The following is a 57671-nucleotide window of genomic DNA, read 5'->3' as shown; positions in this document are numbered from 1 at the left end:
CGCGGATCACCGACTCCGTCGAGACCGCCCTCGACGAGGCCGACGGGACGATGAAGGTGATCCTGCCGGACCCGCCGGAGGCGGTGACCAGCGGCGAGATCGACGTGGGGACACAGTCGCGGTCGACCGGCGACCTCGCGGACGACGCCGAGACGGACGCGGCGACGACGGACCGCGTGCTCGTGGAGTTCTCCGAGGACCTGGCGTGTACCCACTGTGGGATCGACTTCTCGCCGATCGAGACGCGGTCGTTCTCGTTCAACTCCCCGTACGGCGCGTGTCCGGAGTGTGAGGGGATCGGCTCGACGAAGGAGGTCGACCCGGACCTCGTCGTGCAAGACACCTCGAAGCCGCTGAAGAACGTCTTCGAGCCGTGGAGCTACAACCGCTCGTACTACCGCACGCGGATCGACAACGTCGCCGAACACTTCGGCGTGAGCGTCGAGACGCCCTTCGAGGAGTTGGACGAGTCGATCCGCGAGCAGTTCCTCTGGGGCACCGACCGACAGGTGGAGTTCACCCGCCAGACGAAGGACGGCGTCCGCCGGAAGACGAAGCGGTTCGAGGGTGTGATCCCGAACTTGGAGCGGCGACACGTCGAGACGGACTCCGACAACACCCGCGAGCACATCGAGGAGTTCATGGCCGTCACCACCTGCCCGGAGTGTGAGGGGACGCGACTCAAGCCGCAGTCGCGGTCGGTGCTCGTCGACGACACCGCGATCACCGACGTGAATCGCCTGTCGATCGGCGACGCCCTGGAGCACTTCGAGGGGATGGAGTCGTCGTTGACCGACCGGGAGCGGACCATCGCCGAGGAGATCCTCAAGGAGATCCGCGCCCGGCTCGGCTTCATGGAGGAGGTCGGGCTGGAGTACCTCACGCTCGACCGCGAGGCGGCGACGCTGTCGGGCGGCGAGAGCCAGCGCATCCGGCTGGCGACGCAGGTCGGCTCCGGGTTGGTGGGGGTGTTGTACGTGCTCGACGAGCCGTCCATCGGGCTCCACCAGCGGGACAACGACCGGCTGTTGAACACGCTGGAGGGGTTGCGCGACCTGGGCAACACCCTCCTCGTGGTCGAACACGACGAGGAGACGATGCGACGGGCGGACAACATCGTCGACATGGGTCCCGGGCCGGGGAAGGACGGCGGCGAGGTCGTCGTGCAGGGCGACTTCGAAGACGTGATCGACTGCGAGGCGTCGATCACCGGCGACTACCTCGCGGGGCGCGAGGAGATCGCCGTCCCCGACGAGCGCCGCGAGGCCGACGGGGAGTTGGTGATCCGCGGCGCCCGCCAACACAACCTCTCGGATCTCGACGTGTCGATCCCGGTGGGGCAGTTCACCACGATCACGGGGGTGTCCGGCTCCGGGAAGTCGACGCTGATGCACGACGTGTTGTACAAGGGGCTCGCCCGCGAGATGAACGACAACACGGAGGTCGACCCCGGCGACCACGACGGGATCGACGGCACCGACGAGATCGAGAACGTCCGACTGATCGACCAGTCGCCCATCGGGCGGACGCCGCGGTCGAACCCGGCGACGTACACCAACGTCTTCGACCACATCCGCGAGCTGTTCGCGGAGACGGAGCTGTCGAAGCAGCGCGGCTACGAGAAGGGGCGCTTCTCGTTCAACGTGAAGGGCGGTCGCTGCGAGGAGTGTGGTGGTCAGGGGACGGTCAAGATCGAGATGAACTTCCTCTCGGACGTGTACGTCCCCTGCGAGGAGTGTGACGGCGCCCGGTACAACGACGAGACGCTGGACGTGACCTACAAAGGCGAGACGATCTCGGACGTACTCGACATGTCCGTCTCCGAAGCGGCGTCGTTCTTCGAGAGTCACTCGGGCCTCTCGCGACGGCTCGAACTACTGGAAGACGTCGGGCTCGGGTACATGCGCCTGGGCCAGCCGTCGACGACGCTCTCGGGCGGGGAGGCACAACGCGTCAAACTCGCCGAGGAGTTGGGCAAGCGCGACTCCGGGGACACGCTGTACCTACTGGACGAGCCGACGACGGGACTCCACAAGGCCGACGAGCGGAAGCTGATCGACGTGCTCCACCGGCTGACGGACAAGGGCAACACCGTCGTCGTGATCGAGCACGAACTCGACCTGGTGAAGAACGCGGACAACGTGATCGACCTCGGCCCGGAGGGTGGCGAGCACGGCGGTCAGATCGTCGCCACCGGCACGCCCGAGGAGGTCGCCCGCGACGACGACTCTCACACCGGGCGGTACCTGCGGGACCTGCTGCCTGACGTGGACCGCGAGGGGCCGCGTGCGGACCGGCGGCTCCCGGCGAAGGAAGACGACGGCGAAGAGGCGGAGGCGCCGCCCGCGACGGACGACTGAAGCCGGTAGAAAACTGTCGAGAGACTCTCAGTCTGGTTCTGCTTCTTCGATCTGCCGCTCCACACGTCGAACAAGAGTCGCACTCAGACGTGCATCTACTTCGTCCATCGCGTACAGTCGTTCCCGCGCGGCCTCGGCCTCCAGTGCTCCGCACTCGACTGCACGGATCAGAACGCCGAACGATCCGGTCACCGAGACGGAAAGTGCCTTGCACGTCTCTCGTAACGGCATATCGTCACTGACGACGACGGTCTTCACTTCGTTCTGAAGTGCACAGGCGAGCAGTTCGATATCGGCTTCTGGTTCGTCGAAGTCTACATCGTCGACTCCATCGCCGTAGAGGTGGACTGCCGCAGTCGAGAGCGTCGATTTGGGAGGTCGCTCGCACGTTTCCGCCCAGCCAGTCTCGTCGAGGACACTGTCGAGTCGCGTAGCTGCAGGCTCATCCGAAACCTCTCTGACCACCGAATTCGGGAAACATGCGCGACCGTCGATGTGTTCCAGCAGAGAGAGTTCACGTACCTGGGTGAGTCTGATAACGACACTCGCATCGACGAGTAGCTGCCGTCCGTCTCCCGTCATCGAAGTGCGTCGACATCCGACTCGATGTCGGACTCGTCGTAATTCAACATCACGCCCCGCTCGTTCGCCTCTCGCATCATTTCGGCGATACTCAATCCCGCAATGTCTGCAGCGCCTCGCATCCCAACACTTCCCTCACGGTATCGCTGGAGAGCGACTCTGATCAGTTCCTCACGTGCTCCACGTCTGATGGCTGTTCTGACCGCCTCACTCCGGCTCTCGTCTCGCTCGGTGGCCAACCGGTCCAGCATATCTATGTCGTCGTCGTCCATCCGGGTAGTGATGTTCTTCATTGCATTGCGATGTAACACAATGCACTACAAAAAGACTGTGGCGGGCGTCCAACGGGAGTAGGACACTATCGGCCAATCAGCCAGTCGACGTATTCGAAAATACACCCTAGTGTTCAGTAGTTGCACCGGAAGAGAGTGAAGAGGTAGCGGTTCTATTCGGTGGTTGGAGGTCACCGAGTTCCCCCCACCGACGCTTTCACGCTCGGCGTGGTACAGACTCACGTGACGACGATCCACGCGGCGACACGCGGCGGCTACCGACGGGTCGTACTCGACGAGACGGGAACGGCGGCGTCGGCCGAGACGAGCGCAGTGGCCGACGCGACGGCGACGGACGACGCGACCCCCGCTGCGACGAGCCCCGAGACCGTCGAGAGCGCACTCGACGGCCACGCACTGGAGTGCGTTGCGGTCCACCCGGACCGCCCAGAGCGGGTGTTCGTCGGGACGTTCGAGTCCGGTCTGTGGTGGTCGACGGACGGCGGGCACTCGTTCGAGCGTGTCGGGACGGACGGTGGCCGGAGGGCCGGGAGTGACCGCCGACCGGGCGGCGACCACGACCGGATCGAACCGGACGCCGTGACCGCCGTCGCCGTCGCACCCGAGGCACCCGACGAGGTGTGGGTCGGGACGGAACCCTCGCGCGTCTACCGCTCGACGGACGGCGGGACGACGTGGACGGAACGCGACGGGCTGACAGATCTCGACTCCGCGAGCGAGTGGTCGTTCCCACCCCGCCCGCACACCCACCACGTGCGGTGGCTCGAACCGGCACCGCGGCGAGTGGGCGGAGAGACGGACGGCGCGAGCGGCGCCGACCGCTGGTACGTCGCCGTCGAGGCGGGGGCACTGGTCCGGACGCACGACGGCGGCGCGACGTGGCTGGATCGCGTCCCCGACGGGCCACTCGACACGCACACGGTCGCGACACACCCCGACGCGCCGGACCGGGCGTGGGTGGCGGCCGGCGACGGGGTCGCCGTGACGACGGACGGCGGCGCGACGTGGGACTACCCAGAGACGGGACTCGATCGGACGTACTGCTGGAGCGTCGCCGTCGACGCCGCCGACCCCGAGCGCGTGCTCCTCTCGGCGGCCCGCTCCGCTCGCGAGGCACACACCGCCGACCGCGCCGAGACGTACGTCTACCGCCGCGAGGGTGACGGCCCGTGGGAGCGACTGGACGACGCCGGGCTCCCCGTCGGACCAGGTGTCACGCGGCCGGTGGTGGCCCGCGGGACCGTCGGCGGGGAGTTCTACGCGCTGTCGAACCGGGGCCTGTGGCGCACGGCCGACGGCGGCGACAGTTGGCGGGGGGTGTCGGTGGAGTGGCCCGCGGGTATTCACGAGCAGACCGCGCGTGGGTTGGTCGTCGTGGACGAACGGTGATCCGAACGGGCGGACGACGCCGCCGCGGTCACTCGGTCGCGGCGCCGAGTGCGCTGTTGAGTTCGAGCAACTCGCGGACGACGGCACTCTCCGCGAGTCGGTACCGTGTCGGGGTCGTCCCGGGCACCGGTTCCAGAACCTCGGTCTCGACGAGCAGGTCCACGTGTGCGCCGACCGTCTGGCGAGTCACGCCCGCGTGATCGGCGAGTTCCGTCTTGTTCACCTCGCGTCCGGGTGGGAGATCGAGGAGTGCGTCGATCACCAACGGGACGCTCTCGTGCCGTGCGAGGTGGAGGAACCCACTCGGATTCTCGAGTCGCTGCCGCTTCGTGGTCGCACGGTCGGTACCGTCCGACGACACTGGACTGCTCACACAGGCCAATAGCCGAGCCCGTCAATAAGCCTTCCCACACGTGTAAACACGAGTTGACGCTAGACTGAACTGAATAGTCACTATCGACTAAGCGTGAACAATCCGACCGTCGAGTGTGCTCTCCTCGCGGCGTTGGTCGCCAAGCACGGATGGGGAACCCCGATCGGACGGGAACAGTTGCTGTCCGTCGCCGCCGTCGAGTCGCACGAACTCGACCGGGCAGACGAGGTGTTCGACGAGCTCGGAGAGAAGCCGTACCTGACATCCTCTCACGGCTAAAGCCGTGGGGTTCCCTCACTGGGGGTTGAATCCACGAGTAGCGGGAGGTTCGCAGGTTCGTCGTCACGCTGGACGATGACCTGCGTTTCGGGCTGTGTCAGTACAGCCCCCGCCTCGGACAGCGGTTTCGAGAACTTGCCCAAGGCTCGTTTGCCAATATTCAGCGCACCATTCTTGTCGGCGTTGTCGTCAAGGCCACATTCGGGACACTCAAACCGTCCTTGCGTCTCACGGACGCCCTCGCAAGCACAGCGGTTGCACGTCTGCGACGTGTCGTACTCTTCGACCAACTGCACGTCGATACCCGCGTCGTGGGCCTTGTACTCGATGTAGTTCAGCAGGCGGGCGAACGGCATCTTGTGGGTCTTGTCGTTGACGTACCGTCCTTTGTCGTTGTCATTGCGAATCCCGCCGAGGTCGCCCACGACGATGACCGCGTTCCGCTTCTCGGCGTCTGCCACGATTTGGCGAGCAATCTTGTGGAGGCGGTCGTCCACCTTCCGCGCTTCCGCGTCACCGATACGCTTGAGCACTTGCTGTCCCTGTCGGGGTTTCGCCTTCCCGATGGACTTCCGCAGTTGCTTGTAGTGTTCGCGGATGCGACGGACTTCCTCACCGTAGAAGGTGGTTTTGCGGTCGGAGAGGAACGCGCAGGTAGCGACCCAGCGTGCACCCATGTCGATAGCCAGCACGTCGTCGTACTCGTCTTGGACGGTCACAGACCGTTTCACGACGAGGTGGACGTACCACTCACCGTCACGGCGCACCAGTTCGCTGTCCCGAATATCGCCCTCACGGACGAGTTGTTCGTCCTTTCGCGGGACGTGGGCGGGACACCAGATAGAGTTGCCCCGTCCGCGCTCGGGGTCGTAGACGGGGACTTTGACCCACCACGACGAGAGAACGGTCTCCTCGTCGTGAGCTACGTCGAACACGTCGTTGCGGAGAACGACAGGCTGTTGGGTGTCGGGGTTCGGGTCTTTCTGTCGCTGGACTTTCGACGCCTGCTGGTCGGTCGCAGAGTAGAGGTTGGCATGTCCACCGTGAACCTCGGTCTGGAATGCCTCGTACTCACGGGCGAGCAGGTCAGCCTTCCTGTTAGTCAGCGAGTGGAGTTTGACCCGCACCGTGGTCGAGACGGTCCGTTGCATGACTACTCACCTGCTTGGGCGTCGATGTACTCCTCGATGACTTCGCTAGATACGTCGCCCGCACTTGAGACGAAGTACGAGCGCGTCCACAGCGACGGGAGGCCGAAGTCGAACTCGTCTCGAAGTCGGCGCGAGGAGTAGCCCTTGACCTGCTGCATTATCTTGTTCGGGGCGAGCATCGGGTCGCCCGTGATGAACAGGTGTACGTGGTCGGGGCGAATCGCCAACTCCAAGATTTCGAGGTCCAGTTCGTCGGCTTTCCCCTCGATGAGTCCTTCGAGACGGTCACGTACCTCACCCTCAAGCACCGATTTGCGGTATTTCGGGCACCAGATGAAGTGATACTGGAGTTTGTGGACGCTGGTACGTTCCCTGTCGAACCCACGAGACACCGTCAATATATGGAAAATAGTCACGTAAAGATGTTACGCAAACATCCAACCCCAGCCGGGGCTACGAGCGTGGAAAGATTCCCAGTTGTCGGCTTCATCCCACCCGTAAACGGGTGGGCTTTCGCCTCGCTGCCGCTGTAAGACCGGTGACACCCGATCGGGTCGAACTCGACACGGACTCGTTCGGACGACTCGCCGATGTCCTGTACCACGAGTGTGAGTGGAGCGCCTTCCAGGTCAAGAGTCGACTGAAACACTACGAGGGGTGGGAGCGTCACGAGTGGGCGTGACGGCGACCCGACACGACCAGAGAGCCCCCGTCGATTCGACCGAACTGCCTCGTCCCGGTCGCGACGACGAACCGGATTCCACGAGACATATGTCGCCCGACGCACAACCGGTGTCACATGTACGACTTCCTCGTCGTCGGTGTCGGCCCAGCCGGCGCGCGGTTCGCTCGTCGGGCGGCCGAGGCGGGGTACGACGTGCTCGCCTTGGAGAAGGGTGAGGTCGGGGAGCCGCTGGCCTGTTCGGGTCACGTGTCGACGGACCTGTGGGAGTACGTCCCCGCGGAGGCGCGCGAGCGACTGTTCCAGAACCGGATCTACGGCGCGGACTTCCACGTCGGCGGCCCCGGCAGCGACGCCCACCGCTTCTACGAGCGCGAGGAGGTGTCGAACGTGATCGACCGCGTCGAACTCGACCGCACGCTGGCCGACGCGGCGCGCGCGGCCGGCGCCGACGTCCGCGAGGGCCACACCGTCACCGACGTGACGGAACACACGGACCGCGTCTCCGTGGCGGCGAGCACCGCCGACGGGACGGAGTCGTTCGCCGCCCGGATGGTGGCCGGCGCCGACGGCCCGGTCTCGCGCGTCCGCCAGCAGGTCGGGCTGCCGGAGCCGGACGAGCGGCTCCACGGCGTGTTGGCGTTCACCGACGAGGTCGACCACGCGGACCACGTCGACGTCCACCTCACCGCGCCGCGGTTCTTCGCGTGGCGCATCCCGCGCGGCGAGGCGGGCGTCGAGTACGGACTCGCCGCTCCGCCCAGCGAGGACGTGTCGGCGATGTTCGACCGGCTCACGGCGGCGTACGACGTGGACACCGATCGCTTCTGTTCGGGGGCGATCCCGATCGGACCGCCGGCGGAGACGACGAGCGAGCGGGTGTTCCTGCTCGGCGACGCGGCGGGGCAGACGAAGCCGTTCACCGGCGGCGGTATCCTCTACGGGATGCGAGCCGCGGACGTGGCCGCCGACGTGCTCGACCCGACGGACCGCTCGACGCTGGACGCCTACGAGACCGCCTGGCGCGAGGAGTTGGCGACGGAGATCCGACTCGGCCACTGGCTGCGGCGCGCGTACTCGCTGCCGGAGCCGGTCCAGCGAGCCGGCCTGTGGCTGTTGTCCGGCGAGATCGGCGTCCACATGGACGAGCCCTCCTCGTTCTTCTCGCGAGAGAACCTCGCGAAGCTCGTCGGGCGCTGACGGCGTCCGGGGGTCGCTCGCCCGCGATCACGCGGCGTCGGCGATCCGTCGCAGTCCGTCGACGACCCGTCGTTGGGGGGTCGCGGGGCGTCCGAGTGGACGGCGACTCCGTCACGGCTCGTCCGAAGGGGGCGACACACACGCCGGAACCACACAGCCTAAGCCGTCGCCACACGGAGAGACGGGTCGTGCCGCGGTTCGCCTACCCCTGTCCCGGCTGTCGGACGACCAACAGTCTCCACGACGTCGACTGCGAGTTCGAGGGGACGGACTGGCACGAGATCGAACGCGCCTACACGGATCTGCTGTCCGTCCTGACGGGTGATCCCGTGTCGGAGTCGACGCTGCGCCACGCGATCCCGGACGGCCCCGAGGCGTGGTCGGGGCTCCACCGGGCCGCACTCGACGTGCTCGAACGCGAGGGGCGCGTCCAGGAGACCAACGGCGGGTTGGAGCTGTTGTCGGCGGAGGCGTACCGCGAGCAGGTGTCGGAGCCGACGGTCGAACCGGTGGCGACGGTGTACCGCGAGGGGTCGTACCCCGGTGCTCACGACAACGCCGTGTTCGCGATGATCGCCTTCTACGAGATGGTCGGCCTCTCCTGGTCGGAGACCCGCGACAACGTGATCGACTGGCTCCACGAGACCGGCACCTGGGAGCGGGGCGGGTTCGAGGAGTCCTCCCCCGCCGAGTTGGTGAACAAGAAGCGCCACGTCTACGAGGCCGGCTACGGCTGGAAGGAGAAGGCCAAGGCCGCCAAGCGCGTGATCGAAGCCCACCAGTAGCCGAACTGGGAGTCGGTCCGCCGTCCGCGAGTGTGACACGTCCGGCAGCGGCGACTTCTGTACGCCCGACGGCGACATCCTCGACACGTCCGACGGCGGTCGGCGCGCGCCGCGGTCGCCTCGTGCGACCGCGAGCGCGCGAGGGACGAGCGAACGGAGCGAGTGAGCCCTCGTCAGAGCTCGCTCTGACCGAGGGCGAGCGAGCAGCGTGAGCGAGTCGGCTGGGGAGGTGTGTGGGCGGTGCGGTGTCGGGTGGGACCGAGAGGGGCGACGGGCTCCAGGACGCAGGACGAAGCGAGCACCGCGAGGCGCGCAGCGAGTCCCGCGACCGGAGCCCGTCGGGGCTCTCGACACGAAGCGACGGGTGCGAGCCCGCTCGTACCGCCACACGACGAGACCACTGGCCACTACACCGAGCACCACACACGACGAGACGACGCACAAGACCTATCCGCCGCTCCAGACTCTGCGAGAGTGTGAACGACGCGGAGACACAGACGACCGCGGTCGACTTCGATGCGGACGGACTCGTCCCGGTGGTCGCACAGGCGGCCGACTCGCGCGAGGTGTTGATGATGGCGTACGCCACCCGCGAGGCACTGGCTCGCACGCTCGACACCGGCCGGGCCCACTACTACTCCCGGTCGCGCGAGGAGCTGTGGGAGAAGGGCGCGACCAGCGGCCACACCCAGTCCGTCGCGGAGGTCCGCGTGGACTGTGACGCCGACACCGTGTTGTACCTCGTCGACCAGACCGGCGGCGCCTGCCACACCGGCCACGAGTCGTGTTTCCACCGCCGCGTGACCGACACGACCGCGGCGAGTGACACGGGTGACGCGGGCGACGCGGGTGACACGAGCGAGGGCGACGTGGACGCGACAGGTGGCGACGACGACACGGACGCGAGCGCCGAGACGGGGACGGAGGCGGAGACGGACGCCGACGAGCCGTTCACCGTCGCCGTCGAGACGGTCGGGGAACGCGTGTTCGACCCGGACGAGGTGTACTGATGGCGAGCGGCGGGACGACACGGACCGGCGACGACCCGGTCGCGACGGAGGTCGACCGCCTCCGAGCGGCCCGCGAGGCGTACCGCGACGCCGCCGACGCCGTCGCCGAGGTGGGCGAGGCGGCGCTCTCGGAGACCGCCGACGCGCTCCGGCGCGCCGAGGGACTGCTCGACCGCTACGTCGACGACGCGACGGGGACGGGTGACTTCCAGGCGTTCGTCACCTTCCAGGGGGAGTTCGCCGAACTCGTCGAGGAACTGCCGGACGACGCACCCGCACGGGACGCCTTCGAGGCGGCCAACGAGATCGTCGACCAGCGACGACTCTCCGAGTCGGACTTCGAGCGTGCCCGCGAGGCGCTGACGCCGGCGCGCGACCTCGTCGGCCGGCTGGAGCACCGCGAGACGGCCGCCGACGACCTCGACGACGCCCGCCGCGCGGCGAGCGACCGACTCGACGAGTTGGACGCCGAGATCGAGGAGTTGGAACGACTCCGGCGCCTCGGCGAGGCGGACCTCGACGCGCCGACCGACCGCCTCCGCGAGCCGATCGAGACGTACGACGAGGCCGTCCGCGAGGCGTTCGAGACGTTCCGGCGCGAGGCACCCGCCCGCGAGGTGGTGGGCGTCGTCGCCGACACGCGACACTTCCCGTTGGTCCCGTTCGAGCCGCCGCCGACGGACTTGCGAGAGTACCTCGAGACCGCGCCGGCCGGCGAGGAGACGCTCGGGACGCTGGTGCAGTACGACGACTACTCCGCCTCGAAGCTGGACCACTACGTCGAGGACCCTGGCCTGTTCCGGACGCGCGTGAGCACCAGTCGTAGCTACCTCGACCGACTCTCGCCGGAGCCGCTCGTGGTCGGGTGGCCGCCGCCGGTCGCCGGCGAACTCCGGGCGCGAGCGGGGGAGTTGGTCTCCGTGACGGCGAAGTTCGCGCCAGAGGACGTGGTCGCTCGCGCACGCGAGGTGCGTCGGCTCGCCGTCCGCGACGACTACGAGCGCCTCCGGGCGGCGGCCCACGCCGAGTCGGAGTTGACGGCGGCGGAACGCGAGCGACTCGCCGCCGGCGGCGTGGCCGACGATCTGGCGCGGCTCCGCGAGGCACGCGAGCGGTTGGCGGAGACGCTGGCCGACCGGATCGAGACGGTCTGAGACGACTCGTCGCGGTCTACTCGTCGCGGTCTACTCGTCGAGGGACGACTCGTCGGCGCACAACTATTCGCCGGCGGGCTACTCGTCGGTGAGCTACCCGTCGGTTGGCTACTCGTCCGCGGTCAACTCGTCGAGGATGGGCCGCACCTTCGGTTGGAGTTCCTCCCACTCGGCGGCCGGGTCGCTGTCGCCGACGATGCCGTTGCCGGCGAACAGCGTCGCCGAGGAGCCGTCGGCCAGTCCCGAGCGGATGCCGACCGCGAACTCCCCGTCGCCGTCGGCGTCGAACCAGCCGACTGGCGAGGCGTACCAACCGCGGTCGAACGACTCCGTCTCGCCGATCGTCCGCAGTGCACGGTCGAGCGGCAACCCGCCGACCGCCGGCGTCGGGTGGAGTGCCTCGACGAGCGTGAGCACGTGTTCGTCTGCCGCCAGTGTCGCCGTGATCGGCGTCTGGAGGTGTTGGATGTTCGTCAGCTTCCGGACCCCCTGCTCGCCGACGGTCACGCCGCCGTACGTCGACAACTGCTCGCGGATCGTCTCCGCGACGAGCCCCTGCTCGTGTTGGATCTTCTCGCTGTCCAACAGCGACCGGGCGTGCTCGGCGTCCGCCTCCGGCGTCTCGCCGCGTGGCATCGACCCCGCGAGCGCCTCCGTCCGCACGTCGCGTCCCTGGAGTTCGACGAGTCGCTCTGGGGGCGGGCCGAAGAACGCCCCGCCATCTGTCGGTTGGACGAGGAAACGGTAACAGTCGGGGTAGGTCCGCCGGAGCCGTTCGAGCACCGCCGGCACCGAGACGGGTTCGTACAACTCCACGGAGAGTGCGGTCGCCAGCACGACCTTCAGCAGCTCCCCGTCGGCGATGCGGTCGACGGCGCGTTCGACCTGGTCGATCCAGTCCTCGCGGTCCGTGAGCCACCGGCGGGCGGCGACCCCCGGTGGGCCGCCGCTGGCCTGCATCATCGGGAGCGCGTCGAGTCGCTCCGCGACCGTGTCGAGGCGGTCGTCCAGTGCCGCCGGATCGGCGTCGGGGCCGTAGTCGGTGACCGTGAGGTACGTCGCGCCGTCGTCGCGGGTGAGTTGGACCGCCGGGAGGACGAACGACGCGGCGGCGAACCCCTCCCACGGCGGGATCGGCTCGTGGTCGGCGTCGAACGAGAGGCCGCCGACGACCCGCGGGCGGGTGACCGCCGGGCCGCGGTGGTCGGCGTCCGCGAACAGTGTCCGTGCGCCCTCGCGGAGCGTGTCGAAGCGGTCCGGACCGGTCGCCGTCAGTCGCGCCGTGGCGCCCGCGCCGACGAGTTCGAGTCCCGCCGGCGAGGCCCAGAGGACCCGTGGCGCGTCGCTGTCGGCGAGGAACGCCGGAAACGACACGTCCGCCACGGCCCGACTCCGACTCACCAGCCGTCCCGTCGACGACGGCCGGCGCGACGACTCTCGGTCCGGCGTGTTCATCGACCGTGGTTGGGGAGGCTCCGTCTTGAGACTGTCCTTCCCGAGAGACGCGGCGATTTCGGGGGGCGGCGTGCCCGGAGCGCCGACGGTACACCCGACGGCGACCCGGACGGGGCAGACTTACCTCGCCGCGGCGCCTCCCCACGACCGTGACGGACGAGACACACGGGAGCCAGCCGCCACTCGAACCGGGGGTCGACCTCTCGGGACGCGACCTGCGCCACCGCGATCTGCGGAACGCCCCGTTGGAGGGTGCGGATCTCTCCGGGGCGGACCTGAGAGGGGTCGACCTCGGCGAGGCGGACCTCCGGGGCGCGGATCTCTCCGGAGCGGACCTGCGGCGGGCGACCTGCGGTGGGTTCTGTTCGGAAGCGGACTTCGCGGGGGCGGACCTCGACGAGGCGACCTTCGACCACGCGGACCTCTCGGACGCGACGCTTGCCGGCGCGACGTGTGCCCGAGCGTCGTTCCGCGAGGCGGACCTCGAACGGGCCGACTGCAGCGATCTCGTCGGCCCCGAGGCGGACTTCTCGCGCGTGTCGGCCCGCGACGCCGTCTTCGCCGAGGCGGAACTCGACGACGCCCGATTCGTCGACGCGACGCTGGTGTACGCCGGCTTCGGGGAGGCAGAGTTGCCCGGTGCGACGTTCGACGGCGCGGACCTGTTGGCGGCGACACTGCTCGGTGCGGACTGTGACCGGGCGTCGTTCGTCGACGCGGACTGCTCGGAGGCGATGGTCCACGAGGCGACGCTGACGCACACGGACTTCGCGGGTGCGACCCTGACCGGCGTGGAGCTGGCGAGTGCGGAACTGCGCGGGGCGAGTCTGCCGCCCGGTGCCGATCCGCGCTAAAGGGGGTGTGTCGGGCGGTCGCGGAGTGGTCGCGGGCAGTCGCAGAGCGGTTGCGGAGTGGTCACGGAGTGGTCGCGGAAGGGCGCGGAGCGGTCTGCTCCGGCGTCACGTTCGTGTCCTCTCACTCTCGCAACGCGACGGTGACCGCGTCGTCTCCCGTGTCGTCGGCCTGTTCGACGCGCACCAACCCGTCGGCGGCGAGGTCGTCGACCAGCCCACGCAGCCACTCGCGGCCGTACTCGCCGTCCGGGGCGTAGTCCACCCGCACTCGCGGGCCGAGCGTGTCCAGCGGCAACGCGTCGTGTTCGCCCAACACTCGCACGACCCGCCCGCGCATCTGTCGGCGACTACCCTCGAACTCGGGCTGTTCGGGCACGTCCGGCGCGGTGAAGTCGCCGGTCTGGTAGGCACCACACCAGCGCCGCCACGGACAGCCCGCGGCGTCACACGACGGCGTCGACTCGCAGGCCACCCCACCCAGTTCCATGATCGCGTTGTTCCACACCCGCGACTCCCCGTCGGGCATCAGTTCCGACGCAGCACGGGCGAAGGCGTCGTCGTCGTCCGGCACGTCGAACGCGCGGTGCAGTACGCGTTTCACGTTCGTGTCCACCACCGCGTCCCCGGCGTCGAACGCGAAGGAGGCGACCGCGTTGGCGGTGTACGGCCCGACACCCATCAACTCCTGGAGTTCGTCGGGCGTCTGCGGGAACTCGCCGTCGTAGTCGTCGACGACCTGTCCGGCCGCCTCGTGGAGGTACTTCGCGCGGTTGTTGTACCCCAGCGAGTGGTCCGACCAGAAGGCGACCACCGCACCGCGATCCGCCGCCGCGAGCGCCTCGACCGTCGGCCACTCCTCGAGGAAGTCCGCGTAGGCGTCGACGACCCGCGAGAGCTGTGTCTGCTGGCTCATCACCTCGCTGACGAGGATGCGGTACGGGTCCGTCGTCTCCCGCCACGGGAACGAGCGGTGGTCCGCCTCGTACCACTCGACCAGCGCCTCCTGGACGGTCGCGAGTTCCGGCGGGTCGGCGAGCCCCGCCTCGCCGTCCCCCAGCCGCGGGAGGTGTGTCGTCATCGAACCCTCGTTGCGCGGCCAGGCCCTTCGACCCGTCGGAGTCGCCACCGGGTGGCTCGTCGCTCGGATCGGAGCACACCCCCGCCAGGTGGCATCGGCGCTGTCCACACCACCCCGACCCACCCGCGAACCCCTCCGCTTCGACTGGAACCCCACGAGTCTGTGTATCACGGGAGCGGTTCGATCCGACGTGTTCATACTTGTGCGACTGTGCATCACGGGTGTGAACAGGGCAGAGAAGGCGGCCCTGCAGTTGCAGGCGGTCGCCGTGTTGCGGACGTTGAAGGAGACGCGGACGTACGACGAACTCGCCGACGTGACGGGGTTGCCGGCGGGCGACCTCAACCGCTACGTCAACGGGCACGTCCTGCCGGGCGAGGAGCGCGCGGAGGCGGTCGTCTCCGGCGTCGGTCGGGAGACGCTGGCGGCGGAGCTCCGCGAGCGGGTGTCGTTCGACGAGGAGGGGTACGTCGACAACTCGCGGGCGGTGTTCGACCAACCGTTCCTCGACCTGGTCGCGCCGGTCGCGGCCGAACACCTCGAGTTCGAGCGCCCGGACGTGGTGTTGACGGCCGCGACGGACGGGATCACGCTCGGTGCCGCGATGGCGTCGCACTTCGACGCACGGGTGGCGTACGCCAAGAAGTCGAAGGAGACCGCCGTCGAGGAGTTCGTCGAGTCCCGCCAGCGGCTCGCCTCCGGGATCGAACTCACCTACTACCTCCCGGCGTCGGCCGTCGACGCCGGCGAGTCAGTGTTGGTCGTCGACGACCTGATCCGCTCGGGCGAGACACAAGAGCTCCTCTTGGACATCGTCCACCAGACCGGCGCCGACGTGGCCGGCGTGTTCGCGCTGATCGCCGTCGGCGACGAGGGTGTCGACCGCGCCCGCCGCCACACCGACGCCCCCGTCGGCTCGCTCACACAGTTCGACGGAGAGTAGGCGGTCGACTCGGGGCCACGAGACTGTCGACCGGAACGTGTGGGTACCGACTCACACCCGCCCGACGGTCACGTCGAACGGTACTACCTCGACCCGGCGGTAGTCGTCCGTCTGCATCTGTGCGACCACCGCACGACCCATCTCGCGCCAGCGACGCCGCAGGTCGTCGTACCCCGCCGGCGACAGCGCCCGTTCCAGTTCCGTCTCGTGGTCCGCCAACCCGGCACCGCTTGCCTTGCGACTTGCGTCCCGCAGGTCCGCCTCCGAGTAGGGCGGTTCGACGCGCTTCTCGTGGTGGTAGCGGCGCGTCGTCACCTCGGAGAGCCCGACCGCGGCGAAGGTGTCGGCGACGCCGGCCGCGGTCACGTCCGTCGCGACTCCGTCGACGAACGCGTCGCGGGCGGTCGCCGACAGTGACGCCTCCGTCTCTACCGTCGAGGACACCGCCACGTCGCCGTTGTCCGGCTCGACGGCGGCCACGCGGTCCGAGGACACCCGCGCGAACTCGCGGATCGCCGCCGCCGGGTCCGGGAGGTTGACGAGCAACGCCTGACACACCACCAAGTCGAAGCTGTCGTCCGGCACCGGGAGCCGCGTGGCGTCCCCCGCCGCGAAGTACACGCGGTCGTCGTGTGACGGGGCAGCCGGATCACCCCGATCACCGGCCACACGCTCGCGGGCGACCGCCAGCAGGTCCGTGTCGGCGTCGACGCCGACGACCGTCGCGTCGGGGGCCTCCTCGGCGAGCACCGCGGTGAGTTCGCCGGTGCCACACCCCACGTCGAGCACCCGCTCGCGCCCCGCGAGGTCGAGGTCGGCCAACGCCGCACGGCTGTCGGCCCACATCCCGCGGCGCGTGCGGTCGAGGTAGTCGGCGGAGAACTGACGCATTCGCGTGGCTCCTCGTGTGGTCTCGACGGGAAAGAGCGACACGGTGCGGGTCGGGTCTGCGGGTCTGCGTCGGCACGGTCCCGTACCGGGTGTCGGCGAGTCTACACCAACGAATCGAGGGTCTCGGTGCGGCTCCACTGACGTATCGAGGATGGCGGTGCGGCTCCACCGACGAATCGAGGATGGCGGTGCGGCTCCACCGACGAATCGAGGGCCTCGGTGCGCCTACACCGACGACTCCAGGTCGTACAACGCGCCGTACTTCGACTGGACGTAGTCGACGAAGGCGTCCGCCGAGAAGTCCTCGCCGGTCGCCTGCCGGACGAGTTCGTTCGTCTCGTAGCGGGCGCCGTGCTCGTGGACGTTCTCGCGCAGCCACTCGTGGAGCGCCTCGAACTCGCCGGCGCGGATGTCGTCGGTCAACTCGCCCAGGTCGTCTTCGGCGGCGTCGAACAACTGCGTCGCCATCACGGAGCCCAGCGAGTACGTCGGGAAGTAGCCGAAGTTGCCGTGACTCCAGTGGATGTCCTGGAGACACCCCTCGGCGTCCGTCTCCGGCCGGATGCCGAGGTACTCCTCGTACTTGTCGTTCCACACTTCCGGCACGTCTTCGACGTCGAGGTCGCCCCGGATCAGGTCTCGCTCGATCTCGAACCGGACGACGATGTGGAGGTGGTAGGTGAGTTCGTCCGCCTCGACGCGGATCAGGTTGTCGTCGTACACCTGGTTGGCCGACTCGTAGGCCTCCCGCGGCGTCGCGTCCACGTCGAAGTACTCCGCGAACGTCGGGAGCACGTGCTCCCAGAACGCCTCCGTCCGGCCGACGTGGTTCTCCCACAGCCGCGACTGGCTCTCGTGGACCGAGAGGTCACGCGAGGTGCCCAGCGGCGTCCCCCAGTGTTCCTGCGGGAGCCCGAGGTTGTAGAACGCGTGGCCGAACTCGTGGACCGTCGCCGTCAGCCCACCCAGCGGGTCCGTCTCGTCGAACCGCGTCGTCACGCGACAGTCGAACTGGTTCCCCGAAGTGAACGGGTGCGAGGAGGTGTCGAGCCGACCGCGGTCCCAGTCGTACCCCAGCGTCGACAACACGTCCCGCGACAGCGCCTCCTGGTCGTCCGTGTCGAACTCGCCGTCGAACGCGTCCGTGGTCACGTCGGCGTCGCTGTCGGCGATCTCGTCGATCATCGGCACGAGCGTCTCCTTCAGCGTCTCGAGGATCGACTCGGCACGTTCGATGGAGAGACACGGCTCGTACTCCTCGAACAGCACCTCGTAGGGGTCGCGGTCGGGGTCGATCGCCTCGGCCTGTCGCTGGCGGAGGTCGACCAGTTCCTCCAGGTACGGCGCGAACGTCTCGAAGTCGTCCTCGGCCTTCGCCTCCTCCCAGGCCGACAGCGCCTCCGAGGAGGTCTCGGAGATCTCCTCGACGAGGTCCCGTGGGACGGCGTCGGCACGCTCGTAGTCGCGACGCACCTCGCGGACGACGGCCGCCTGCTCGTCGTCCAACTCCCGGTCGGCGAGTGTGTCGAGCAACTCGGCGGTCTCGTCGGCCGTGATCATGTCGTGGCCGACGGAGGACAGCGCCGACAGCTGCTTCGAGCGGACGGGTGTGCCACCCTCCGGCATCGTCACCTGCTGGTCCCACGAGAGCACGCCACCCGCCGACTGGACGGCACTGATCCGTTCCACTCGGTCGAGCAACTGCTCGTACGCGTCGTCCGCCGCCGCGTCCGCGTCGGTGTCTGCGGTGTTGGTCGCCATCGACCCGTGGTACGACCCCGCGTGGCTTCAAACGTGTGTTCGCGGTCGAACGCGTGCTCACTAGAGACTGTGACTCACCTGCGAGTGAGTGACACGTAGTTGGACGGGCCGGCGGTCACACGACCGGTCGGCCGACTCGGGCCGATGGGTCGTCGCCGAGGGGGCGGGGTTGGCGGCGAGTACGGGATCAGTCGTCGTCGGGCGCCGTCGGGGCCGCCGGGTCGTCGCCGACGGTGTCGTCTTCGACCGCACCGTCCGCGCCCGAGGCTGCACCGCCCGCGTCGGGGGCGACCGTGAACCGTTCCGTCGCCGCCCGGAGGTCGCCGGCCTCGTCGGCGACGCGGTCTGCGGTGCGAGCGACTTCGGAGACGGTAGCAGTCTGTTCCTCCGCAGCCGCGGCGGCGTCGCTGGCCTCGTCGGCGTTCTCCGTCGCGATCTCGCGCACCTCCTCGACCGTCGCCGTCACCTCTTCGGTCGTGGCCGCCTGGTCGTCCGTCGCCTGATCGATGTTCTGGACGCCGTCGTTCGTCCGCTCGACGACCTCGCCGATGTCGACCAACGCGTCGATCGCCGTCTCGACCGTCTCCACGGACGACCGGAGTCGTTCGTTCGCCGTCCGCATCCGGTCGGCGGTGGCGTCCGTCTGGTCGCCGACCTCGCCGACGAGCGCCTCGATGTCGTCGGCGCGGTCGCCCGCGTCCGACGCCAGCGTCTTGATCTCGTCGGCCACCACCGCGAACCCGTCCGAGTTGCCGTCGCTGCGGGCGGCCTCCACGTTGGCGTTCAACGCGAGCATGTCGGTCTGCTCGGCGATGTCCCCGATCACGTCTGCGAACTCTTCGATCTGTTCGACCTGCTCGACCAACTCGTCGACCGCCTCGACTGCCTCGCCGGTCACCGTCTCCACCTCGTCGAGCGCGTCGACGGCGTCCTCGGCGGCGTCGCGCCCCTCCCGGCTCAGATCGGCGGCGGTCGCGGCGTTGTCGGCGACTTCGCCGGAGGTTGCGGCGACCTCCTCGACGGTGGCGGACATGTCGCCCATCTCGTCGGCGACGGAGGCGAGTCGCTCGCGCTGTTCGTCCGTCCCGGCGCTGATCGACTGGACCGTCTCGGAGACGTCCGCGGTCGCACCCTCGATCTCCTCGGCGCTCGTCGTCAGCGCCGTCATCGAGTCGGCGACCTCGTCCGCGAACTGCTGGACCTCGGCGATCGTCGTCTCCAGTTCCGCGACGACGTCGTTGAGCGTCTCGCCGATCTCGCGCATCCCGTCGTGGTCGCTCTCCGGGTCGACGCGGACGGTGAAGTCTCCGTCTGCGAGCGTCTGGATCGCCGCGCGGTAGTCGTCGGCCTTCGTCTCGAGGTGCTCGGAGAGCGCCTCCGCCTCCTCGCGAGCGGCCTCGGCCTCCTCGGTCGCCCGCTCGGCCTCCTCGATCCGCTCGCGGAGTCTGACGCGCATCGCCTCTAACCCCTCACCCAACTCGCCGAACTCGTCGCGGCGGTCGGTCTCGACCGCCGTGTCGAGATCGCCCGACTCCATCGCGTCGACGTGGCCCGTCAGCCGCCGCAGTTCCTGTACTGCCGGCCGCTCGACGACGAGCGCGAAGCCGACGAGCGCGATCGCGACACCGCCCAACAGCAGGAAGAGGTTGTTGCGCACGTCGGTGACAGAGGAGAACAGTACGGAGGGTTCCGCGTACGCGACCGTCCCCCAGCCGGTCGAGCCGATCCGGTCGTTGTAGCCGGCGATCACCCGCTCGGCGGTCGGACTGTTCGCGGCGGCGACGGTCGTCGACCCGGACTCGCCGTCCAGTGCCGCCTGCACGGCCGGCGAGGAGACACCCGCGCCGTCCGTGTGTTGGGTGCCGACCGCGTCGACGGACTCGCTGTCGTAGACGACGACGCCGGCGTCGTTCACGACCCGGACGCGCGTCTCGTCGACGATCCCCTCGACCTCGCGGTCGACGAACGCGTACGGCGTCCGCTGGACGATCACGTTCCCGCGGTCGGTACCGGCGTACACCACCCACGAGCCGTTCGGCCCCGCGTCCGAGACGTACGCGACCCGCGTCGCCTCGGCCTCGAGTCCGCTCGGTACCGACAGCCCGAGCGCGGAGACGGACTCCCCGACGACCTCGGACCGCGAGGAGGCCAGCACCTCGTCACTCTCGGGGTTCACGAGGTGGACACCGGCGACGTCGCCCCCGAGCGTCCGTTGCCGGTACCGTTCGTTCAGATCGGTCCGTGTAGAGATAGAGATCGACGGCCCGGTGCGGGACTGTTCCGTCTCGCGGGCAGCCGCGACCGCCGAGCTACGGAGGTTGTCGAGCGTCGCCTCGACCACGTCGTCGACGGCGTCCGCCTCCCCGACCATCGTCTCCGTGTTGTCCGCACGGACCGTGTCGCCGACCGAGATCACGGTGAACGCACCGAGAGCGGCGACGACACCCACCACGAGGACGAACCCGAGCGTGACCTTCGTCGGGTGGCTCTCCCGCGGGTCGAGTGTCACCACGGGTCGGCTCCCTCCGTCCGTGTGGAGTCCGTCTCGTCGGTCGTCGTCGACACTACGCCGGCCGTCCGCGTCGGTCCGAGTGTCGCGTGTCGCCGGTCGGTCTCTCGGGACACCGCCCGGTGGCGGCCGGCGGTGTGGGTCCTGCGAGTCATACGCGGCAGTCACCACGGTCGCGGGTTTCAAACTGACCCTAGCGGTACGACATCTGAGAATTGGGTGACGGCTCGAAAACTGGATGGAGAACGGCGTTCGTGAGCTCCGGGGCGAGAAGACTCGAATCGGAGGGTCTCAGGCGAACGCTCGCAGGACGCCCTGTCCGTCCGTCCCGCCCACGTCCGGGAGCGTCGCGCGTTCGGGATGTGGCATCATCACCGCGACGTGATCGTCGTCGCCGAGCACACCGGCGACGTTGTGTCGCGATCCGTTGGGGTTGGCCTCGTCGGTGACCGAACCGTCGGCGTCACAGTACCGGAACAGCACGCGGTCCTCGTCGGCGAGTCGCTCGGCGGTCGCCTCGTCGGCGACGAACCGTCCCTCGGCGTGGGCGATGGGGACGGCGAGCACCTCGCCGGGCTCGTAGGCGGCGGTCCACGGCGTGTCCGCCCGCTCGACGCGGAGGTGGACGTGTTCACACTGGAACCGCGCGGAGGCGTTCGTCGTGAACGCCCCGGCGACGAGCCCGGACTCCGCGCCGATCTGGGCACCGTTACAGACACCCAACACGGGGACGCCCGCCTCGGCCGCCGTCCGCACCTCCTCGAGGATCGGCGCGCGTGCCGCGATGGCACCCGCCCGGAGGTAGTCGCCGTACGAGAACCCACCGGGGAGGACGACACCCTCGAGGTCGGTCGGGTCGGCGACGCCGGCCCCGTCCGCGAGGCCGTCCTCGTGCCAGACGAGTGCCGCGTCGACGCCGAGGTGGCCGAGCGCGGCGACGGCGTCGCGGTCGCAGTTCGAGCCGCCGAACCTGACGACGGCGACCGTCACCGCTCGTCACCCTCCGCGGCTGCCGTCTCCGCCCGACTGGCCGTCTCACCCGACCCGTCCGTGTCCACCGTCTCGCCCGTCTCGCCCGCGTCGCTCGTGTCGGCCGTCTCCCCCGACCCGTCCGTCGCGGCGGACGCGCGGCGGTCGACGCTCACCTCGTAGTCGTGGATCGTCGGGTTCGCGAGCAGGCGTTCGGCCATCGCCTCGGCGCGCTCGGCGGCCGCGTCCGCCGACTCTGCGTCGAGATCCAGTTCGTAGCGGTCGGCCGACCGCAGCGACTCCACCTCGAACCCCAGCCTGTCGAGTGCGCGCGCCGTCGTCTCTGCCTCCGGGTTCAACACGCCACCCTTGAGACGCACCGTGACGGTCGCGGTGTAGGCGGTCATCGGCTCGTGGTGCGTAGTCGTGGGTCAAATCCGTTACGGCTCGCGGCCGTGTATCCACGTTCGTGCAGCACTCTCGGGATAGCTCTCCCAGCTAGAATTGTATTTGTGGTTGGAACAGACGGTTTCACTCGTGTCACTCCGTAGTCCACCTCGTCGGCGGTTCCGCCCGGGGCGGACGCTGGTGGTCGCCGTCGTGGTCGACCTCGTCGTCCGGTACGGGGACCTCTGGCCCGAGTTGTTGCCGGTCGTCTCGCTCGCCGGTGGTCTCGTGGGGTCCGAGACGACTGGACTGGCGGTCGTGACCGTCGCCGTCTACCAGTACGGGTGGCTGTTGTTCGAGCCAGCACACGCGTCGCTCTCGGAGACGGCGCGTCGGGAGACGAACGCTCCGGCGTCCATCGGAGACGTTCGTGCACTCAGACTGCTGGTGACTGGGTGGACACTGCTGTTGTACTGGGTAGCAACCGGTGCCGAGTCGCTCGCTTCGGTTGGGGTCGTCGTGTCGGTCGCCGTCGTCGTGACCGGGGTGGGGTTCCCGTCGTACTGTCGGTGGCGGTACGGCTGGCAGTTCGCGAGCCCCGACGGCTATCCGGTGCGGCTCGTCGACGGGGTCACTCCCGTCGACCTTCGCGGTGAGATCCGGCGAGACGCCACAGCCGGTGGGTACACCGCGAGTGTGACTCGTCGGGCGAGTGTCTTGCTGCTCCCGTCGTTCGTCCCCGTCACTGGTGTCGTACTAGTCGTCGGCACGATGGTACTCTTGTACACGTTCCCGCTCCCCGACCTCGCCGTGCTCGGTGGCGTACTCGCAGAGTCGTCGGCCGTTCGACGACGGGTGCCCGACACTATCGTGGGGCGGCTCCGAACGAGCTCTCCAGAACGATCGGTGTTACACCTCCCGACACCGGCCGGGATCGGAACGGAGGAGATGATCCTGGGAATACCCGTACTCGCCGGTGTCGTAGCCGGACTGACACCGGCGGCGTACGGTCTCGCACTACTCGGAGGGTGGCCACCACTCGCCGCACAGGCGGTCACCGCCGCAGCCGCCGTGCTGCCGGACGAGCCGTCCACTGCCGTCGACATCGTCGGTGTCGCTTGGCGGGTCTTCGGCACCGGTGTGCTCCTCGTCGCCGCGTCGGTGTACGCTGCCGTCCACTGGTTCCGACAGGCCCAACGCGTCGTCGCCACACTCGACGACCGACCGACTGCACCGGCGCGTCCGCCTGGCCTCCTCTTGCCGGCGGTAGCGAGTGCCACTGTCGGTGCGTCGATGATTCCGGAGTTCCCGCTCGCCGGTGGGCCACTCGTCCCACTGTGGCCCCTGATCGGACTCGGTCTCCTGTTGCTCCTCGTCCGAAGCCGTGGGCGAGTGTCGGCAGTCGGAGACGAGAGAGCACCACTCGCCGCCGGAGCGTTGCTCTCGGTCCCACTCGTTCAGACGGGGTTGGCACTCGGATCGCTCTACGAGCCGCAGTCCGTCGTTGCGGCCGTGGTGGAACCGACCGTCGTGCTCCCGATCGTGTTCGCCGCCGGAGGTGTGTACTATCCAGTCGGGAGCCCAGATCGGGCGTCGGCGAGTCGCACGGAGTGGTACGCACAGACCGTCGCGACGGTCGCGCTCGGAGGGGCGTTACTCGTCGTCGGACTGGTCTTCGATTCGGCGTTGTTTCTGTTGCCAGGCGGGTTCTGTCTCGTCGGGGGTGTCGTGTTGGGCACTGTGCGGTACTACGAGCGACACTACCGTCGGTGACCGCCGGACGGCCGTCGTCCCGGAACCAGAAAGCACAACAGGCCGCCGTTCCAGCCTGTGTACGAGCGAAGAGACTCTCTCGACGCATCTCCATCATGACCGAACACTACGACGTCGTGATCGCGGGCGCCGGCCCGGCGGGTGGCCAGTGCGCACGCGACCTCGCGGCACGGAACTACGACGTACTGCTCTTGGAAGCCGAGGGTGAAGCCGAGTTCCCGGCGGGCTCGAACAAGTCGACGGCCGGCACGTTCCCCTCCACGATGTCCTCGTTCGGCATCCCCGACGAGGTCGTCATGAACTACACCGACGAGGTCGTCTTGGAGTCGCCCAACGACCACTTCGTCCGCGACCAGACCGGAGCCGTCCTGGAGTTCGCGGAGTACAAGCAGTGGCTCGTCGCGGACGCGCGCGACGACGGCGCCGACGTGCGGTTCGACGCCCGCGCGACGGCACCGATCCGCGACGACGGGAAGGCGGTCGGTGTCCGGTACAACGGCGACGAGGAGGTGCTCGCCGACGTGGTGATCGACGCCACCGGCCCGGCGGCCCCGCTCGCCCGGAAGCTGGACGTGTGTGACCTCAAGCGCGAGCGGCAGGCCATCGGCGTGGAGTACGAACTCCGTGGCATCGACGTGGACCACCCGGAGTACGCGGACCTGACGGACGCGATGATGTTGCGACTCGACCACGACCTCGCGCCCGGCGGCTACTCGTGGGTGTTCCACACCGGCGGCAGCGAGGCGAAGGTCGGCGTCTGTTACATCCAAAACGAGAGTCACCGCCAGAACGCCCGCGACGACTTCCGGATCGACGACTACCTCGAGTACTGGATGGAGACGGACCCCCGCTTCGAGGACGCCGAGCGGATCGAGGGGAAACAACACCGCGGCTCCGCACACATCCAGATGCCCGACACACTGTCGACGGGCGGGTTCATGGCCATCGGCGACACCGTCCCGACGGTCGACCCGCTGTGGGGCGAGGGGATCGACAAGTGCATGCGCTCCGGGCGGATGGCAGCCGCGACGGCCGACAGCGCCCTGACGGGGGAGCCGGACACCTCCGCGGAGATGATGAGCGTCTACGACGACCTCTGGCACTCGGAGGTCGCGCCGAACATGCGGACCCGGCTGTTGATGACGGAGTTGCTGTACCGCGGCTCCAACGAGCGGTACGACAAGCTGATGGCCGACCTGCGCCGACTCGGCCACGACACGCTCCAGCGCGCCAACAGTGGGAGTCTCCGCGCCATCGCGAGTCTGCTCACGTTCGACGACGTGCCGTTGGTCGCCGGGCTCGCTCGCGACCTGGTGCAGGACTCGATCCCGGGCCTGAGTCGGAGCTGAGGCGGAGTCCAGCCGGAGCCGAGCCGAAGTCGAGCAGGAGCCGAGCCAGGGCCGAACCGGAGTCCAGGCGGAGTCCAACCGGAGTCGAGCCGAAGCTACGGACGGTCGGATCGCCGCTCGGACGCGAATCGTCGGATCTTAACCCACGCCCACGGACCCTCGGGTATGCTCGTCTCCGTCGTCGCCGGTGCGCTGTGGGCGATGTTACCCGCGTACGTCCCGAACAACGCGGCCGTCCTCGCGGGTGGCGGCCGCCCCATCGACGGCGGGCGGACGATGGGGGACCGCCGGCTGCTCGGCGACGGGAAGACGTGGCGCGGCACTCTCGTCGGCACCCTCGCGGGTGTCGCCCTCGCGCTGGTCGCCAACGGCGTCGCGGGGCCGGTCGGCGACACGGTCGGCGTCGCGCTCCCGCGGTTCCCGCTGGCGGCCGCCGTCGGGCTCGCGGCGGGTGCGATGGCCGGCGACGTGGCGGCGTCGTTCCTCAAACGTCGCAGCGGCCGCGAGCGCGGGGCCGCCTTCCCCGGGCTCGACCAACTCGACTTCGTCGTCGGCGCGCTGGCGTGTGCGGCGCTGCTCGCCGGCGGGTGGTTCGCGACGACGTTCACGCCCGGACGACTGCTGGTCGTCGCCGTCGTCACGCCCGCGCTCCACGTCGGGACGAACGTCGTCGCCTACTGGCTCGGACTGAAGGACGAACCCTGGTGATCTCCGTCGACCCCCGGGGGTTGTGGGGATGATTGCGTGTAGTCGAAACATTTATAATATGCGAAATACAACAACATACCAGGTGCTTGAACTAGCACTGTCACAGACGAACCCGTCGTGGGGTTGAAGCGAGTACACCGTCCGAGACGACCATCACCGTCGTCAGGTTGCAGACGAACCCGTTGTGAGGTTGAAGCACGGTGCGTGACGACCACCATCGGCGGCACCTCAACGTTCCAGACGAACCCGTTGTGAGGTGAGGCAGTCTCGGCGGGTGGCGGTACGATCCGCCGCCGAGCAGGGTTCAGCCGAACCACCTGTGAGGTACCCCTGTTATCGCGCACGCAGAGCGTCACCTCTTTTCTGGATCGAGCGACCGCCGGTACTCGATCCCACACCGCTCGCTGCAGTCCGTCGCGACCCGTTCGTAGCCGCGGGACTCGTACAGCGCACGCGCCGCCCGCAGTCGCTCGTCGGTCGACAACACCACCGTCTCGAAGCCGTCCGCGACGGCACGAGCCCGGAGCCGGTCGAGCAGCCGACTCGCGTAGCCGCGGCGCTGGTAGTCGGGGTCGACGCGGAGGCGCCGAAACTCCACTGTCGTCGCGTCGACCGGTTCGGAGGCGCCGAGGGCGACGAGTTCGCCGTCGGCGGACGCGGACTCGCGGTGGACACCCACAACCAGCGTGCCGGGGCCGGGCAGGTAGTGCGCCGTCGGGTTCCGGAGGTCCCGATCCAGCGCCGGGTCGTCGACGAACGGGAGCGGCGAGGCGCGGAAGGCGCGTTCGTGGACGCGCCACACTGCCGCGGCGTCGCCGCGCTCGAAGGGCCGAATCTCGAACACACGCCACCCTCGGCCGGCCGGGGCTTCAGTGTTCGCTGAAATACGTTGCAGTCGATCCACACCGACGGCCGTAACCGTCTCCGTCGACACGTCCGAGCCACAGAAGACGTTTACCGGACGGCTCGCGAGGACCGCCGTGGACAGACGCCGACTACTCGCGGCGGCCGGGACGGCACTGTGCGGGGGTGTCGCCGGGTGCGGGTCGCGCGGCGGCACGTCCGACACCGAGCGCGCGCCGGCCCGGTCGCGGACGCGACGGTCGGAGCGACGACCGTCGGCGACGGACGACGCCGAGGCGACGACCGCGACGGGGAGCGACGCCACCGCCGAGTCGCCGACCGACACCACGTCGACACCGGTGGCCGTCGCGCCTGCCGCTCTCGACGGGACGCCCACCGTCCGCGTCGTCCCGCGTGTGCAGTGGGCGCTCCTCGAACGCGTCGTTGGCGCCGACGGCCCCGTCACGCGAGTCACCGACGGGTTGCCGGCGTACGACGAACACGCCGTCCGGACGACGGCCCACGGCGCGTTCTTCCCACAGACACGAATCGACACCGTCCGGATCGACGCGACGACGTACGCGTTCCACGGAGTCGCGGCGGCCGCGAGTCGGCAACGCTACTGGTACGACACGGTCGTCGACGCGACCGCCGAGACGACGCCGTTGTCCGCGCTCGGTCCGGTCGCGCAGTCGGTCGTGCGCCGAGTCCTCGCGGGTGACGCACGGAGCCCGGACGACCCGGTGCGCGACTACTACCCGATCGGACTGAGTCACCGACTCGTCGGCCGCGTCGTGGCCGTCGACGGCGAGCGGTACCGGATTCGCGGGTGGACGACGACACCGGAGTGGCCCGCGTACGGCGTCGCACCGGCGGTGTACGCACGGTACCGACTCCGTCCGGTCGACCGCGCGCCGGCGGTCCAGCTCACTCCGCCGGACGCGTCGGACGGCGTCGTGGCCGACCTGCTCCCGACCGGCGCCGACGACGGACCGGCGGATGGCGGTGGTGCGACGGGTGACTCTGTCCGCCAGCCACGACTCGACACGGACGACACCGGGTTCCTCTCGTGGGCGACACTGTGGGCGCCCCCCGACGAGGACCGAGCCGAGTCCCGAGACGGCCCCCGCGTCGTGCGGTGACAGTCGGCAGTGGTGACCGAGAGCCGCCGCAGCCCCCACGTTCTTGTCGGGGCCCGTCGTCTGCGAACACACCACGATGTCTACCGACGACCCCGAGACGGACGCGGCCGACCCCACAGACACGGAGACGACCGACGCGCCGACGGACCCGTCGGCGGCGTACGAGGAACTGCTCGACCACTACCGACGAGCGACGTACCTCGAAGACGCCGGACAGGTGCTCCACTGGGACCAACAGGTGACGATGCCCAGCGGTGGGACACCGGCGCGGTCGAAACAGTCCGCGGCCCTGTCGACGGTCGCCCACGAGACGCTCACGAGTCCCGCAGTGGGTGAGGCACTGGACGCGATCGACGCCGACACGGGCGACGCGACCGACACGACCGCCCTCGACGAGGCACGGGCGGCGACGGTCCGCGAGATCCGACGGCGGTACGACCGCAACGCCAGGGTCCCCGACGAGTTGATCGAGCGACTCACGGAGACCGGCACGGAGGCACAGGAGGTGTGGCAGACGGCGAAGGCCGAGGACGACTTCGCGCACTTCGCACCCACGCTCGAACGGCTACGGGACCTCCACCGCGAGCGCGCCGCCGCGATCGACCCCGACACGCCCGCCTACGAGGTGATGTTCGACGACGGTCTCCCGCACCTCTCGCTCGATCGCGTCGAGGAGATCTTCGCCGACCTCCGCGACGGGCTGGTGCCACTGATCGAACGGATCGAACGCGAAGGCCGAGAGCTACCGACGCCGTTCCGCGACGCCGGGCCGTTCTCGGAGGCGGAACAGGAAGCACTCTCGGAGGCGGCCCTCGACGCGCTCGGCTACCCGGAGGATCGTGGGCGCCTCGACACCTCGCCCCACCCGTTTACCGCCGGGACGCAGTTCGACTCGCGGGTGACGACGCGGTACCAGCCCGAGGACCCGCTGGACGCGCTGACGGCGACGATCCACGAGTTCGGACACGCGAGCTACCAACTCGGACTGCCACAGGAGGACTACGGCGAGCCACTGGGACAGGCGATGGGCAGCGGCGTCCACGAGAGTCAGTCGCGGTTCTGGGAGAACCACGTCGGCCGGACGCGGGCGTTCTGGGAGTTCTTCCTCCCGGAGGCGAAGCGGCACCTCGACGGGATCGACGACGTGACCGTCGACGAGGCGTACGCGGCCGCCAACCGGATCTACCCGGACAACCCGATCCGCGTCGAGGCGGACGAACTCACCTACCACCTGCACGTTCTCCTCCGAGCCGAGGTCGGCGAGGCGTTCGTCTCGGGCGAGATCGACGCCGACGAGATCCCCCGGCTGTGGAACGAGCGCCACGAGGAGTACCTCGGGTTCGCGCCGGAGACGGACACGGAGGGGTGTCTCCAGGACATCCACTGGTCCGGCGGGTTCGCGGCGTTCCACGGTTACACCGTCGGCTCGGTGCTCGCGGCGCAACTCGACCACGCGATGCGCCGGGAGTTGGACGTGGACGGCCTGATCCGCGACGGGGAGTTCCAGCCGCTGTGGGACTGGCTGACCGAGCACGTCCACGCGCACGGCCGTCGGTACACCACCGACGAGTTGGTCGAACGCGCCACCGGCGAGCCGCTGACGGCCGAGTACTTCCTCGCGTACGCCGAGGAGAAGTTCGAGGCGCTGTACGGGTTGTAGCAGGCTGTGATCAGCTCTCGATACCGAGATACCCGGCGGCAGCCCGCGCGATGCGTTCGGTCGCCTCGTCGGTCAGGTGTCCTTCGACACCGTCCACGTCGGTGTCTTTGATCGTCGTGATTGCCCACGGGTTGACGTAGCTCTCTCGCGGGAGACCACCGGACACGAAGTCGTCGGCTGCGAGCGGAACGGCGACCGAGCGCCGTGTCGTCGTCACGGCCGCGTAGAGTCCTTCCTCGTCCTCGAACGGGTGACTTCGATCGGTCAGTGTCACCCAAGGTCGGTAGCTGTGACCGCCGAACACGTCCGGCCCTCGCACGACAGCACCACGTTCGTACACGGTCACCCCTCCGAGTAGTAGTCGTCCGTCGTCGAGGCCGAGCTCGCGGCGGTTTGTGCGGCGAACGCGGCGAGACGGTCGTCTTCGGCGAGTGCCCAGTACCGACCGCGGTGTCGAACGAGCCCGCGATCTTCGAGTCGCGAGAGCGTCGTCCCGACACTCCCACGTGCGACGCCGGTCCTCTCGCGGATCTCACTCTGCGTGAACGCCTGGTCGCGGTGCTCCGCGAGGAACGAGAGGATGGTGTGTGCGTTCGTCCCCGTCTGGATCTCGAGTGTCTCTCCGGGTGCGTCGTCGAACTGGTCGATTCCGATCGGCACGTGTAGAGGAATGTAAGAGGTTGTAATAGATCTACCGGTAGTGTGACTCTCGGGTGAGTGGTACTTTCTCGGTCGTTTCACTCTATCCTCGTGGGAGCGAGGGACATGGTCGACACGTGGTGGACGGGAGAGTACCGACCGATCGACTCGCTTCCTCACGAGAGACGCCTCTGTCGGTCCTCGCGGGCACAACACCTAACACCGTTCCCACGGAAGGTGGGAGTATGGTGACGGTCGACGCCAAGGGACGAGTCGTCCTCCCGCAGGAGGTACGGGAACGACTCGGGCTCGCTCCCGGGACCGAGGTGACGGTCCGCGAGCAGGACGGGGTCGCGGTCGTCGAACCGGAGGACGATCCCGAGGAGATCCTCGACCGGATGGAGTCGCTGCTGGAGGGCGCACCGGACCGAGACCCGACACCGTACGAGGACCTCGACCCGCGAGCGCGCGACCAGGTGGACACGATCCGCGAGGCGGCCGCCGACGACGACGAGACGAACGGTGACGGGGCGGTGGACCGCGACGAGGCGGGCAGTGACGAGGCGGGCGGTGACGAGGCAGACGGCAGCGAAGTGGACGGCGACGACACCGACGGTGACGCGACCGAGACCGGTGGACCCGGTACCGATGAGTGACGGGCCGTACCTGTTCGACGTCGGGGTGACGGCGCTGGCACACTCCGAGGCACCCGTCCGCGAGGCGGCACTGTCGTACGTCCGCCGTGCCGTGACCGGCGACATCGACGCCGTCGTCCCGTACACGTCTGTCTTCGGAGCACACAACGCACTGACCGCGTACTACGGCTTCTCGAACGAGCGCGCCTCGCGCGTGCTACAGAACTTCCTCCGGTCGCGACGGATTCACTGGGTCGAGGGACCCACGGAGCGGGCAGTCTCTGCGGGGTTAGACCGGGCGAGCGAGCTGAACGTCGACGGGTGGGACGGCTACTACGCCGAGGTGGCGGTCGACCACGGCGTCGAGACGCTGTTGACCCTCGACGACGACTTCGAACGACTCTCCGGGGTCACGGCAGAGGTGATCCTCTCGCCCGAGCAGTTCGCCGAGTTGAACGACTACCTCGGGTACTGACCCGTCACTCCGCACACGTCAGCCGGACGCCGTCTCGGGTCGGGTGCGGGCCGGGGGTCACGTAGCCCGCCGTCGCGGCGCGGACGGCGACCGCGTCGGTGAGGTAGTAGACGACCGTCCGGCGCGAGGTCTCGGCCGTCTCGACGACGCGTCGGCGGTACTGGAGCCGGACGACGACGCCGTCCGCGGTCCGCTGGAGTACGTCGCGTCGTTCGGTCTCCCGCTCGACCGTCGGGTACGCCGGCGCGTTCGGTGTCGGGTCCGCCGTCTCGCTGGCAGTCGCCGTCTCGCGGTCGTCACCGGTCTCTGCCTCGTCGAGCGGCCCGTACTCCGTCACGGCCCAGTAGTGGAGGTAGGTCTGCTCGAACGCACTCGCGAGTGCGACCGCGTCCGCGTCGGCCGACGGCACCGTCGGCGTCGGAGACGGCATCGGCGTCGTCGCGTAGGAGCTGTAGTCGAACCGGAGACACCTCGTCGGTGCATCCGACGGGTTTAATCGTTCGAAAGGAGGGGAACGTGTTCTCCGCACATCTGACTCTGTTCGTGAGTCGGGACCATCATCTGTTGAACTTTCCTCTGCTGTTGTATCTGTCCCACTGTCTTCGTTACTGTCCGAGAGACATCCGGACAATGCGGCGAGGCAGCCGGACGCCATACACGATAGGATCTGACGTCTACTTGCAGGCATACAGTAGTGGTTATCTACCTTGGTAAAGTATTTTTTGTCTTTTCTCATATCATCATATCCATTGTTGGTCTCTGGTATCTCTGTTATAGCTAGAAAATGTTAATATACAGTAAAATAAACTAGTATCCGCATGTCGGAGTGGAAGATACGGCTCTGGCAGAGTAGAGAGAACTTCAACAACCACGGGGAAACGCCACTCAAACGTGCCAAGACATACATTGAAGGCGCGTTCAGCAACATCAGTGGAGAGACGGCTTCGGTGACGCTCGGGTCCCAAACAGTAAAAGCACCACAGCAGGCCTGCCGTCCGTCGTTCGAGGCAGAACGCCCGTGTTTCTCCGACGGGACCAAGAAGAGCTACGACTCTCTACTCCAGTGGTGGCATGAGTGGCTGTCGTGTAACAACGCTCGAGTCGCCGATTCAAACGTACTGATAACCAACGGTGATATCCCCGGAGGCGGGTACTCCGAGGTGAAGGGAGACGACGGGACCGTCTCAAGCGGTGCGTTTCTCGCCGACCTGCCGAGCAGCTACACGAAACTTCACTCGAAGAACGACGCGTTCAGAGCGATGGCGGCAACCCTCCACGAGGTCGGGCACAACGTGATGGTAAACGGGGGGAACCACCATCAGCGCGGGAACACGTACAACACATCCATCGGAAAGGTGAACACCGTCATGGGTCCCGTCGACGGCGGGAAAAACTACTGCAAGGACGACCACGACGGAAGCCAAGACAACATCGCCATTCGGTACTCGGACTGCTCGAAGGGCATCATCGAAAAGTGAGGTGTACCCGTTATGACAGATAACATCGACAGACGAGAGATGCTACGTGCCGTCGGAACGGGAATCGCGATCACTGGGTGGTACACTGGATCGGCGAGTGCAGGTCCGAAATCTGGTGGCAACTCAGTGGGTCGCGACCTCGTCGTGACAAACAACAGTGACCGAACTCACAGGGTCGACCTCGAGATCTACGAGTCCGACGACCGCACGCGACGAGTACTCAAACGTACCGTTCGACTGAACGGGTTCAACGAGGCCGCAGCCGCTGCCGACGGGTTCAAATTTGAAGGACAACTTGAGGCCGCAGGTACTGGAGAGTACTTCGTCACTGCCTCTCTCGTCGAGAGTGGATCGGTGGTAGACGAAGAGACGGCTACCGTGACACTCACACCTGACGGGATCGCTCCAGGTGTCGAAATAAACGTGTGTGTCGACCTCGATGACGACCTTCGAGCGTTTCTCGCGGGATAGGCTGGCGTAGTCCGACTTCCAGCCTCCCCCCGCTCGCGAAAGCCTCAAGACGATGTACACACTCGTACATCGTACGACCGAACCGTACACCGGTGAGACAGATGACACTCCAGAACTACATCGAGCGGGTGACAGACGGCGAGGACCTGACCGTCGCGGAGGCGCGGGAGGCCTCGACGTTGGTCTTCGAGGAGGCGACGGAGGCACAGATCGGCGCGTTGCTGGCGGCGCTGCGCGCGAAGGGGGAGACGGAGGCGGAGATCGCCGGCTTCGCGCAGGGGATGCGCGAGGCGGCGCGGACGATCGAGCCGGACGCGGACCGGCTCGTCGACACCTGCGGGACCGGCGGCGACGACTTCGACACGATCAACGTCTCGACCACGTCGGCGTTCGTCGCGGCCGGCGCGGGCGTCACCGTCGCGAAACACGGCAACTACAGCGTCTCCTCGCCGTCGGGGAGCGCGGACGTGTTGGAGGCCATCGGCGTCGACGTGGAGGCGGAGCCGGCGGACGTGGAACGCGACATCGAGGAGGACGGGATGGGGTTCATGCTCGCTCCCGTCTTCCACCCGGCGATGAAGGCCGTCATCGGCCCGCGGCAGGAACTCGGGATGCGGACGATCTTCAACGTACTCGGCCCGCTGACGAACCCCGCCGGTGCGGACGCGCAGGTGCTGGGTGTCTACAGCGAGGCGTTGGTCCCGCAGATCGCGGAGTCGTTGACCCACATGCCGACCGAGCGCGCGCTGGTCGTCCACGGCGACGGCGCCGACGAGATCGCGCTCCACGGGGAGACGACGGTCGCGGAGATCGACGGCGACGAGGTCACGGAGTACACGATCACCCCGGCGGACCTCGGGTTGGAGCGGGCGCCCGTCTCGGAGATCGCAGGCGGGTCCCCGGACGAGAACGCGGCCGATCTCGAGGGGATCGTCCGCGGCGAGGTGACCGGGCCGAAGCGGGACGTGATCCTCGCGAACGCCGGTGCGGCGGTGTACGTCGCCGGGCTGGCCGAGTCGCTCGAAGACGGCGTCGCGGCCGCCGCGGACGCCATCGACTCCGGGGACGCGGCGGACGTGCTCGAACGGCTGCGGGCGTGACTCGCACACGCCCCCCGGACGAGCGAGCCGTCTCGCGCGGGTCGTCGCGCGGGCGCGGCCCGACCCTCGCCCCCGAGTCGGCCGTCACGAGCGACCCACCCGTCGCGAACGGAGAGGGGCAGGCTGAATACCGCGGCACCACCACGGACGGGTAATGACCAGAGTCAAGATCTGCGGCGTGACGAACGCCATCGACCTGCGCGCGGTCGTGGAGACCGGCGCGGACGCGGTCGGGTTGATCACCGACGTGTCCGCCGACACGCCCCGCGAGATCGACCGCTCGACGGCCGCCGACCTGGCGGCACGGACGCCGCCGTTCCTCACGAGCGTCGCCGTCACGATGCCGGAGACGCCGGAGGCGGCCGTCGACACGGTGCGGTCGGTCGCGCCGGACGTGGTCCAGTTGCACGCCGACTTCGACGCCGACCAACTGGGGTACGTCCGCGCGGAGACGGAGACGCAGGTGGTACCGGTCGTCGACGCGACGGAGCGACACCGCGCCCACGAGATCGACGAAGCCGCCGACGCGATCCTCGTCGACTCGACGAGCGAGGACGGTGCCGGCGGTACCGGCGAGACACACGACTGGACCGCGACGGGGGAGTTGGCGCGAGAACTCGCCTCGCCGGTGGTGCTCGCGGGTGGGCTCACCCCCGAGAACGTCGCCGACGCGATCCGCGCCGCCGAGCCGTTCGCCGTCGACGTGGCCAGCGGCGTCGAGCGGTCCGGCGGCGCGAAGGACCACACCGCCGTCGCGCGGTTCGTCCGCAACGCCGGGCGCGCACTCGACGAGCCCGCGGTGAGCGAGGGGACGCTCGCACCGCGTGCGGAGGCGGGAACGACCGGCGAGTCGCATACCGGCGGCGGATCGGGAGCCGGGGGCGAGCCGCAGACGGGGAGCGGCCCCCAGACGGACGACGGATCGCGACCGGGCGACGAGGCGGAGTAGCGGACGGCGACGAGAGCACCGGAACGGACCAGCGAGGTGACACACGTGACAGACGACGACCACACGACACCCACGACAGACGCGACGCGCGAGCCGACGGAGACGACCACCGAGAGCGACACCGGCGAGCCGGTGACGGAGACACAGACGGACCACTCGACCGCACGCCCGGACGGCGGTGCGGTGTCGACGTCGGCGGAGCCGACGCTGGACCACTCGCGCGAGTCGTTCGTCGCGGCCGTCGAGTCGACGGACGGCCCGGTCGTCGTGCGGACGGCCGCGACACTGCGCGTGGACGTGGAGCCGCTGACGGCGTACGCGGCCTTGGACGACCGCTCGGACCACTCGTTCCTACTGGAGAGCGCCGAGAAGGTGCCCAGTTCCGACCCGGACGGGGCGTTCGCGCCCGCGTCGGCGCGGGACTCGGCGGACCGCCACGCGCGGTTCTCCTTCGTCGGCTACGACCCGGAGGCGGTCGTCGCCGTCGGGCCGGACGGCGTCACCGTCGACGAGCGTGGGCCGGCGGCAGAGTACGTCGAAGTGGCCGAGGGCGACACACTCGACCGCGTGCGGGCGGCGCTGCCGGACGTGGCCCGCGTCGGCTTCCCAGAACGGGACCGCCAACTGCTCGACGGCGGGCTCGTCGGGTTCCTAGCGTACGACGCGGTGTACGACCTGACGCTCGCGGAGGTGGGCGTCGAGCGACCGGACCCGGTCGTGCCGGACGCGGAGTTCCTACTCACGACGAAGACGCTGACGTTCGACGACCACACGGACAGCGTCGAGTTGGTGTGTACGCCGGTCGTGGCCCCCGACGACGACCCCGGTGCGGTGTACGACGAGCTCCGCAGCGAGGCCGAGCGGGTGCAGGCGACGCTGGCGGCCGTCGACCCGCCGTCGCCCGGCGGGATCGAACGCACCGGCGAGACGGCGGGCGCGCAGGCCGACTACGAGGCGGCCGTCGAGGAGACGAAACGGCGCGTGCTCGACGGGGAGATCTACCAGGGTGTGATCTCGCGGACGCGAACGCTGTCGGGGGCCGTCGACGACCTCGGGCTGTACGAGTCGCTGCGGACGGTGAACCCGTCGCCGTACATGTACCTGCTCCAGCACGGCGACCGGTCGGTGATCGGTGCGTCGCCGGAGACGCTCGTCTCCGTGCGGGGCGACCACGTCGAGGTGAACCCGGTCGCCGGCACCTGTCCGCGCGGCTCCTCGCCGGTGGAGGACCGGCGGCTGGCCGGCGAGATGCTCGCCGACGAGAAGGAGCGGGCCGAACACACGATGTTGGTCGACCTGGCGCGCAACGACGTGCGACGGGTGAGCGAGCCGGGGTCGGTCCGCGTCGAGGAGTTCATGGACGTGTTGAAGTACAGCCACGTCCAGCACATCGAGTCCACCGTGACGGGGACGCTGGCGGCCGACGCCGACGCCTTCGACGCGACGCGGGCGACGTTCCCGCGTGGCACCCTGACCGGCGCGCCGAAGGTGCGCGCGATGGAGATTATCGACGAGTTGGAGGCGACGCCACGCGGCGTCTACGGCGGCGGCGTCGGCTACTTCTCGTGGACCGGCGACAGCGACCTCGCCATCGTCATCCGCACCGCGACCGTCGACCACGGCGACACGGGAGCGGCGGGAGACGACGAACTGACGGTCAGAGCCGGCGCGGGGATCGTCGCGGACTCTGACCCGACCGCGGAGTACGAGGAGACGGAACAGAAGATGCGCGGCGTGTTGGACGCCGTCGACCGGATCGTGGGCGAGCGTGCCGCGAGCGGCGACGGGGGAGGGTCGTCGGGAGCGGGCGACGACACCGTGGGTGGATCGTCGAGAGCGGGCGACCCCGACGACACTGCCGCGGACGCCGGAGGTGACGACGCGTGAGCACGCGGATCGTCTTCGTCGACAACTACGACTCGTTCACGTACAACATCGTCGAGTACGTCAGCGAGCAGCGCCCGGACGGCGACCCCGTCGAGACGGAGGTGGTCAAGAACGCCGCCGACCTCGCGGACGTGCGTGCCGCCGAGCCGGACGGGATCGTGATCAGTCCGGGGCCGGGCCACCCGAAGAACGACCGCGACGTGGGCGTGACGATGCCCGTCTTGCGCGAACTCTCGCCGGAGGTGCCGACACTGGGCGTCTGTCTCGGACTGGAGGCGGCCGTCTACGAGTTCGGCGGCACCGTCGGGCACGCCCCCGAGCCGATCCACGGGAAGGCGTTCCCGGTCGAGCACGACGGCGCGGGCGTGTTCGCCGGGCTCGACCAGGGGTTCCAGGCCGGCCGGTACCACTCGCTGATCGCCACGGACGTGCCGGACTGTTTCGACGTGACCGCGACGACGGACCACGACGGCGAGGAACTCGTGATGGGCGTCCGCCACGAGTCGTACCCGCTGGAGTGTGTCCAGTTCCACCCCGAGTCCGTCCTCACCGGCGTGGGTCACGACGTGATCGAGAACTTCCTGGTCGGTGCCGTCCTCTCGTGACACAGTCGTCGAGTGTGTCACAATTTGGTACGTACTTCTCCGTCGGCGTTCTCGTCTCCGAACCGCCAGGGAACATGTCCACGAGCGACCCGACGGAGTTCGAACCAGAAGTAGATCTCTTACGGCGGTACGAACGGATGATACAGACGCAAGTCGAGACGCTCACTAGTATCGATCAAAAGGCAGCACGAGTCGCCCGGCTGATCGGACTCCTGATCGGTGTCGTCCTCAGCGCAGTCTCGATCGTCGTCGGGAGCGGTGCCGAGATACAGACGAACGAACTACTGCTGACTGCTCACTCGGCGGTCGCTGGCGTCGCGCTCTCGGTCGCGCTGACACAGGCGGTTATCACATATCTCAGTAGTACGTTCGAATACGGGCCATCCTCGGAACTCGGATCGTTCATGTCCGAACACCGAGTGACACAGACAGACTACAAGAACCACCTCCTGCGTGGGTACAGTTCGGCCGTCGAGCGCAACCACGGCGTCGTCGTGGCGAATGCCAGACGTTTCCAGCGATGTCTGGCGAGTTTTCTAGTCGGCATCGTGTTCACAGCGACCGCGAGTGTCGTTCTCGTCGCGACACCGAATCGGCCGGTTGCCGTCTCGACATCGGTGATGGCTGTCGCTATCGCCGGTGTTCTCGCACACTACGTGACGCGCGAAGAGTACTTGACCCTCGGCAGACAACTGTGACACAATGACAGACGACACGGAGAAAGAGACGCGGCCGATCGCCGAGAGTGACGCCGTCTTCGAGAATGAAGACGGTGAACTCGAACTCAAGATGGAGTCGCTCCAGAAAGGCGGTGGTGATCCGGACGAACGACTCGGGCGTACCGACCGGACCGACTGACCCTACCCCATCGAAGCCGTCGTCGACCACGAGACGAGCGAGAAACCCCGATCTGTCACCGACTCCTATTACCTTCACCACTCAGAGACTGGGAAGGAAGGCGGGACTCTTAGGCGTACGTCGTCAAGTGACGCCCACAGTACCGTAGCGACGACACGACCGACGACAATGACACGGACACGACGGTCGCAGGCAGTGGTCTGCGACGACGACGGTCGAGGGACAGCGACGTGGACGCCGGCGAGGCGGAGGTGCCGCCGGTGACCGACGACGACGCGACACCGGACGACGACGTGCCGACGACGGACGCGACCGCGCCGACCGCGGACGCGGCCGCGTCGACCGTAGACGAGACGGCGGCGCTCGCGGACGGCGGGCGCGTCGAGCGCGTCGACGCGGGCGACCTCTCGGGGCTGTTCGCGCCAGAACGGGTCGCCGTCGTCGGCGCCACCGAACGCGAAGGGTCGGTCGGCCGCGCCGTGACGGCGAACCTGCTGGCGGACTTCGACGGCGAGGTCGTCCCGGTGAACCCCAACCGCGAGTCGGTGCTGGGAGAACCCTGCGTCGACTCCGTGGCCGACTCCGGCGCGGACCTGGCCGTCGTTGCGGTGCCGCCCGCGGCGGCCGTCGAGACGGTCGCGGCGGCCGGCGAGGCGGGGATCCGGAACCTCGTCGTCCTCACCGCGGGGTTCGGCGAGACCGGCGGCGAGGGTGTCGACCGGGAGCGGCGCCTGACGGAGTTGGCCGCCGAGTACGACCTGACGGTGGTCGGCCCGAACAGCCTCGGCGTGGCGAGCACGCCGGTGGGGCTCAACGCCACCTTCGGGCCGTCGATGCCCGACCCCGGCTCGATCTCGTTCATGAGCCAGTCCGGGGCGTTCGTGACGGCGGTGATCGACTGGGCCTTCGAACAGGACATCGGCTTCCGACACGTCGTCTCGCTGGGCAACAAGGCCGCACTCGACGAGACGGACCTCGTCGCCGGGTGGGGTGACGACGACGGGACGGACGTGATCGTCGGCTACCTGGAGAGCGTCGACGACGGCGAACGGTTCGTCGAGACCGCCCGCGAGGTGACCGCCGACACGCCGGTCGTCGTCATCAAGTCCGGCCGGACGGACGCCGGCGCCGGCGCCGCGGCGAGTCACACCGGCGCCATCGCCGGCAACGACCGGGCCTACGAGGTCGGGTTGCGCGAGGCGGGGGTGTTGCGGGCGGACTCCGCCGGCGAGCTGTTCGACGCCGCGCGGGCGCTGTCCGGCCAACCGCTCCCGGACGAGCCCGGCGTGGCGGTGGTGACGAACGCCGGTGGCCCGGGCGTGATGGCGACGGACGCCGTCGGCGACAGCGAGGCACTCGAGTTGGCCGACCTGACCGACGAGACGGTGGAGGCACTCGACGACGCACTCCCGGCCGAGGCGAACCGGTTCAACCCGGTGGACGTGATCGGCGACGCGGGCGTCGAGCGGTTCCGGGACGCGCTCGAGATCACGCTCGCGGACGACACCGTCGGCAGCGTGGTGGTGTTGTCCGCCCCGACGGCGACGCTGTCGTTCGACGAGTTGGCCGAGGCGATCGCGGACGTGCAGGCGGACGCCGAGCTCCCGGTCGCCGCGTGTCTGATGGGCGGCGAGCGGGTCGAGAGTCCGGCGGAGATCCTCTCTGCGGCCGGCATCCCGACGTACTTCGACCCCTCGCGGGCGGTCGGGAGTCTCGACACGCTGGCGCGGTACCGCGAGATCCGCGAGCGCGAGGCCAGCGAGCCGCGCCGCTTCGACGTGGACCGTGAACGAGTCCACGAGGTGCTCTCGCGGGTGCGCGACCGGCAGGACAACCGTCTCGGCGTGGAGTCGATGGCGATCCTCGACGCCTACGGCGTGCCGACACCGGACGGCGAGATCGTCGACGGGCCAGAACGGGCACAGGCGGTCGCGGCCGAGATCGACGGGCCGGTCGTGATGAAGATCGTCAGTCCGGACATCCTCCACAAGAGCGACATCGGCGGCGTCGCGGTCGGCGTCGCGGACGAGGAGGTCGCGGACACCTACGAGCGCCTGGTGACGCGGGCCCGCAACTACCAGCCGGGCGCGGCGATCCTCGGCGTCCAGGTGCAGGCGTCGGTCGACGTCGACGCCGGCGTCGAGACGATCGTCGGGATCAACCGCGACCCGCAGTTCGGGCCGCTGGTCGTGTTCGGGCTCGGCGGGATCTTCGTCGAGACGCTGAACGACACCGCGGCGGAGTTGGCACCCGTCGACGAGCGGTCGGCCCGCGAGATGACCGCCGAGATCGAGGCGGCACCGCTGTTGCGCGGCGCGCGGGGCCGAGAGCCGACGGATCTCGACGCGGTCGTCGAGACGATCCAACGACTCGCGCAACTGGCCGACGAGTTCCCGGCGATCGTGGAGTTGGACGTGAACCCGCTGATCGCTCAGCCCGACGGCGCCGTCGCCATCGACCTCGCCGTGACCGTCGATCCCGACGCGCTCCCCGAGACGTTCGACCCCGACGCGTTCCCCGAGGCGACCGCGGCGGGGGACGCGACGGGAGACGAGACTGCGGACCCAGCAGGTGACGGACCCGACGGTGAGACGGGAGGCGACCCCGACGGCGAGTCGACGGCAGACGAGTCGCCCGTCGAGGCGACCGACGGAGGGGACGCGTGACGACGAGCGACGACGCGGGGACGGAGACGGCAGAGACAGACACGACGACAACCAGCGACACCGGAGACACCACGGCGATGGCCGACACAGACCCAGACACGACGGACGAGACGGACGAGACGGGCGGACAGACAGCCACCGACACGGCCGACGAGGCAGACGAGGCGGACGGACGGACGGCCGCCGACACGAGCGACACCACCGCCGACCCGTTCGCGGAGACCGACGTGTTACTCGTCGGGTCCGTCGACGGGAGCGGCGGGAAGACCGCCGTCGCGTTGGCGCTGGCGACGCTCGCACAGGAGCGTGGGCTCGACGTGGGCTACGCGAAGCCGAAGGGGACTCGACTCCGCAGTCGCGTCGGGAAGGTGCGCGACGAGGACCCGATGCTCGCCCGCGAACTGCTCGGGACGGACGACGAACTCCACGAGATGGAGCCGGTCGTCTACTCCCCGACGTTCGTCGAGGGAGCGATCCGTGGGATGGAGGACCCCGACGACCTCCGCGCACAGGTCCGCGACAGTCTCGCGGATGTCGCCGCCGACCGCGACCTCCTCGTCGTCGAGGGCGGCGACAGTCTCGCCACCGGCGGCGTCGTCGAGTTGACCGACCCCGACGTGGCGGCGTTGCTCGACGCCCGCATCCTCCTCGTCGCGGACCACGACGAACCGGGCGACGCCGACGACGTGCTCGCGGCCGCCGCGCAGGCCGGCGACCGCCTCGCAGGCGTGTTGTTCAACCGGATCGCTGACGCCGACTACGACGACGTGGCACGCGACGTGGCGCCGTTCCTGGAGGGACGCGGCGTCCCGTCGCTCGGTGTCGTCCCGCGCCGCTCCGAGTTGGCCGGCGTCGCGGTCGGCGCACTCGCCGACGAGTTGGGTGCGGACGTGTTGACGGACGCGCCCGACGACACGCTCGTCGAGGGGTTCCTCGTCGGCGCGATGAGCGGCGACGCGGCGCTGCGGCACATGCGGCGGCGCAGCGACGTGGCGGTGATCACCGGCGGCGACCGCTCGGACGTGCTCACGGCCGGGATCGACGCCGGCGTCGCCTGTCTCGTCCTCACCGGCGGTCACCGGCCCTCGGGGGCCGTACTCGGGAAGGCCGAGGCCGCCGGGGTCCCGGTGTTGTCGGTGAACACGGACACGCTCACCGCGGTCGAGCGCGCCGAGGAGATCGTCAACGACGGCCGGACGCGCGACGAGCGGACGGTCGCGATCATGCGCGAGCTGTTGCGCGACCACGCCGACGTCGACGAGATCCTCGACGGGGTGTAGTCACCGTCCGCTGGCCCTCCGTGACACGCTCTCGTCGGAGTCGTCGACGGAGCGGTCACTGCGAGTTCGAGTCGACTACGCAGGAGAGACATCGACCCCGGACTCGCTCCTCGCTACGCTCGTCGCTCACCGATTCACGTCGGAAGAGAGAACGCCCGAGGCGGGATTTGAACCACGGTCACTCCGCTCACGCCGTTCGCTCCGTTCCCTGGTTCGAATCCCGTCGAACCGTCTTCCGACGCCGGACTCGCTCCTCGCTACGCTCGTCGCTCGTCAGTTGGCGTCGGAAGAACGCCCGAGGCGGGATTTGAACCCGCGTCACGACCGTGACAGGGTCGTATGATGGGCCACTACACCACCCGGGCACTTCGCATCCCACCGTACTGCCGGTCGACAGAAAAGGCTTCTTATCCGACCCGAGGGTGGTTGGCAGTACCACGCGGTGCCGCAACGTACTTACCCCCGCGCACCCTCCCGTGAGGTGTATCGCAGTGCGGTCCGAGCAGTCTCGCCTCTCTGCGGACGACAAGCGTTAAGTGCGGCACCGTCGAATACCGCCGTAGCACCTCGTGCAGACTTCTCCCACCGATCCGACGCGCGACGGAGACAGCGACTCACACACCGAGACATGGTAGACGTAAGCCAACACGACCTCGTTCCGGACCACACCGTCCTCGACGACCCAGCGGACGTCGAGGAGGTGCTAGAGGAGTACAACGTGACCAAGACAGACCTACCCAAGATCAAACGGACAGACCCGGCACTGCCTCGCGACGCCGAGGCGGGTGACGTGGTCCGTATCGAACGGGACTCCCGAACCACAGACACCGCAGTCGTCTACCGGCTGGTGGTCGACGAGTGACGACGAACACGAACCGAGAGACACGACGGACCGTCTCGCGCGAGTACTTCACCCAGGAGCGACTCGCCGAACACCACTTCCGCTCGTTCAACAGCTTCCTCGGCCGCGGGATGCAGGAAGTGGTCGACGAGAAGGAGACCATCGACACGGACATCGGCGACAAGGAGGGGCAAGAGCCGGTGTACGTGGAGTTGGGCGACGTACGCGTGGAGACGCCACGCGTCCGCGAGGCCGACGGCTCCGAGGAACTGCTGTTCCCGCAGGAGGCGCGGCTGCGCAACATCACCTACGCCGCACCCGTCTTCATGGAGATGCGGATCGTCCGCGGCGGCGAGGACGAACCGGAGACCGTCGTCGACGAGACGGAGACGAAGGTCGGCCGGATGCCGATCATGGTCGGCTCCCAGAACTGTAACATCGCGGACTTCGACGACGAGGAGCTCGTCGAGATCGGCGAGGACCCGGTCGACCCCGGCGGCTACTTCATCGTCAACGGCTCCGAGCGCGTGTTGATGACCTCGGAGGACCTCGCGCCGAACAAGATCCTCGCCGAGTACGACTCGAAGTACGGCGACGAGATCCAGGTCGCGAAGACGTTCTCCCAGCGACGCGGGTACCGCGCGCTGGTGCTGTGTGAACGGAACCGCGAGGGACTGCTGGAGGTCTCGTTCCCGTCGGTGTCCGGCTCCGTGGACTTCGTGACACTCGTGCGTGCGCTCGGGCTGGAGTCCGACGAGGAGATCGTCCACCGCGTCTCCGACGACCCGGAGATCGTGAAGTTCATGCTGGAGAACCTGGAGGAGGCCAGCGTCCAGACCGAGCAGGAGGCCATCGAGACGCTCGGCGAGCGCGTCGCCTCCGGCCAGGGGAAGAACTACCAGCTCAAGCGGGCGAACTACGTGATCGACCGCTACCTCCTGCCGCACCTCCACGAGGACGGCGTCGACGAGGAGGACGTGCGGATCAACAAGGCGTACTACCTCTGTCGGATGGCCGAGGCGTGTTTCGAACTCGCCTTGGACCGCCGCGAGGAGGACGACAAGGACCACTACGCCAACAAGCGACTGAAGGTCTCCGGCGACCTGATGAAGGACCTGTTCCGGACGGCGCTGAACAAGCTGGCACGCGACGTGAAGTACCAGCTCGAACGCGCGAACATGCGCAACCGGCAGTTGACCGTCAACACGGTCGTCCGTTCGGACGTGTTGACGGAGCGACTCGAACACCCCATCGCGACGGGGAACTGGGTCGGCGGCCGCTCGGGTGTCTCCCAGCTCGTCGACCGGACGGACTACATGGGGGTGCTCTCGCACCTCCGACGGCTCCGCTCGCCGCTGAGCCGCTCGCAGCCCCACTTCGAGGCGCGTGACCTGCACGCGACCCAGTGGGGGCGGATCTGTCCCTCCGAGACGCCGGAGGGGCCGAACTGTGGGCTCGTGAAGAACTTCGCGCAGGCGATGGAGCTGTCACAGAACGTGGACGACGAGCGCGCACTGAAGCGGGAACTGGACTCGATGGGGGTCGAGGGGATCCCCGGCATCAAGGGCGTCGAACAGGGTCGCCCGGCGGACGACTGATCACTCATGGCACAGGCACAAGACGCGAAAGTGTACGTCAACGGGAGTCTGGTGGGCACCCACCCTGACCCCCACCAGCTCGCAGAACAGATTCGGGAGGCGCGTCGCCGTGGCGACGTATCGGACATGGTGAACGTCTCCGTGAAGGAACGCACCGGCGAAGTGATCGTCAACGCCGACGCCGGGCGCGCCCGGCGGCCGCTGATCGTCGTCCAGGACGGGGAACCCCTGCTGGACGAGGAACACGTCGAAGCGTTGGAGAACGACGAGATCGAGTTCGAGGACCTCGTCGACGCCGGCGTCGTCGAGTTCATCGACGCCGAGGAGGAGGAGGACATCCTCGTCGCCGTCGACGAGGACGAGGTGACCGAGGAGACCACCCACCTGGAGATCGACCCGCAGTTGATCTTCGGGATCGGTGCCGGGATGATCCCGTACCCGGAACACAACGCCTCGCCGCGGATCACGATGGGCGCCGGGATGATGAAGCAGTCGCTGGGGCTGCCGGCGGCGAACTACCGCATCCGTCCGGACACGCGCCAGCACCTCCTGCACTACCCGCAGTTGTCGATGGTGAAGACCCAGACGACGGAACAGATCGGCTTCGACGAGCGGCCGGCGGCCCAGAACTTCGTCGTCGCCGTGATGTCCTACGAGGGGTTCAACATCGAGGACGCGCTCGTGATGAACCAGGGGTCGGTCGACCGGGCGATGGCGCGGTCGCACTTCTTCCGGACCTACGAGGGGGAGGAGCGGCGCTACCCCGGCGGCCAGGAGGACCGCTTCGAGACACCCTCGCAGGACGTACGCGGTGCGCGTGGTGAGGACGCGTACACCCACCTCGACGAGGACGGGTTGGTCAACCCGGAGACGAAGGTCGACGAGAACTCCGTCCTGCTCGGGAAGACGAGTCCGCCGCGGTTCCTGGAAGAGCCGGACGACATGGGCGGCCTCTCCCCGCAGAAGCGCCGGGAGACGAGCGTGACGATGCGTTCGGGCGAGTCCGGCGTCGTGGACACGGTGACGCTGATGGAGGGCGAGGACGGCTCGAAGCTCTCGAAGGTGTCCGTCCGCGACGAGCGGATCCCGGAGTTGGGCGACAAGTTCGCGTCTCGACACGGACAGAAGGGTGTCGTGGGCCACCTCGCACCCCAAGAGGACATGCCGTTCACCGAGGACGGCGTCGTCCCGGACCTGATCCTCAACCCGCACGCACTGCCGTCGCGGATGACGGTCGGCCACGTGCTGGAGATGCTGGGCGGGAAGGTCGGCTCGCTGCGCGGCGAGCGGGTCGACGGCACCCCGTTCCAGGGTGACGGCGAGGAGGAACTCCGGGGGTCGCTCGAAGACCACGGGTTCAAGTCCTCCGGCAAGGAGGTCATGTACTCCGGGATCACCGGCGAGAAGATCGACGCGGAGATCTTCGTCGGGACGATCCTCTACCACAAGCTGTACCACATGGTGTCGAACAAGCTGCACGCCCGCTCGCGCGGGCCGGTGCAGGTGTTGACACGCCAGCCGACGGAGGGGCGTGCCCGCGAGGGTGGGCTCCGTGTCGGGGAGATGGAGCGGATGGTCCTGATCGGTCACGGTGCGGCGATGGCCCTGAAGGAGCGGTTGCTCGACTCCTCGGACAAGGAGACGGTGTACATCTCCGAGGAGACGGGGATGGTCGCCGTCGAGGACGTGGAACAGCGGCGGATCTACGACCCCGTCAGCGGCGACGAGGACGACATCCACGAACTGGAGATCAGCTACGCCTTCAAGCTCCTGTTGGACGAGATGAAGGCGCTCGGCATCCGACCGAAACTCGAACTGGAGGACGCAGTCTGACCCATGGCAGGACAAACACCCAAAGAGATCGGCGGGATCAGTTTCGGGCTGATGGACCCGGAGACGTACCGGGACATGTCGGCGACGAAGGTGATCACGGCGGACACGTACGACGACGACGGCTACCCAATCGACATGGGGTTGATGGACCCCCGACTCGGAGTCATCGACCCCGGGCTGGAGTGTCGCACCTGCGGGAAACACAGTGGGTCGTGTAACGGCCACTTCGGCCACATCGAGCTGGCCGCGCCGGTGATCCACGTCGGGTTCACGAAGCTCATCCGTCGCCTGCTGCGTGCGACCTGTCGCGACTGTGGGAAGATCGCACTCTCCGAGGACGAGAAAGACGACTACCGCGACAAGCTGACCCGCACGGCGAACCTCGGCGGCGACACGATGGACGTGTTGAAGACCGCCGTCCGGCAGGCCCGGAAGGCCGACCGGTGTCCCCACTGCGGGGCCGAGCAGGCGGACATCAAACACGAGAAGCCGACCACCTACTACGAGGTCCAAGACGTCCTGTCGGGCGACTACTCCGAGCAGATCGCCCAGGCGATGCAGCCCGGCGAGGACGACGACGAGGGCACCTCCCCGCACGACCTCGCGGAGGAGACGGGGATCGACCTCGATCGGATCAACCAGATCATGTCCGGGGAGTTCCGGCCCCGCGAGGAGGACCGGACGGCCATCGAGAAGGCCCTGGACGTGGATCTGACCGAGGAGGACATGAACAAGCTGATGCCCTCGGACATCCGGGACTGGTTCGAGGACATCCCGGACGAGGACATCGGCGCCATCGGGGTCGACCCCGAGCAGGCGCGTCCGGAGTGGATGATCCTGACGGTGCTGCCGGTGCCGCCGGTGACGGCACGTCCGTCGATCACGCTGGACAACGGCCAGCGGTCCGAGGACGACCTGACCCACAAGCTGGTCGACATCATCCGGATCAACCAGCGGTTCATGGAGAACCGCGAGGCCGGTGCGCCCCAGCTCATCATCGAGGACCTGTGGGAACTGCTCCAGTACCACGTCACCACCTTCATCGACAACGAGATCAGCGGGACGCCCCCGGCACGCCACCGTTCGGGGCGGCCGCTGAAGACGCTCTCACAGCGCCTGAAGGGCAAGGAGGGCCGCTTCCGCGGCTCGCTGTCCGGGAAGCGCGTCAACTTCTCGGCGCGGACCGTCATCAGTCCGGACCCGACGCTGTCGCTCAACGAGGTCGGCGTCCCCGAGCGGGTCGCCGAGGAGATGACCCAGACGATGAACGTCTCCGAGCGCAACGTCGACCGCGCTCGCCAGTACGTCTCGAACGGGCCGGAGGCGCACCCGGGTGCCAACTACGTGAAGCGCCCCGACGGGCGCCGGCTGAAGGTGACCGAGAAGAACTGTGAGGAACTCGCCGAGAAGGTCGAGGCCGGCTGGGAGGTGAACCGGCACCTCGTGGACGGGGACATCGTGATCTTCAACCGGCAGCCGTCGCTGCACCGGATGTCGATCATGGCCCACGAGGTCGTGGTGATGCCGTACAAGACGTTCCGGCTCAACACGACCGTCTGTCCGCCGTACAACGCGGACTTCGACGGCGACGAGATGAACATGCACGCGCTGCAAAACGAGGAGGCGCGTGCGGAGGCCCGCGTCCTGATGCGCGTCCAGGAACAGATGCTCTCGCCGCGGTTCGGGGAGAACATCATCGGCGCCATCCAGGACCACATCTCGGGGATGTACCTGCTCACCCACGACGATCCCCACTTCAACGAGACGCAGGCGCTGGACCTGCTGCGGCAGACCTCCATCGACGAACTGCCGGAGCCGGACGGCCACGGCGACGACGAGGAACCGTACTGGACCGGCCGGACGATCTTCTCGCAGCTGCTGCCGGACGACCTCGACTTGGAGTTCGTCTCCGACGCGGGCGACGACGTCGTGATCGAGGACGGCGTCTTGAAACAGGGGACGATCGACTCCGCGGCGGTCGGGGACTTCGGCAGCGAGATCGTCGACACGCTGACGAAGGTGTACTCGAAGACCCGAGCGCGGGTGTTCGTCAACGAGGTCGCCGCGCTGGCGATGCGGACGATCATGCACTTCGGCTTCTCCATCGGGATCGACGACGAGTCGCTCCCGCCGGAGGCCGACGCACAGATCGACGAGGCGATTCAGAACTCCCGCGAGCGCGTCGAGGAGCTGATCGAGACGTACGACGCGGGCGAGATCGACTCGCTGCCGGGTCGGACGGTCGACGAGACGCTGGAGATGAAGGTGATGCAGACGCTCTCGAAGGCCCGCGACTCCGCACAGGACATCGCCCGGGACTACCTCGACGAGGAGAACCCGGCGATCATCATGGCCGCCTCCGGCGCACGTGGGTCGATGTTGAACCTCACGCAGATGGCCGGGTTGGTCGGCCAGCAGTCCGTCTCCGGCGAGCGGATCAACCGCGGCTACGAGGGGCGGACGCTGTCGCACTTCGCGCCCGACGACCTCTCGGCGGACGCCCACGGGTTCGTCGAGAACTCCTACCGCAGCGGGCTCGACCCCAAGGAGTTCTTCTTCCACGCGATGGGCGGTCGCGAGGGGCTGGTGGACACGGCGGTCCGGACCTCGAAGTCCGGCTACCTCCAGCGCCGGCTGATCAACGCGCTCTCCGAGTTGGAGGCGCAGTACGACGGCACGGTCCGGAACACCTCCGGGACGGTCGTCCAGTTCGAGTTCGGCGAGGACGGCACCTCGCCGGTGAAGGTCTCCTCCGACGACGAGGGCGACGTGGACGTCGACCAGATCGCAGAGCGGATCGTCGACGCCGAGTTCGACTCCAAAGAGGAGAAAGAACGGTTCATCGGCAGCCGCGAGCCGCCGACGAACCTCTCGGAGTTCGCCGGGCCGGGACTCGACAAGGCCGGCGGCTCGGGGGTGAGCTCCGATGACTGAGACGGCCGGGAGCCACGCCGACGACTACGAGCACGTCACCGACGAGATGGCGCTGGTCGTCGAGGACACGGAACTCCCCCGTCGCCTCAAAGACGAGGTGTACGAGACGATCGAGGGTCGCGAAGGGGAGATCACCGTCGAACAGGCCGACGAGATCGCCCAGGCGACGGAGTCGCGGTACGTCGACACCCGCGTCGACCCGCTGGACCCCGTCGGAACGGTCTCTGCACAGAGTATCGGGGAACCCGGGACGCAGATGTCGATCCCGCACGACGAGCGTGTCGTCGTCCGTCGTGACGGCCAGACCGACGTGACGGAGATCGGCCCGCTGGTCGACGAGATCGTCGCCGCACGCGAGTCGCGCGACGTCGACGGCCACGAGGTCGCGCTCGCGCCCGACTCGCTGGCGGTTCCGAGTCTCCGTTCCGACGGCACGTTGACGTGGAAGCCGGTCGAGGAGGTGAGTCGCCACGACGCTCCGGACGAACTGCTGGAGTTCGAACTGGAGTCGAGCCGTTCGATCCGCGCGACGAAGGCACACTCCTTCGTCGTCGAGCGTGACGACGAGATCGTCCCGATCCGTGGCGACGAACTCGAAGTCGGGACCGAACTCCCGGTCACTGGCGATTTCGACCGAGAGACTGCCTCGGTCGGGCTCGAAGCGTTCGAGACGGTCGCGACGGACGGTGCAGGTGCGGTCGCCGTCGGTGGCTCGGCCCGAGAGATTCTCGGCGAGGCGAGTTGGGACCCGATCGACGAGATTCGGACCATCGAGACGGACCACGAGTACGTGTACGACTTCTCGGTGGCGGGACTGGAGACGTTCACCACCGCCGAGGGTGTCGTCACGCACAACACGATGAACACGTTCCACTTCGCAGGCGTTGCAGAGATGGACGTGACCCAGGGGCTGCCGCGACTCATCGAGTTGGTGGACGCCCGGAAGGAGCCGGACACGCCGGTGATGGAGGTCCACCTGGAGGGTGAGTACGCCCACGACCGGGAGAAGGCCCACGAGGTCGTCTGGGAGATCGAGGCGACGCAGATCCTCGCGTTGGGCGACGTGTCGACGAACGTCGCGGACATGCGGGTCTCGGTGGACCTGAACGAGGAGACGCTGTTGGAACGGTGGCCGACGTTCGACGACGCCGAGGAGGTCGCCGACATCGTCGCGGACACGATCGAGTCGTCGCTGGGCGTCGAGACGGTCCGGCGCGGGACCGTCGTCCAGTTCGGGCCGGAACAGCCCAGCTACCGCGAACTGCTCCAGTTGGTCGAACAACTGCGCGAGATCACGTTCAAGGGGATCGAGGAGATCAACCGCGTCGTCATCCGCAAGGAGGAGACGGACGACGACGAGGAGGAGTTCGTCCTCTACACCGAGGGGTCGGCGTTCTCGGACGCCCTCGAGATCGAGGGGGTCGACGCCTCGCGGACGACGTGTAACAACATCCACGAGATCTACCGGACGCTGGGTGTCGAGGCCGCACGCGAGTCGATCATCGACGAGACGATGAACACGCTGGAGGAACAGGGGCTCGACGACGTGAACGTCCGCCACCTGATGTTGGTCGCGGACATCATGACCAACCAGGGGACCGTCGAGTCCATCGGCCGGCACGGCATCTCCGGCTCGAAGGAGTCCGTGCTCGCACGGGCAGCCTTCGAAGTGACCGTGAACCACCTGCTGGACGCCGCGATCCAGGGCGAAGTGGACGACCTGGACGGCGTCATCGAGAACGTGATCGCCGGGAAGCCCGTCGCCGTCGGCACCGGCGACGTCGACCTCCGGATGGGGTCGACCGGCGACGCCGAACCACCCTCGGCGGACGACTGAGGCGGTCCGGTGGGGACCGAGTCACGAACAGACCGGGTCACACCGGGGGGTGTCAGTGGGACCACCGCCGCCCGGCGGCGACCGACTCCTGCGGAGACGACCGACGACACTACTCACTCACACATGCGAGTCGAACTCGACGACGAGGCGAGACGCTACGCGCGGCGGTTCGCCGACGTGACGGACGTGACGCCTAGAGACTGTCTGGTGTACGACGACGGCGACCGACTGGTCGTGCTCGTCCCGGCCGGGACGAAGGGCGAGGCGGTCGGCCCGGCGGGCAAGACCGTCGAACGTGCCGAGGACCTGCTGTCGGCGCGGATCGACGTGGTCGAGGACGCCGACACCGCCGCGGACTTCGTCGCCAACGCACTGGCGCCCGCGGCGGTCCGCGGCGTCACCGTCTCACGACAGGGCGTCGCCTTCGCCGAGGTGTTGCCCGACGACCGCGGCGTCGCCATCGGCGAGGACGGCGAGACGATCGAGGCCGCCCGCGAGTTGGCCGCTCGGCACCACGAGATCGACGACGTGCAGTTGGCCTGAGTCGAGGGCGGGTGGCCACCGTCGACCTGGGAGGAGTCGTGTGCAGCGGGTTCCACGCGAGAGACACACCTCACGCGGAGCCGTGGCGCTCGATCACGTCGCCGATCCGCGCGAGCCCCTCGCGGAGCTCGGCGGTCTCGTGGCCGAAGCCGAGCCGGAAGTGGCCCTCGACCCCGAACGCGTCGCCGGGGGCGAGCACGACGGACGCCTCCTCGACGACGGTCCGGCAGAAGTCGCGCGACCCGTCGAACCCATCCGGAATCTCGGGGAAGGCGTTCACGCCGACGGGGTCGTGCCAGTCGAGATCGTGGGTGGCGAGCCAGTCGGCGACGATCTCGTGGTGCTCGCGGGCCAGCGCCCGGTTCGTCTCGAGGATCTCCGTCTCCTGGTCGCCCAGCGCCTGTTTCGCGACGTGTTGCCCGAACAGCGACGGGGAGATGGTCGTGTAGTCCTTCCAACGGACGGCCGTCTGGACGAGCGGCGCCGGCCCGGCGACCCAGCCGAACCGCGTCCCGGCGAGGCCGTACGCCTTCGTGAGACTCGTCGTCGAGATCCCGTGGCGACCCATACTCGCGACGCGCGGGAGCGGGTCGGGCGCGAGGCCACGGTACACCTCGTCACACAAGAGGTAGGCGTCGTGTTCCGCCGCGATGTCGTACAACTCCCGGACGCGTGCCTCGGGGTGGTAGCGCCCGGTCGGGTTGTTGGGGTTGTTGAGCACGAGCACGGCGGTGTCCTCGCGGACGGCGCGGCGGACGGCGTCGGTGTCGAGTCGCCACTCTGGCGGATCGAGTTGGACGCGCGTCACGTCCCCGAGGGCGGCGGGGACGCTGTGGAGCGCCTGGTAGGTGGGCGTGACGACGACGGCGTGGGTGCCCTGGCCGACGCGCTCGTCGTGCCCCGGGGCGGCGGGGTCGCTCACCAGCGAGAGGAAGGTGAGGAAGTTCGCCTCCTGGGTGCCGCAGGTGAACGCCACCTCGTCGGCACTGCGGTCGTAGCGGGCGGCCACCTCCGCGCGGAACGCCGGGTCGCCGTCCGTCGGGATCACGTAGCCGAGTTTCCCCGGGTCGAGGTCGAAGCGGGCGGCGGGCAGCGAGCGGATCCCCGACTCCGCCAGCATGATCTCCGCGTCGTGTTCGTGGTCGTCGAACCAGCGTTCGAGTTCGAAGGGTGCGATCTGCATCTGGTGAGCGTGTCGTGGGACCCCGGCAGTGTGAGGCTGGTGGTGGCGGCGGTGTGTGTCCTCGCCGCTGGCGGTCACGACGGCGCACTCGGCGGCGTGCGTTCCGTCACCGGACGAGCGGCTGACTGTACGACGCCCCCTCCTCACACACCAACTCCCACGTCCGTTCGCAGTCACACGACACCTGCTCGAACACGCTCGGGTCCTGTCGGAGGTCGAAGTCCTTGATCGCCGTCTGGACGCGGTCGTCACACTCCCCGCAGTTGTGGGCGCCGCGGTCGCTGCCGTGGCCCACGGGGTCCGAGACGACGATGGCGTCGGCGTCGGCGGTCCGTTCCAACACCGCCGCGACCGACCAGAGCCACGGCGGCCGGTAGCCGCCACGGAAGTGTAGCTCGTCGACCATCGTGTACCGCTGGACGTTACACGGGTTCATCGAGACGGTGTGACACCCCTCCACGTCGGCACAGCGGCGGACGGACGACACCATGTCTTCGAGCGCCTCCGCCTCCGAGAGGAACGGTGGCTTCATCAGGAGGTACGCCTTCACGCCCGCGTCGGCGGTGTCCGGGTCGGCGTCGACCTCGGCGACGCCCGCTGCGGCGGCCTCGAACTCCGCGAAGTCGAAGTACTTGTTCACGCAGTCGTGTCGCACTCGGTCGGTCGCGGTCTCCAACCCGACCGCCACGTCCGTCGCCAGCCCGCGGTCGGTGAAGTCGCGCACCTTCTCCGGGTCGACGAAGTCCGGCAGCGACTCGACGACGATCCGCTCGCGGTCCGCGAACGTCTCCGCGATGGCACGGCGGCTCTCGGCGCCCACCTCGCGCTCGTCGAGGAACGACCCCGACGTGTAGATCTTGATCAGCTCCGCCGGCTCGTCGGCGTTCTCGCGTTCGTGTTCCAGACAGACCTCGATCTGGTCCAGCAGGGCCTCGTGCGTGACAGAGCCGCCCTCGACGGACTCGGCGACGTAGCCACACATCGTACAGCCGCCGGCGCGGGCCCACCGGCAGCCGCCGGTGTTGAGGATGATCGTCAGCGACTGGTACACCCCGCCGGGGGTGTTGTCCTCGTCGAGCCACACGCGCGTCGGCTCGTGTGGGTCGTAGCTGGCGTCCTTCTCCGCACGGATCTCCCGCATCGCCTGGTTGTGGGCGTCCATGCCGCGCCCACGCTCGTACACCTCCGGCGTGGGTTCTCCCGACTGACTCATTACCCGTTCGAGGCCGTCTGCGGGGAAAAGTGGTCGGGTACGGGGCGAGCCTGCGAGGGCGAGTCGACGACGGGAGCCGCGGTGGTTCCTGTCCGTTCCCGTCTACCAGGACTCGTACGCCGACAGCCGCAGTCGGAGGCCGCCCTCGTACCACGCGGTCGCAGCGACCACACCGAGACCGACGACGACGAGCCAGACGCTGTTGACCCACCCGGCGATCTCGACGAGTCGATCGGGTCCGGTGAACTCCGGCGCGACGACCGTCGGGAGCCGCTCCCCGATGGGACGCACACGCGACAGCCCGAACACGTCGTTGACCGCGAGGTCGAACGCGACGTGGAGTCCGATCGGGACGGCGAGACTGTCGGTGGTGAGGTACGCGACACCGAGGACCACGCCGGCACCGGTCCAGAACCCGAGTGCGAGCGCCGAGCCGGCCTGATCGGCGTGGAGCCCACCGAACACGACCGACGTGACGAGGAGCCCACCGACGGCGGCCGCCCGGTCCGAGAGTCGTCGCCCGCGGAGTCCCTCGACGGCGTTGCGCAAGAGCAACCCGCGAAAGAGGAGTTCCTCCCAGACGCCGACGAGGAGCCAGTTGCAACTCCACAGGACGATCCCCACACCGAACGGGAACGCCGCACCGGCGACGAACAGCCCGTCGACGCGTGCCCACCCGGCGAGGAGACTCGTCGCCAGCGCGCCACCCCACCCGAGTGTCCCGACCGCGAAGCCGAGTGCGGCGCCGCCGAGCCACCGGCGGTCGAGCCCGAGTCCGTACGCCGCCACGGGCCGGCGGTCGACGAGGCGCGCCCACGCGACGACGAGTGCCACGACCAGCGCGGCGGCGACACCCTGTGCGGCGAGACTCCCGAGCACCGTCGGCCCGTCGACGGCCGACGCGGCGACGCCGCCGAGCGCGGTCGCAGCGACGCCGGCGACCAGCGCGCCGACGGCACGCCACAGTGCCCGCGGGCGATTCTCGGTGCGGTTCCACAGCGGTGCGACGATTCTGTCCCGGATCGTTCGGGTCGTCTCGACTGCCATGCGTGTCTCCGCGTGGGTTCCGACGAGAGTAGTACGGCCGGCAGTGGCTTCAGCCAGTGAAGTCACGCGCGGGGGTACTCGGGTGAGGCGCTCGTCGCGGCGGTCGGGTGGCGAGAGATTTACACTACAGCGCCGTGCCGACACGGACGGATGCCCCGAGAGGTGCCAGACAGTGACGGACGACCCCGACCCCGGCACGGTCGCCGGGCTGCTCGCCGACGACGCCGCACGGACCATCCTCGAAGCGACGGCGCGCGAGCCGCAGTCGGCGGCCGCGCTGCGGGAGGCGTGCGACGTCTCCGGGCCGACGGTGTACCGCCGACTCGAGGAGTTGGAGGACGCCGGCTTGGTCGTCGCCGAGACGGAACTGGACCCGGACGGCGACCACTACGAGGTGTACACCGCGACGCTCGACCGCGCGGTGTTCGACCTCCAGCCGGACGTGGTGACCTGCTCCGTCAGTCGCCGCGAGCGGCTCGCCGACCGCTTCACCAGCGTGATCGAGGAGATGTGACCGGCCAGCAGGGAGTGTGGTCTCGATGATCGAACACACACTCCAACTTGGACTCCCCGAGCGGCCGCTCCGCCACCTCAGACTGCTCGGTGAGGGCGTCGGCGTCCTCCTCGGACTGGTGATCGCCTACATCGCCCTGCGGGGGTACTACCAGAACCGCAGCCGTGCGATGCTGTTCGTCGGCGTCGGCTTCCTCCTCGTGCTCGGAGTCCCCGCGGTCGCGACACTGCTCGCCTTCGTCGTCCCGGTCTCGGTCACGACGCTCAACCTCGTGATTCAGGGGTTCGAACTCGCCGGGCTCGGCAGTATCCTCTACGGCCTCCGCTACGAGCCCTGAGGACCGGCGGTCACGCCTCGACCACACCCACGTACCGCCCAGCGCGCTCGTGTCGGCCACACTCACGTACCGCCGAGCGGGCTCGTGTCGACCACACTCACGTACCGCCCAGCACACTCGTGTCGCCCTCCCTCACGCACCGCCGAGCGCGCTCGTGTCGAGGCGCGCCCGGAGTCGCTCCCAGTCGGCGGCGTCGAGACCGGCGACGCCGAGGGTCTCGTCGTGGGCGTCGCTCCCGCCGGTCCGGAGCAGTCCCTCGGCGTCGACCAGCTCGTCGACGGGCGTCGGGTCGGGCTGGTCTGTGCCCGCGTAGTCGTAGAACCGCTCGACGGCGTCGAGATCGTACGTCGAGATCAGATCGAGCGCGGCGGCGGGGTCGTCGTACCGGAACGGGTGTGCGAGTCCGACCACGTCACACGCCTCGCGCAGGAGTGGCACCGCCTCGTCGACCGGCGTCACGTCCCGCGGGACGTAGCAGGGACGGCCCGCGCCGATCAGGTCGTCGAACGTCTCGCCGTAGTCGTACGGCGCGTCGCTGGCGGCGACGGCGCGGGCCACGTCCGGGCGCCCGAACCCCGGTTCGACGGTCACGTCCAGATCGACACCGGTCTCGGCCTCGACGCGAGTGACGATCTCGCGGCCGCGCCGCTGGCGGTCCCGTTGAATTCGGTCACACTCCGCCGCCAGCGCCGCCGTCTCGTGGAGCCCGTAGCCGAGCAGGTCCACGCGCTCGGTGTCCGTCTCGACCCGCAGTTCGATCCCGCGGACGACGGTGATCCCGTCGAGTGTCTGGACCGGCGCGTCGAGTCCCGGGTGGTAGCGGTCGTGATCCGTGATCGCGACGACGGACACGTCGGCGGCCCGCGCCGCCGACGGTACCGCGTCCAGTGTCAGCGTCCCGTCGGAGACCGTCGTGTGTACGTGGAGATCCGCGACGACCATACCACGCCTCCGGTCGCGACCGTCTTCACCGCCCCGGTCCGGACTCGCGCCGGCTCGACTCTCGTCGACTGATCGCAGCACCCACTCGGCACCCCTCGTCTCCCGTCGACTGATCGCAGCACCCACTCGGCACCCCTCGTCCCCCGTCGACTGCTCGCAGCACCCGCTCGACCCAACTCGGAGGGTGTGTCCGAGCACCGATTCGACCGTCAGACCCGCGTCAGAC

Annotated in this window: 53 protein-coding genes, 1 tRNA gene and 3 pseudogenes (1 of these 57 running past the window's edge); 34 read left to right on the top strand and 23 right to left on the bottom strand. The window is 68.6% G+C overall.

The window, feature by feature from the left end:
- On the top strand, positions 1 to 2360 hold the 3' portion of the coding sequence (gene uvrA, locus RYH80_RS10110) for an excinuclease ABC subunit UvrA (RefSeq protein WP_370903745.1). Its footprint begins 652 nt before the window's first position; the window shows 2360 of its 3012 coding nt (coding positions 653–3012); the start codon falls outside the window, past its left edge; it ends in the stop codon at positions 2358 to 2360.
- Between the two features lie 27 nt (positions 2361 to 2387).
- Here the strand turns inward: uvrA and RYH80_RS10105 are convergent, their stop codons facing one another.
- Together RYH80_RS10105 and RYH80_RS10100 are read right to left on the bottom strand one after the other, a co-directional pair.
- On the bottom strand, positions 2388 to 2942 hold the full coding sequence (locus RYH80_RS10105) for a PIN domain-containing protein (protein ID WP_370903744.1): 555 nt from the start codon (positions 2940 to 2942) through the stop codon (positions 2388 to 2390).
- Positions 2939 to 3235, bottom strand: a complete 297-nt coding sequence (locus RYH80_RS10100) for a UPF0175 family protein (RefSeq protein WP_370903743.1) — start codon at positions 3233 to 3235, stop codon at positions 2939 to 2941. The genes RYH80_RS10105 and RYH80_RS10100 overlap by 4 nt, the downstream gene beginning before the upstream one ends.
- Before the next feature lie 222 nt (positions 3236 to 3457).
- On the opposite strand from RYH80_RS10100, the gene RYH80_RS10095 reads away from it, so the two are divergent.
- Positions 3458 to 4624, top strand: a complete 1167-nt coding sequence (locus tag RYH80_RS10095; protein WP_370903742.1) for a WD40/YVTN/BNR-like repeat-containing protein — start codon at positions 3458 to 3460, stop codon at positions 4622 to 4624.
- A 28-nt stretch (positions 4625 to 4652) separates the two neighbouring features.
- Here the strand turns inward: RYH80_RS10095 and RYH80_RS10090 are convergent, their stop codons facing one another.
- Positions 4653 to 4997 carry a hypothetical protein gene (locus RYH80_RS10090; RefSeq protein WP_370903741.1) on the bottom strand — a complete coding sequence of 115 codons (345 nt, stop codon included), beginning with the start codon at positions 4995 to 4997 and terminating at the stop codon, positions 4653 to 4655.
- A 93-nt stretch (positions 4998 to 5090) separates the two neighbouring features.
- On the opposite strand from RYH80_RS10090, the gene RYH80_RS10085 reads away from it, so the two are divergent.
- Positions 5091 to 5276, top strand: a complete 186-nt coding sequence (locus RYH80_RS10085) for a hypothetical protein (protein WP_370903740.1) — start codon at positions 5091 to 5093, stop codon at positions 5274 to 5276.
- Here RYH80_RS10085 and RYH80_RS10080 read toward each other — a convergent pair.
- Both RYH80_RS10080 and tnpA read right to left on the bottom strand, forming a co-directional pair.
- Positions 5273 to 6427 (bottom strand): RNA-guided endonuclease InsQ/TnpB family protein, encoded by a 1155-nt coding sequence (locus tag RYH80_RS10080; RefSeq protein ID WP_370903739.1) that lies wholly within the window; start codon positions 6425 to 6427, stop codon positions 5273 to 5275. The genes RYH80_RS10085 and RYH80_RS10080 overlap by 4 nt on opposite strands.
- Positions 6428 to 6429: 2 nt before the next feature.
- Complete coding sequence (gene tnpA / locus RYH80_RS10075; protein WP_370903738.1) at positions 6430 to 6819, bottom strand: IS200/IS605 family transposase; 390 nt, start codon at positions 6817 to 6819, stop codon at positions 6430 to 6432.
- 146 nt (positions 6820 to 6965) lie between these two features.
- On the opposite strand from tnpA, the gene RYH80_RS10070 reads away from it, so the two are divergent.
- The 5 genes and pseudogenes from RYH80_RS10070 (at position 6966) to RYH80_RS10050 (ending at position 11258) form a co-directional block, all read left to right on the top strand.
- Positions 6966 to 7109 carry a hypothetical protein gene (locus RYH80_RS10070; protein ID WP_370903737.1) on the top strand — a complete coding sequence of 48 codons (144 nt, stop codon included), beginning with the start codon at positions 6966 to 6968 and terminating at the stop codon, positions 7107 to 7109.
- Positions 7110 to 7226: 117 nt separating this feature from the next.
- Positions 7227 to 8309 (top strand): geranylgeranyl reductase family protein, encoded by a 1083-nt coding sequence (locus RYH80_RS10065; RefSeq protein WP_370903736.1) that lies wholly within the window; start codon positions 7227 to 7229, stop codon positions 8307 to 8309.
- 188 nt (positions 8310 to 8497) lie between these two features.
- Positions 8498 to 9094 (top strand): DUF7474 family protein, encoded by a 597-nt coding sequence (locus RYH80_RS10060; RefSeq protein ID WP_370903735.1) that lies wholly within the window; start codon positions 8498 to 8500, stop codon positions 9092 to 9094.
- Positions 9095 to 9570: 476 nt separating this feature from the next.
- Positions 9571 to 9942, top strand: a pseudogene (gene hisI, locus RYH80_RS10055) (phosphoribosyl-AMP cyclohydrolase); the annotation flags it as partial.
- A 161-nt stretch (positions 9943 to 10103) separates the two neighbouring features.
- Positions 10104 to 11258, top strand: coding sequence for a DUF7118 family protein (locus RYH80_RS10050; protein WP_370903733.1), 1155 nt, complete (start codon positions 10104 to 10106; stop codon positions 11256 to 11258).
- Positions 11259 to 11366: 108 nt separating this feature from the next.
- On the opposite strand, the gene RYH80_RS10045 is transcribed toward RYH80_RS10050, so the two are convergent.
- Positions 11367 to 12713 carry an isochorismate synthase gene (locus RYH80_RS10045; protein WP_370903732.1) on the bottom strand — a complete coding sequence of 449 codons (1347 nt, stop codon included), beginning with the start codon at positions 12711 to 12713 and terminating at the stop codon, positions 11367 to 11369.
- 149 nt (positions 12714 to 12862) lie between these two features.
- Here RYH80_RS10045 and RYH80_RS10040 point away from each other — a divergent pair, with 149 nt between their 5' ends.
- Entirely contained in the window at positions 12863 to 13567 is a 705-nt protein-coding gene (locus tag RYH80_RS10040; RefSeq protein ID WP_370903731.1) for a pentapeptide repeat-containing protein, read from the top strand.
- A gap of 121 nt (positions 13568 to 13688) precedes the next feature.
- Here the strand turns inward: RYH80_RS10040 and RYH80_RS10035 are convergent, their stop codons facing one another.
- Entirely contained in the window at positions 13689 to 14645 is a 957-nt protein-coding gene (locus tag RYH80_RS10035; protein ID WP_370903730.1) for an HhH-GPD family protein, read from the bottom strand.
- A gap of 223 nt (positions 14646 to 14868) precedes the next feature.
- Here RYH80_RS10035 and RYH80_RS10030 point away from each other — a divergent pair, with 223 nt between their 5' ends.
- Positions 14869 to 15588 (top strand): phosphoribosyltransferase family protein, encoded by a 720-nt coding sequence (locus RYH80_RS10030; RefSeq protein WP_370903729.1) that lies wholly within the window; start codon positions 14869 to 14871, stop codon positions 15586 to 15588.
- 51 nt (positions 15589 to 15639) lie between these two features.
- Here RYH80_RS10030 and RYH80_RS10025 read toward each other — a convergent pair whose 3' ends face one another.
- From RYH80_RS10025 to purS, 6 genes and pseudogenes are all read right to left on the bottom strand, one after another.
- Positions 15640 to 16479 carry a class I SAM-dependent methyltransferase gene (locus RYH80_RS10025; protein ID WP_370903728.1) on the bottom strand — a complete coding sequence of 280 codons (840 nt, stop codon included), beginning with the start codon at positions 16477 to 16479 and terminating at the stop codon, positions 15640 to 15642.
- Positions 16480 to 16704: 225 nt separating this feature from the next.
- Positions 16705 to 18240 (bottom strand): carboxypeptidase M32, encoded by a 1536-nt coding sequence (locus RYH80_RS10020; protein ID WP_370903727.1) that lies wholly within the window; start codon positions 18238 to 18240, stop codon positions 16705 to 16707.
- Between the two features lie 187 nt (positions 18241 to 18427).
- Positions 18428 to 20752, bottom strand: a complete 2325-nt coding sequence (locus RYH80_RS10015; RefSeq protein WP_370903726.1) for a methyl-accepting chemotaxis protein — start codon at positions 20750 to 20752, stop codon at positions 18428 to 18430.
- A complete protein-coding gene (locus RYH80_RS10010) occupies positions 20746 to 20904 on the bottom strand; it encodes a hypothetical protein (RefSeq protein ID WP_370903725.1) in 159 nt (52 codons plus the stop codon). The genes RYH80_RS10015 and RYH80_RS10010 overlap by 7 nt, the downstream gene beginning before the upstream one ends.
- Before the next feature lie 136 nt (positions 20905 to 21040).
- Positions 21041 to 21739, bottom strand: a complete 699-nt coding sequence (gene purQ / locus RYH80_RS10005) for a phosphoribosylformylglycinamidine synthase I (RefSeq protein ID WP_370903724.1) — start codon at positions 21737 to 21739, stop codon at positions 21041 to 21043.
- A gap of 137 nt (positions 21740 to 21876) precedes the next feature.
- Positions 21877 to 22125 (bottom strand): annotated as a pseudogene (gene purS / locus RYH80_RS10000) (phosphoribosylformylglycinamidine synthase subunit PurS); the annotation flags it as partial.
- A gap of 130 nt (positions 22126 to 22255) precedes the next feature.
- Here purS and RYH80_RS09995 point away from each other — a divergent pair.
- From RYH80_RS09995 to RYH80_RS09985, 3 genes are all read left to right on the top strand, one after another.
- Positions 22256 to 23878: a hypothetical protein gene (locus tag RYH80_RS09995; protein WP_370903723.1), complete on the top strand. Its 1623-nt coding sequence runs from the start codon at positions 22256 to 22258 to the stop codon at positions 23876 to 23878.
- Positions 23879 to 23973: 95 nt separating this feature from the next.
- Positions 23974 to 25227 carry a digeranylgeranylglycerophospholipid reductase gene (locus RYH80_RS09990; RefSeq protein WP_370903722.1) on the top strand — a complete coding sequence of 418 codons (1254 nt, stop codon included), beginning with the start codon at positions 23974 to 23976 and terminating at the stop codon, positions 25225 to 25227.
- Between the two features lie 165 nt (positions 25228 to 25392).
- On the top strand, positions 25393 to 25935 hold the full coding sequence (locus RYH80_RS09985; protein ID WP_370903721.1) for a CDP-2,3-bis-(O-geranylgeranyl)-sn-glycerol synthase: 543 nt from the start codon (positions 25393 to 25395) through the stop codon (positions 25933 to 25935).
- Positions 25936 to 26287: 352 nt separating this feature from the next.
- On the opposite strand, the gene RYH80_RS09980 is transcribed toward RYH80_RS09985, so the two are convergent.
- Positions 26288 to 26779, bottom strand: coding sequence for a GNAT family N-acetyltransferase (locus RYH80_RS09980; protein ID WP_370903720.1), 492 nt, complete (start codon positions 26777 to 26779; stop codon positions 26288 to 26290).
- A 136-nt stretch (positions 26780 to 26915) separates the two neighbouring features.
- On the opposite strand from RYH80_RS09980, the gene RYH80_RS09975 reads away from it, so the two are divergent.
- Both RYH80_RS09975 and RYH80_RS09970 read left to right on the top strand, forming a co-directional pair.
- The gene (locus tag RYH80_RS09975) at positions 26916 to 27920 is read left to right on the top strand and encodes a hypothetical protein (RefSeq protein WP_370903719.1); all 1005 of its coding nucleotides are present in this window, start codon (positions 26916 to 26918) and stop codon (positions 27918 to 27920) included.
- 76 nt (positions 27921 to 27996) lie between these two features.
- On the top strand, positions 27997 to 29580 hold the full coding sequence (locus RYH80_RS09970; protein WP_370903718.1) for a carboxypeptidase M32: 1584 nt from the start codon (positions 27997 to 27999) through the stop codon (positions 29578 to 29580).
- A 10-nt stretch (positions 29581 to 29590) separates the two neighbouring features.
- Here RYH80_RS09970 and RYH80_RS09965 read toward each other — a convergent pair whose 3' ends face one another.
- Positions 29591 to 29920, bottom strand: coding sequence for a hypothetical protein (locus RYH80_RS09965; RefSeq protein WP_370903717.1), 330 nt, complete (start codon positions 29918 to 29920; stop codon positions 29591 to 29593).
- A 2-nt stretch (positions 29921 to 29922) separates the two neighbouring features.
- On the bottom strand, positions 29923 to 30240 hold the full coding sequence (locus RYH80_RS09960; RefSeq protein WP_370903716.1) for a helix-turn-helix transcriptional regulator: 318 nt from the start codon (positions 30238 to 30240) through the stop codon (positions 29923 to 29925).
- A gap of 224 nt (positions 30241 to 30464) precedes the next feature.
- Here RYH80_RS09960 and RYH80_RS09955 point away from each other — a divergent pair, with 224 nt between their 5' ends.
- Positions 30465 to 30875, top strand: a complete 411-nt coding sequence (locus RYH80_RS09955; RefSeq protein ID WP_370903714.1) for an AbrB/MazE/SpoVT family DNA-binding domain-containing protein — start codon at positions 30465 to 30467, stop codon at positions 30873 to 30875.
- Positions 30868 to 31329 carry a type II toxin-antitoxin system VapC family toxin gene (locus tag RYH80_RS09950; protein ID WP_370903713.1) on the top strand — a complete coding sequence of 154 codons (462 nt, stop codon included), beginning with the start codon at positions 30868 to 30870 and terminating at the stop codon, positions 31327 to 31329. Before RYH80_RS09955 ends, RYH80_RS09950 begins: the two co-directional genes overlap by 8 nt.
- 4 nt (positions 31330 to 31333) lie before the next feature.
- Here RYH80_RS09950 and RYH80_RS09945 read toward each other — a convergent pair whose 3' ends face one another.
- A complete protein-coding gene (locus RYH80_RS09945; RefSeq protein WP_370903712.1) occupies positions 31334 to 31759 on the bottom strand; it encodes a hypothetical protein in 426 nt (141 codons plus the stop codon).
- 388 nt (positions 31760 to 32147) lie between these two features.
- Here RYH80_RS09945 and RYH80_RS09940 point away from each other — a divergent pair, with 388 nt between their 5' ends.
- Positions 32148 to 32807, top strand: a complete 660-nt coding sequence (locus RYH80_RS09940) for a hypothetical protein (protein ID WP_370903711.1) — start codon at positions 32148 to 32150, stop codon at positions 32805 to 32807.
- Between the two features lie 123 nt (positions 32808 to 32930).
- Here RYH80_RS09940 and RYH80_RS09935 read toward each other — a convergent pair whose 3' ends face one another.
- A complete protein-coding gene (locus tag RYH80_RS09935; RefSeq protein WP_370903710.1) occupies positions 32931 to 33338 on the bottom strand; it encodes a hypothetical protein in 408 nt (135 codons plus the stop codon).
- 41 nt (positions 33339 to 33379) lie between these two features.
- Between RYH80_RS09935 and trpD the strand changes: the two genes are divergently transcribed.
- The 8 genes and pseudogenes from trpD to RYH80_RS09895 all read left to right on the top strand — a co-directional run bounded on the left by trpD (position 33380) and on the right by RYH80_RS09895 (position 42623).
- Positions 33380 to 34378, top strand: a complete 999-nt coding sequence (gene trpD, locus RYH80_RS09930; protein WP_370903709.1) for an anthranilate phosphoribosyltransferase — start codon at positions 33380 to 33382, stop codon at positions 34376 to 34378.
- Between the two features lie 154 nt (positions 34379 to 34532).
- Positions 34533 to 35168 (top strand): annotated as a pseudogene (locus RYH80_RS09925) (phosphoribosylanthranilate isomerase); the annotation flags it as partial.
- Positions 35169 to 35510: 342 nt separating this feature from the next.
- Positions 35511 to 37214 carry an anthranilate synthase component I gene (gene trpE, locus RYH80_RS09920; RefSeq protein ID WP_370904698.1) on the top strand — a complete coding sequence of 568 codons (1704 nt, stop codon included), beginning with the start codon at positions 35511 to 35513 and terminating at the stop codon, positions 37212 to 37214.
- Positions 37211 to 37819, top strand: a complete 609-nt coding sequence (gene trpG, locus RYH80_RS09915) for an anthranilate synthase component II (RefSeq protein ID WP_370903707.1) — start codon at positions 37211 to 37213, stop codon at positions 37817 to 37819. Before trpE ends, trpG begins: the two co-directional genes overlap by 4 nt.
- Before the next feature lie 74 nt (positions 37820 to 37893).
- Positions 37894 to 38517, top strand: a complete 624-nt coding sequence (locus RYH80_RS09910; RefSeq protein WP_370903706.1) for a hypothetical protein — start codon at positions 37894 to 37896, stop codon at positions 38515 to 38517.
- Between the two features lie 4 nt (positions 38518 to 38521).
- Complete coding sequence (locus tag RYH80_RS09905; protein ID WP_370903705.1) at positions 38522 to 38677, top strand: hypothetical protein; 156 nt, start codon at positions 38522 to 38524, stop codon at positions 38675 to 38677.
- Positions 38678 to 39090: 413 nt separating this feature from the next.
- Positions 39091 to 41343 (top strand): acetate--CoA ligase family protein, encoded by a 2253-nt coding sequence (locus tag RYH80_RS09900; RefSeq protein ID WP_370904697.1) that lies wholly within the window; start codon positions 39091 to 39093, stop codon positions 41341 to 41343.
- Positions 41344 to 41420: 77 nt separating this feature from the next.
- A complete protein-coding gene (locus tag RYH80_RS09895) occupies positions 41421 to 42623 on the top strand; it encodes a DRTGG domain-containing protein (protein ID WP_370904696.1) in 1203 nt (400 codons plus the stop codon).
- 292 nt (positions 42624 to 42915) lie between these two features.
- Here the strand turns inward: RYH80_RS09895 and RYH80_RS09890 are convergent.
- A tRNA-Asp gene (locus tag RYH80_RS09890) sits at positions 42916 to 42988 on the bottom strand.
- A gap of 263 nt (positions 42989 to 43251) precedes the next feature.
- Between RYH80_RS09890 and RYH80_RS09885 the strand changes: the two genes are divergently transcribed.
- The 6 genes from RYH80_RS09885 (at position 43252) to RYH80_RS09860 (ending at position 52209) form a co-directional block, all read left to right on the top strand.
- Entirely contained in the window at positions 43252 to 43485 is a 234-nt protein-coding gene (locus RYH80_RS09885) for a DNA-directed RNA polymerase subunit H (protein WP_370903704.1), read from the top strand.
- Positions 43482 to 45062 (top strand): DNA-directed RNA polymerase subunit B'', encoded by a 1581-nt coding sequence (locus RYH80_RS09880; protein WP_370903703.1) that lies wholly within the window; start codon positions 43482 to 43484, stop codon positions 45060 to 45062. The genes RYH80_RS09885 and RYH80_RS09880 overlap by 4 nt, the downstream gene beginning before the upstream one ends.
- Positions 45063 to 45068: 6 nt before the next feature.
- Positions 45069 to 46895: a DNA-directed RNA polymerase subunit B gene (rpoB, locus tag RYH80_RS09875; protein ID WP_370903702.1), complete on the top strand. Its 1827-nt coding sequence runs from the start codon at positions 45069 to 45071 to the stop codon at positions 46893 to 46895.
- A gap of 3 nt (positions 46896 to 46898) precedes the next feature.
- Entirely contained in the window at positions 46899 to 49829 is a 2931-nt protein-coding gene (locus RYH80_RS09870) for a DNA-directed RNA polymerase subunit A' (RefSeq protein ID WP_370903701.1), read from the top strand.
- On the top strand, positions 49822 to 51666 hold the full coding sequence (gene rpoA2, locus RYH80_RS09865) for a DNA-directed RNA polymerase subunit A'' (protein ID WP_370903700.1): 1845 nt from the start codon (positions 49822 to 49824) through the stop codon (positions 51664 to 51666). The genes RYH80_RS09870 and rpoA2 overlap by 8 nt, the downstream gene beginning before the upstream one ends.
- 123 nt (positions 51667 to 51789) lie before the next feature.
- A complete protein-coding gene (locus RYH80_RS09860) occupies positions 51790 to 52209 on the top strand; it encodes a NusA-like transcription termination signal-binding factor (RefSeq protein ID WP_370903699.1) in 420 nt (139 codons plus the stop codon).
- 70 nt (positions 52210 to 52279) lie between these two features.
- On the opposite strand, the gene RYH80_RS09855 is transcribed toward RYH80_RS09860, so the two are convergent.
- The 3 genes from RYH80_RS09855 to RYH80_RS09845 all read right to left on the bottom strand — a co-directional run bounded on the left by RYH80_RS09855 (position 52280) and on the right by RYH80_RS09845 (position 55652).
- The gene (locus RYH80_RS09855) at positions 52280 to 53392 is read right to left on the bottom strand and encodes an aminotransferase class I/II-fold pyridoxal phosphate-dependent enzyme (RefSeq protein WP_370903698.1); all 1113 of its coding nucleotides are present in this window, start codon (positions 53390 to 53392) and stop codon (positions 52280 to 52282) included.
- Between the two features lie 106 nt (positions 53393 to 53498).
- Positions 53499 to 54605 carry an archaeosine biosynthesis radical SAM protein RaSEA gene (locus RYH80_RS09850; RefSeq protein WP_370903697.1) on the bottom strand — a complete coding sequence of 369 codons (1107 nt, stop codon included), beginning with the start codon at positions 54603 to 54605 and terminating at the stop codon, positions 53499 to 53501.
- A gap of 102 nt (positions 54606 to 54707) precedes the next feature.
- Complete coding sequence (locus RYH80_RS09845; protein WP_370903696.1) at positions 54708 to 55652, bottom strand: CPBP family intramembrane glutamic endopeptidase; 945 nt, start codon at positions 55650 to 55652, stop codon at positions 54708 to 54710.
- Between the two features lie 172 nt (positions 55653 to 55824).
- Between RYH80_RS09845 and RYH80_RS09840 the strand changes: the two genes are divergently transcribed.
- Together RYH80_RS09840 and RYH80_RS09835 are read left to right on the top strand one after the other, a co-directional pair.
- Entirely contained in the window at positions 55825 to 56166 is a 342-nt protein-coding gene (locus tag RYH80_RS09840) for an ArsR/SmtB family transcription factor (RefSeq protein WP_370903695.1), read from the top strand.
- Between the two features lie 25 nt (positions 56167 to 56191).
- Positions 56192 to 56503: a DUF7521 family protein gene (locus tag RYH80_RS09835; RefSeq protein WP_370903693.1), complete on the top strand. Its 312-nt coding sequence runs from the start codon at positions 56192 to 56194 to the stop codon at positions 56501 to 56503.
- Positions 56504 to 56635: 132 nt separating this feature from the next.
- On the opposite strand, the gene RYH80_RS09830 is transcribed toward RYH80_RS09835, so the two are convergent.
- On the bottom strand, positions 56636 to 57445 hold the full coding sequence (locus RYH80_RS09830; RefSeq protein WP_370903692.1) for a PHP domain-containing protein: 810 nt from the start codon (positions 57443 to 57445) through the stop codon (positions 56636 to 56638).
- Positions 57446 to 57671 lie beyond the last annotated feature (226 nt).

The organism is Halobaculum sp. MBLA0147 (assembly GCF_041361345.1).
Classification (GTDB): domain Archaea; phylum Halobacteriota; class Halobacteria; order Halobacteriales; family Haloferacaceae; genus JAHENP01.
Note: the sequence above shows the minus strand (reverse complement) of the source record. Positions and strands in the feature narration are given on the sequence as shown.

Coding starts and splice junctions, on each gene's coding strand:
- RYH80_RS10105 (WP_370903744.1), bottom strand. CDS start 2,942: ATGACGGGAGACGGACGGCAGCTACTCGTCGATGCGAGTGTCGTTATC.
- RYH80_RS10100 (WP_370903743.1), bottom strand. CDS start 3,235: ATGAAGAACATCACTACCCGGATGGACGACGACGACATAGATATGCTG.
- RYH80_RS10080 (WP_370903739.1), bottom strand. CDS start 6,427: ATGCAACGGACCGTCTCGACCACGGTGCGGGTCAAACTCCACTCGCTG.
- RYH80_RS10065 (WP_370903736.1), top strand. CDS start 7,227: ATGTACGACTTCCTCGTCGTCGGTGTCGGCCCAGCCGGCGCGCGGTTC.
- RYH80_RS10050 (WP_370903733.1), top strand. CDS start 10,104: ATGGCGAGCGGCGGGACGACACGGACCGGCGACGACCCGGTCGCGACG.
- RYH80_RS10045 (WP_370903732.1), bottom strand. CDS start 12,713: ATGAACACGCCGGACCGAGAGTCGTCGCGCCGGCCGTCGTCGACGGGA.
- RYH80_RS10035 (WP_370903730.1), bottom strand. CDS start 14,645: ATGACGACACACCTCCCGCGGCTGGGGGACGGCGAGGCGGGGCTCGCC.
- RYH80_RS10025 (WP_370903728.1), bottom strand. CDS start 16,479: ATGCGTCAGTTCTCCGCCGACTACCTCGACCGCACGCGCCGCGGGATG.
- RYH80_RS10020 (WP_370903727.1), bottom strand. CDS start 18,240: ATGGCGACCAACACCGCAGACACCGACGCGGACGCGGCGGCGGACGAC.
- RYH80_RS10010 (WP_370903725.1), bottom strand. CDS start 20,904: ATGACTCGCAGGACCCACACCGCCGGCCGCCACCGGGCGGTGTCCCGA.
- RYH80_RS09990 (WP_370903722.1), top strand. CDS start 23,974: ATGACCGAACACTACGACGTCGTGATCGCGGGCGCCGGCCCGGCGGGT.
- RYH80_RS09985 (WP_370903721.1), top strand. CDS start 25,393: ATGCTCGTCTCCGTCGTCGCCGGTGCGCTGTGGGCGATGTTACCCGCG.
- RYH80_RS09970 (WP_370903718.1), top strand. CDS start 27,997: ATGTCTACCGACGACCCCGAGACGGACGCGGCCGACCCCACAGACACG.
- RYH80_RS09955 (WP_370903714.1), top strand. CDS start 30,465: ATGGTGACGGTCGACGCCAAGGGACGAGTCGTCCTCCCGCAGGAGGTA.
- RYH80_RS09950 (WP_370903713.1), top strand. CDS start 30,868: ATGAGTGACGGGCCGTACCTGTTCGACGTCGGGGTGACGGCGCTGGCA.
- RYH80_RS09945 (WP_370903712.1), bottom strand. CDS start 31,759: ATGCCGTCTCCGACGCCGACGGTGCCGTCGGCCGACGCGGACGCGGTC.
- RYH80_RS09940 (WP_370903711.1), top strand. CDS start 32,148: ATGTCGGAGTGGAAGATACGGCTCTGGCAGAGTAGAGAGAACTTCAAC.
- trpD (WP_370903709.1), top strand. CDS start 33,380: ATGACACTCCAGAACTACATCGAGCGGGTGACAGACGGCGAGGACCTG.
- RYH80_RS09910 (WP_370903706.1), top strand. CDS start 37,894: ATGTCCACGAGCGACCCGACGGAGTTCGAACCAGAAGTAGATCTCTTA.
- RYH80_RS09905 (WP_370903705.1), top strand. CDS start 38,522: ATGACAGACGACACGGAGAAAGAGACGCGGCCGATCGCCGAGAGTGAC.
- RYH80_RS09895 (WP_370904696.1), top strand. CDS start 41,421: ATGGCCGACACAGACCCAGACACGACGGACGAGACGGACGAGACGGGC.
- RYH80_RS09885 (WP_370903704.1), top strand. CDS start 43,252: ATGGTAGACGTAAGCCAACACGACCTCGTTCCGGACCACACCGTCCTC.
- rpoB (WP_370903702.1), top strand. CDS start 45,069: ATGGCACAGGCACAAGACGCGAAAGTGTACGTCAACGGGAGTCTGGTG.
- RYH80_RS09870 (WP_370903701.1), top strand. CDS start 46,899: ATGGCAGGACAAACACCCAAAGAGATCGGCGGGATCAGTTTCGGGCTG.
- rpoA2 (WP_370903700.1), top strand. CDS start 49,822: ATGACTGAGACGGCCGGGAGCCACGCCGACGACTACGAGCACGTCACC.
- RYH80_RS09860 (WP_370903699.1), top strand. CDS start 51,790: ATGCGAGTCGAACTCGACGACGAGGCGAGACGCTACGCGCGGCGGTTC.
- RYH80_RS09855 (WP_370903698.1), bottom strand. CDS start 53,392: ATGCAGATCGCACCCTTCGAACTCGAACGCTGGTTCGACGACCACGAA.
- RYH80_RS09850 (WP_370903697.1), bottom strand. CDS start 54,605: ATGAGTCAGTCGGGAGAACCCACGCCGGAGGTGTACGAGCGTGGGCGC.
- RYH80_RS09845 (WP_370903696.1), bottom strand. CDS start 55,652: ATGGCAGTCGAGACGACCCGAACGATCCGGGACAGAATCGTCGCACCG.
- RYH80_RS09835 (WP_370903693.1), top strand. CDS start 56,192: ATGATCGAACACACACTCCAACTTGGACTCCCCGAGCGGCCGCTCCGC.
- RYH80_RS09830 (WP_370903692.1), bottom strand. CDS start 57,445: ATGGTCGTCGCGGATCTCCACGTACACACGACGGTCTCCGACGGGACG.